This is a genomic window from Pseudomonas sp., from assembly GCF_036387035.1.
Lineage (GTDB): Bacteria > Pseudomonadota > Gammaproteobacteria > Pseudomonadales > Pseudomonadaceae > Aquipseudomonas.
Map to the genome: position 1 here is coordinate 1 of NZ_DASVUM010000138.1, position 56,730 is coordinate 56,730.

The following is a 56,730-nucleotide window of genomic DNA, read 5'->3' on the forward strand; positions in this document are numbered from 1 at the left end:
ATCAGATTGCCGCGCCCCTCGACGAGCTTGTTTCGCGCCGCGCTGTAGGCCTTGTCCAATTGTTGGAGGCGGCTGCCGACTTCGTCCAGGTCCTGAATGAACAGTACAAACTTGTCGTAGAGCCACCCTGCCCGCTCGGCGATTTCCCGGGCGTTCTGGCTCTGCCGCTCCTGCTTCCACAAGCTGTCGATGACCCGCAGCGTTGCCAGCAACGTGGTCGGACTGACGATCACGATATTGCGATCAAACGCCTCCTGAAACATGTTCGGCTCAGCCTGCAACGCTGCAGAGAACGCCGCTTCGATGGGGACGAACAGCAAAACGAAATCGAGACTGTGCAGCCCTTCAAGACGTTTGTAATCCTTGCCGGACAGGCCTTTGACGTGATTGCGCAGGGACAGCACGTGCTGCTTCAACGCCGCCTGGGAAATGACCTCATCGTCGGCCGCCACATATTGCTGATAGGCGGTCAGGCTGACCTTGGCGTCGACAACAACCTGTTTGTCGCCGGGCAGCATGATCAGAACGTCAGGCTGGAAGCGTTCGCCGTCAGGTCCTTTCAGGCTGACCTGGGTCTGATACTCGCGGCCTTTTTCAAGACCGGCGTGCTCAAGCACACGTTCCAGAATCAGTTCACCCCAGTTGCCTTGGGTCTTTTGGCCCTTCAGCGCACGGGTCAGGTTGTTTGCTTCATCGCTCAGGCGCAGGTTGAGTTGCTGCAGGCGCTCCAACTCCTTGCCCAGGGAGAAGCGCTCGCGAGCCTCGTTCTGGTAACTCTCTTCGACGCGCTTTTCGAACGACTGGATGCGTTCCTTGAGCGGGTTGAGCAATTGCCCCAACTGCTGCTGACTGGTTTCAGCGAAACGCTGCTCGCGCTCATCGAAGATCTTGCCGGCGAGTTCGGCAAACTGCGCACGCAATTCATCGCGCGAGCCCTGCAGGTCGCTGAGTCGCTGTTGATGGCTGTCCTGCTGCTCGCGCAGTTCGGCGCCAAGCGATGCACACTGGGCGTCGAGTCGGCGCAGTTCGGCCTCTCTGGCGGTCCGTTCACGGCCCCAGTCTTCCTGCGCCTCACGCGCGCCCTCGTGCTGTTGGCGAAGCAGTTCCACTTCTCTGCGCAAGGCCGCCAGGTCCGCCTGCTTGACCGCATTGGCCTGAGCGAGATCGCTGATCTCGTCGCGGCTGGCGTCCAGCTGAGCATTAAGCCCGTCCTGGGCCATTTGCGCATTGCTCAGGCGCTCGTCAAGCAACGCGGCGTCCGCCTCGCGCTGCGCCAGACGCCGTTGCAACTGCCACGCCAGTCCCAACAAAGGCACCGCCGCCACCGCCAATCCCAGCAACAGGCTGGTCCACTCGAAAACCATAAATCACAACTCCGACATTCATGCAGGCGGCATTATGCGCAGAAGCGACGTCGACGTCAGATCGAGGTTAAACAGGCGCGCCGCATGACAAAACCGATAGCGAATGCTTCAAGAGTGGCGTGGTAGAGCCAGCGCTTGGGACAATCCACAGAACCTGTGGATAACTCAGTGGACAACACCCCTTAAGCTCTCGCAAACGCACGTGGAATGGGGCCTGCGTTCAAACTGACGATTTTTTCACCAGTGCAAAAAAACGATGGTTTTCATTGACTTAATAATTCGTTGCATTAAATCAAGCGGTTAGCGGCCGACGTGACAGTGACATGACAGATACCTTTCGCAATGTGCACAAGTTGATTTGAGCGGCGCATAAGCCTGGATTGTCAGCTCTGTCACCGGCTCAAACTCTGCCGGAATAAGGCATCGAGCCAGCACTGCCCGCGAACTTCATTCGCTTGCGCGCCCTTGGTACTGGTCACTTTTTTGTAGTCGACGCTTGCACCGCGCTGGCGAATCCATTAGCATCGCCGCCGTTAGTACCAAGCTGAAAGTCAATTCTGATCGAACAAATCCCCCAATCCCGGTTCGCCAACTGAGCGAACGGATTGAAAAAAGGGATCGATCACCTCGATGGTTTCCAGACATGAACTCACACGACCTGCCGTCGATACGCTGGTGTGTGCAGAACTTTCATGGACTGCCCAACCAGCCTGCAAATTGATCAGGATCTTCACCTCGAGCATCGAACCTTAGCTCGCGTCGTGTTGCCTGCCCTCCTAAGTACCTACCAGTCAGCCCGCGCCACATTTAAATGCGCTCAACTGGCTGCTTTTGTTCCAGACAGGTTCTGCGCCCTGCCCCTGACTCGCCTTCGAGCATCGGTCCGCGTTTACTGGAACGTTTTAATTTTGCACGCCTCTTATTGCGTGTCGATTCAGGAAACACCCATAACATGACTAATCATATCCAGACTCAAAACGCTATTCGTACACTGACCAACGCTTTTGCTCCGATGAACTGCCTGATCATGGCAGCGCGCAAAGGCTGCTTCAGCTTCACCATCGTCAACGAGCACGGTATCGCCCGCCACAGCGAGCGTTTGTACCCGGATCAATACTCTAGCGATGCTCCGCTGCAGGCTGTGATCGACCGTACGCGTCAGGCCCTCGTTGCCTGATACCGTCCGTCGGCAAATCCCGCTGCATCGACAAGGCCTCACCCGATAAGGGTGGGGCTTTTTTGTGTCTGTTTTACTTACATAAAAGCGACAGATGCAGTGATGAATCCCAACCACCTTGTTTTCATGGAAACGGAAACACTCTGAAAACAGGCCTTTACGCCGTCAATATCACACTACACTTCAACTCGGCGGCTCACGTCGCTGCCGGCGGGCCCACTCCATCCGTTGCTGCCAAGCGCCAGGGCCTGCCGACTCATTGACCCTCGAGGGTGTTATGGGAATCGCCGCCAGTGAATTGTGTCGCTACGTCATCCGCCCGACGCTTATGTACCTCGGTCGAGACAACCGAGCCGCCGAATCCCTGCTGCTGTGCGTCGCCGCCAGCCAATCGGCGTTAGGGGCCGAGCTGGATAACCCGCGCGGCCACGGGCTCTACAGCATCGGCGATGCCCAGCACCGCCAGCTCTGGGACGTATACCTTGCCCGCGACCCTGACCTTGCGAGCCTTGTTCGAGGCCTTGCCAGCCAACACGCGTTCCTCACCGGGCCCGATCTTGAGCTGACAGTGAACTTGCGGTACTCGACGGCGATTGCCTGGTTGATGGTTGAAGCCAGCCAGATTTCGCTGCCTGACGCAGACGATTGGCTGGCCATGGCGCAGCTGTGGCGCGAGGTGTTTCAGCCCGAAGGTCAGCTCCAGGATTTCACCTTTGCCTGGCAAACCTGCGTCAGCCCTTTGTTCCAGCCCTCGGCGGCCATTTCATGACCGATGAGTATTAAATGAAAAACGATGCGAACTTTCAGGATTGTCCTACAAAACCGCTCTAACTCCGCGGGTGCAGGCTATGGCGTGCGGTGAGAAATATTGGTAATTTCCGCGCGGTGATCAACAAGGAGTTCTAACAATGAAAAAAACAATGATCAAATCCAGCCTCAGTCTCGCCATCACACTTGCCTCCACCCAGATTTTTGCATCCGGTTTTGCCCTGAACGAACAAAGCATCAGCGGCATGGGGACCGGTTTTGCGGGCCGCACCTCGTCCGTCGATGATGCCAGCATCGTTTACGGCAACCCGGCCGGCATGTCGCGCCTCAAGCGCGCACAAGCCACCGTGGGCGTCGCCGCGATCGATGCCTCGACCGACATCTCCGACACCAGCGGCCGCAGCACCGGTACCAACAAAGGCGACATGGTGCCTTTCATCGCGGTTCCGATGGGTTTCTACGTCAACCCGGTCGACGACCACTGGGCATTCGGCTTCGGGGTCTACGCGCCGTTTGGCCTGGTCACCGACTACGAAAACAGCTTCCAGGGCCGCAACTTCGGCAGCAAGAGCATCGTGAAGGTCGTGACCTTCCAGCCGACCGTCAGCTACGCCTTCAATGACAAGGTGTCGATCGGTTTCGGGCCGACCATCAACCGCATCTCCGGCGCGCTGGAATCGGCACTCAATGTCAGCCCGCTGCTGGGCGCCCGCACCGGTGACGGTCGCGTGCAGGTCAAGGGTGACGACGTTGGTTACGGTTTCAACGCCGGTATCCTGGTGCAGGCCACCGACACCACCAGCGTCGGTCTGACCTACCACTCCAAAGTGACCTACAAGCTGGAAGGCCACACGGAAGTCACTCCGGGCGCCGGCGTGCCTTCGGCCATTCTGCCGGGCGGTCGCTACGACGCGAAACTGAACATCGATACACCGGAAACCGTCGACTTCTCCGTTACTCAGAAAATGAACGACGCGTGGAAGCTGTACGCCGGTGCGACCTGGACACGCTGGAGCCGCCTGCAGGACATTACTGTCAACAACTCCGGTATCACGCCAGTGTCGCGCCGCGACGCGACATCAACCCTGGTCGGCACCATCAAGGAAGATCAGAACTGGCACGACACCTGGGCCTATGCCGTGGGTACGTCGTACCAGTTGAACAAGCAGTGGGTATTGCGTACCGGTCTGTCGTTCGACCAGTCGCCGACCAACAACGAAAACCGTTCGCCGCGCATCCCGACGGGTGATCGCACGATCTTCAGCCTGGGCGCCGGTTACAGCCCGACCGATGACATCACAATCGACGTGGCTTACTCCTACCTGCAGGAAGAGTCCGTCAAGGTCGCCGACGCGAATGCCTTGGGTCAGAGCTACAACGCGAAGTACGAAAACAGCGCCAACGGTTTCGGCGTGGGCATGACTTACCGCTTCTGATGCAGTTGGCGGGACAGGCACATCACCTGTTCGCCATACAGAAAACCCCGCAGCCAGCAATGGCTGCGGGGTTTTTCGTTATGCCCGGTGGTCAATGTTCAGTGGTGAGTCAGCCCGCTGCTGCGCCTGTTACGGTTTTGAGGCGATGGCCTTCTCGACGGCGGAGATGAGCGCGGGATCATCTGGCGCGGTTTCACTGGAGAAGCTGGCAACGACGCTGCCTTTGCGGTCCACGACGTACTTGTAGAAGTTCCAGCGTGGCGGGTTGCTCTGCTCGGCCAGGATTTTGAACAGGTTGATGGCATCGGCGCCACGCACCGGCTGCGGTTCGGTCATGGTGAAAGTGACACCATAGTTGACGTAGCAGACCTTGGCGGTTTCCGCAGCGTCCTTGGATTCCTGGAGAAAGTCGTCCGACGGCACGCCAAGGACTTCTAACCCCTGGCCTTTGAAGCGCTGATTGAGCGCCTCAAGCCCTTTGAACTGAGGCGCGAAGCCGCAGAAGCTGGCGGTATTGACCACGACCATGGGCTTGCCTGCGAACTGCTTGCACAAATCGATGTTCTGTTTGGCCCGCAGCTTGGGCAGTTCGCCTTGCAGCAGCGCCGGGCAATCGGCAGCCATGGCCGCACCGCTAAGGGCAAGCAAAAGCAAAGGGGCGTGAATCCAGCGAAGGGCCATGGCAACATCCATTCATGAGCGACCAGAAAGGTGGACTGTCGCCACGCTACTCCGCCGCGTGACGGATGCCTAGCGTGCCGTTGAAGCGGTGGTCTTCACCGTTAGCCGACGCTCTCGATCGCCGTGAACGCTCGCTGCATGGCCTGGGGCGGCTCACCGAAGTTGCGCAGAAACGCCTGACGCATTCTTTCCCGATCGCCGAATCCGGTTTCCCGGGCGACCACTTCGACGGGATGCCGACTGGTTTCCATCATGGCCCGCGCCACTTCCACGCGCAGGCACTCGATGGCTTTCGCCGGGGTCTGCCCGGTTTCCTCGCGAAACACCCGGCTGAACTGGCGAGGGCTCAACCGGGCAATCGCCGCCAATGCGTCGATGGAAAGGTCGCTTGTGAGGTTCTCGCGGGCATAGGCCAGCGCCAGTTGCACGCGGTCGGACTTGGGGTCCAGCTCCAGCAAGGTCGACAGCTGAGAATGCTCGCTGCCGCGACGCTGATAGATCACCAGCTTGCGTGCGACTTGCCGGGCGATGTCGGCGCCCAGATCGTTCTCGACCATCGCCAGCGCCAGATCAAGCCCCGCGCTCATGCCCGCGCCGGTCCAGATCTGACCGTCCACCGTAAACAGTTTGTCGTCTTCGACGCGAACGTTGGGGTAACGCTTGCGGAACTCGGGTGCGTGAATCCAGTGCATGGTGGCGCGCTTGCCATCGAGCAGGCCGGCTTCCGCCAGGACGAAGCCGCCTGTACACAGCGACGCCACCCGCCGCGATTGAGCAGACGCGGTGCGCACGAACTCCAGCAGGCTTGGAGTCGGCAATTGCAGGTCCATGTAGCCGCTGACGATGATCGTGTCGTAGCCCTCGGGCTCCAAGGGCGTGGTGTTGACCGAAAACCCTTCGGAGGACATGACCGCCCCGCCGCTCTCGGACACCAGGTGAAAGGAATACGCCGCTTCGCCCTGCATCAGGTTCGCACAGGTCAGCACGGACCCGACTGACAGGCTAAGGGACTGGAATTGTGGGTACACCACCAGCGCAACGCTATGCATGACACCTCTCCGGCTGTCCGGAACACGATGGATAAGTCTTCGACTGTCTAGGGGCGAAGCCTTTTGCGAAATAAGGACTCAGGCTCTTTCCGGCGCCGACTCAGGCCACAGGCCGAGCCGGCTTGCTGGCGAACGCATTGGGTCAGTGCCATCGATATCGGCTGACATTACGGGTTCGCCAGCAAGCCGGCTCCTACAGTGATGCGCTGGATAATGGTCTGGCGGCGTGTGATTTGACAGGCCCACAGACCACATCAATCGCCCATCAGCGCCAATGTCACTAGCACCAGCGTCTCCAGCAGTTCCAGCATCGCCCCGGCGGTATCGCCCATGCTCCCGCCTAGCGACTGCGTATGGGCGAAGCCATTTGCAAAATAGGGGTTCAGGCTCTTCCCGGCGCTGATTCTGGCCAAAGGCCGTAGGAGCCGGCTTGCTGGCGAACGCGTTGGGTCAGTGCCATCGATATCGGCTGACATTACGGGTTCGCCAGCAAGCCGGCTCCTACAGTGATGCGCTGGATAGTGGTCTGGCGGCGTGTCATTTGACAGGTCCATAAACCACATCAATCGCCAATCAGCGCCAATGTCACCAGCACCAGCGTCTCCAGCAGTTCCAGCATCGCCCCGGCCGTATCGCCCGTGCTGCCGCCCAGGCGCTGGATCATGACGCGGCGCAGCCAGAAGAAACCGCACGCTGCGACCACCAGCACCCACGCCGCATGACTGCCTGCGATGAGCAGGCACAGCACCGCCACCGCGACGAGCACCCGCACGCCGGTCTGGCGCGGCAGGTGGTCGGCCAGCGCCTGTCCCAGTCCGCCGGCGCGCACGTAAGGCGTGTTGAGAAACAGCGCCAGCATCGCCGCGCGGCTGATCACCGGAGCCAGTAACAGGCCGACGCTGCTGTGGGCTTCGATCAACGCCAGCACGGCGCTGAACTTCAACAGCAACACCACCACCAGTGTGACCACCGCAATGGGGCCGCTGCGTGGGTCTTTCATGATGGTCAGGGTGCGCTCGCGGTCGCCGAACCCGCCGAGCCAGGCATCCGCGCTGTCGGCCAGGCCGTCCAGGTGCAGCCCTCCGCTGAGCATCACCCAGGCGCCGATCAGCAATGCGGCGTGCAGCAGCGCAGGCGCGCCAACAAGCACCTGGTTCAGGGCCACCAACAGCACGCCAAACAGCAACCCCACCAGCGGGTAGAACAGCAACGAGCGGCCCGATTGCTGGGGCGTCGGCATGCCCGGCAGCCGAATCGGCAGGCTGCTCAGAAATTGCAGGGCGATCCAGAACGGCAGCATTTAAACCTCCGTCAACACGCCGTCGGCCTGCACATCAAGGCCAAACAGAGCGCCATGGGCCACGGTCACCTGCAGCAATTGCTCGCGGGGCAGTCCCCGCGCGCGGGCCAGCAATAAACGCATCACCCCGCCGTGACTGATCAGCAGCACGCGCTGCCCGTCATACGCCTGCTGCAACCGCTCCACGGCGCCCAGCACGCGGGTCGCAAACGCCTGCACCGGTTCGCCGTTGGGCGGGGTGAAGCCGTACGGATCCTCCCAAAAGCGCCCCAGCCCGGCAGCATCAGTCTCCATCAGCTGCGCGGGGCTCTGGCCTTCCCAGTCGCCGAAGTGCAATTCCTGAAGACCGGCGTCCCGCTCGACCGTTAACCCCAGTCGCGCGGCCAGTTCATCAGCGAAGTGCGCGCAGCGTTGCAGCGGCGAGCTGACAATCCGGTCCCAGGGCCCATGATCAGTGACCGCCGCGCGCATCTGCTGCCAGCCAGTGTCGGTCAGCGCGTCGTCGATGCTGCCGCGCAGGCCGCCGCCACATTCGGTTTCGCCATGACGCAACAGGTCCAGACGCAGCGTCATGCCGGGCGGTCTGCCACGGCGGCTTCGGCGAAGGTCGCCATGCCGTTGTGCAGCTCACAGGCCAGGCGCAACAACGGCACCGCCAGCGCCGCGCCACTGCCCTCTCCGAGACGCAGACCCAGGTCGAGCAACGGCTCGGCGTGCAAGGCTTCCAGCACCAGGCGATGGCCCGGCTCGGCGCCACGGTGGCCGAAGAACAGCCACGCCCGGCAGGACGGATTGATGCGCACGGCCACCAGCGCTGCCACGGAACAGATGAACCCGTCGACCAGCACAGCAATGCCCTCTTGCGCGCAGGCCAGGTACCCGCCGACCAGCGCCGCGACTTCAAAACCGCCGAGGTCGCGCAGACTCGCCAGCGCGTCACCGGCCGAGCCAGCGTGCAACCGCAGCGCCCGCTCGATCACTTGCGCCTTGTGGCTCACGCCCTGTGCATCCAGACCGGTGCCCGGACCGACCAGCGAACTCGCCGGGCAATCCAGCAATGCACAGGCCAGCGCACTGGCGACCGTGGTGTTGCCGATGCCCATCTCGCCGCCGATGAACAGCTCGGCACCCGCAGCCCTGGCGCGCAGCACGCTGTCGCGGCCGCCCTCCAGCGCAGCGTGCAGTTGCGCCTCGCTCATGGCCGGACCCTGGGCAAAATTCGCGGTACCGCGACCCAGATTAAGGTGACGCACGCCCGGCAGCTCCAGCGGCGAAACCGTGCCCAGATCGATCACGTCCATCTGCGCCGACAACTGCCGCGCCAGAACGCTGATCGCTGCACCGCCCATGATGAAGTTGTGCAGCATCTGACCGGTCACCGCCTGGGGGTAAGCCGATACGCCTTCGGCAACCACGCCGTGGTCGCCGGCAAAAATAGCGATCCAGACCTCATCGACCTTGGGTTTAGGCCGACCCTGCAGGCCAGCCAGTTGCACCGCGACGTCTTCCAGACGACCCAAAGAGCCGGTGGGCTTGGTCAGTTGTTGCTGCCGGGCCAACGCTTCTTCGCGGCTGGCTTGATCGACGTCTTTGGCAGGCGCGAGCCACCAGGCGTTACTCATAATGCGGGTCCTTTCAGGGTCATGGGCAGTCCGGCGACGGTAAACACCACGCGATGGCAGCATTCGGCCAGCGCCTGATGCAGCCAGCCGGCCTCATCGACATAACGACGGGTCAGCTCACCGAGGGGCACGACGCCAAGCCCGGTTTCGTTGCTGACAAAAATGATTTCGCCCGGCAGCGTGTTCAGGCTGTTGAGCAAGGCTTCTCGCTCCTGAGTCAGACGCAGCGAATCGTCCAGCATGAGCAGGTTGGTCAGCCAGAGGGTGAGGCAGTCCACCAACAGACAGCGCTCCTCTCGGGCGTTTTCGCGCAGGACGCGGGCCAGTTCGACGGGTTCTTCGACAAGGCCCCACTCTGCCGGACGACGCTGACGGTGCAGGGCGACGCGCTGGTTCATTTCGCCATCCAGCGGCTGGCTGGTGGCGATGTAGACAACGTCCAGGGCGCTGTTGCTGGCCAGCGTTTCAGCCAGCCGGCTTTTGCCGGAGCGCGCGCCGCCGAGGATCAATTGCAGCATCAGGGTTGCTCCAGGCCGCAGAGTTGTCGCAGCAGGGTGCCGTCCAGGTGGGTTTCCACCAGATCGGCCAAGCGTTCAATGTCGCGTTCGCGCAGGGCGTGGTAATCGACCGATTGCACATTTGCCAGTCCGGCCCACCGCAGCAAGGCGCTGCTCGACGCCGGGTTCTCGAACAGGCCGTGCAGGTACGTGCCGAGCACTTGACCGTCAGGACTGCGTGCGCCATCGCAGCGACCGTCGGCGAGCTGAACCAATGGATGCTCCAGCGCCGCCCCGGTGGTCACGCCCGCGTGAATCTCATAACCGCTGACCTCAGCACCCTCGAGAGTCAAACAACCTCTGACATTGCGCAGTTGCTTCTCTTGTTCAAGGACCGTGCTCAGCGCCAACAACCCGAGCCCGGGGCTTGAACCGGCGACGCCTTCAAGCCCCAAGGGGTCGTGCAACTGTTCGCCGAGCATTTGCAGCCCACCGCAAATGCCCAGCACCTTTCCGCCATAGCGCAGGTGGCGGCTGATGGCCGTGTCCCAGCCGTTGGCGCGCAGATAGGCAAGGTCGCTGCGCACGCTTTTCGACCCCGGAAGGATGATCAGGTCAGCCCCGGGAATCGCCTGTCCCGGGCCGATGAATTGCAGGTTGACCTGCGGGTGCAGGCGCAGCGGGTCGAAGTCGGTGTGATTGCTGATACGCGGCAGGACCGGCACGATCACGTTGAGCACCTGCTCGGCCTTGTCGGTCTGACGCTGATCGAGGCCGTCTTCCGCCTCAAGGTGCAGGTCCATGACGTAGGGCAACACGCCGACCACCGGTTTGCCGGTGCGCTGTTCGAGCCAGTCCAGACCCGGCTGCAGCAAGGCGATGTCACCGCGAAAGCGGTTGATGATGAAGCCTTTGACTCGCGCCTGCTCGCTGGGCGAGAGCAACTCCAGCGTGCCGACCAGATGTGCGAAAACGCCGCCGCGGTTGATGTCCGCCACCAGCAGCACCGGACAATCCACGGCTTCGGCAAACCCCATGTTGGCGATGTCGCCAGCGCGCAGGTTGATCTCTGCGGGCGACCCGGCGCCTTCGACCATCACCACCGGCCAGCCTTCGCTGAGACGACGATGGGAGGCGAGCACGGCCTGCATCGCGATGGCTTTGTAGTCGTGATAGGCGACGGCGTTCATGGTGGTGACGGCGCGCCCGTGAATGATCACTTGTGCGCCAGTGTCGCTGTTGGGTTTGAGCAGCACCGGGTTCATGTCGGTGTGCGGCTCAAGGCCACAGGCCTGGGCTTGCACGGCCTGGGCCCGACCGATCTCGCCGCCGTCGGCCGTCACGGCGCTGTTCAGGGCCATGTTCTGGGGTTTGAACGGCACGGTGCGCACGCCCTGGCGGGTCAGCCAGCGGCACAGCGCCGTCACCAGCGTACTTTTGCCCGCGTCGGACGTGGTGCCCTGCACCATCAGGGTTTTGCCGATGTTCATGCACGCTCCCGGGAAAATTCGGCGAGCGCCTGCTCCAGACGCTGCCAGTCAGCTTCCTCGCGGGGCAAGCCAAATCGCAGGCTGCTGTTAAGGGTAAAGATGCGCAGGAGGATGCCTCTTTTTGCGCAGAATTCGTAGAGCTCCTCCGCCAGCGGCGTGATCAGCCACTGGAACAGAGCGCAGCCGCCTTTGGGTGCAAAGCCATGGCGGTCAAGGACCCCGACCAGTCGCTGGCTAGCCTGCTCGTTGCGCTGGCGCTGGCGTTGATGCCCGGCCACATCGCTGAGGCAGGCCTGACCGAGGATGCGCGTCGGCCCGCTGACCGACCAGGGGCCGATCTGCCGCGCCAGGACTTTGAGAAAGCGTGCCTCCGCCAGCACGAAGCCAAGACGCACCCCGGCCAGTCCGAAAAACTTGCCAAACGAGCGCAGCACAATGAGCCCCGAACGCTGGGTGTAAGCGGCCAGGCTCAACTCCGGCGTGTTGTCCATGAACGCTTCATCGACCACCAGCCAGCCCCCGCGCTGGGCGAGACGCGCGTGCCATTCCAGCAGGCGTTCTGGCGCGAAGCTCAGCCCGGTGGGGTTGTTCGGGTTCACCACCACGAGCACATCGAGCTGGTCGAGGAAGCGTTCGACTTCGTGCTCCGACACCTCGCGCACCAGAAAGCCCGTGTTGCGCCAGGCCTCGGCGTGCTCGGCGTAACACGGCGACAGCACGCCAACCTTGCCCGCTTGACGCAGACGCGGCAGGGCTTGAATCGCGGCTTGCGAACCGGCCACCGGCAGCACGTCCGTGGCGCCATAGTAGCGGCGGGCCGAGGCTTCCAGGCCATCGTCGGTTTCCGGCAGACGCGCCCAGGCGGCTTCAGGGATGGCGGGAATCGGCCACGACCACGGCGAAATCCCGCTGGACAAGTCGAGCCAGTCCGCCTCGTCGATGCCGTATTTAAGGACCGCGCCACGCAATCGACCGCCGTGCTCAAGCATAGAATTCTGGCCCCAGACACAAGATCAGCAACCACAGCCAAACGCCGCGTTGCACCAGCTGCCAGCCGCGATCAATGGAATTCGCGTCCGCCGGTACGCCCTCGCCCAACGTGGCGCGCTCGTGCAGCTCACCGTGATAAATCGCCGGGCCACCCAGTTCGACGCCCAGGGCACCGGCACCGGCGGCCATCACCGGCCCGGCGTTCGGACTGTCCCACTTCGGTGCCTGGGTGCGCCAGCAGCGCAGGGCGAGTCGGGTTTTGCCCAGCAGCGCGTAGGTCAGCGCCACCAACCGCGCCGGAATGTAGTTGAGCAGGTCGTCGATTTTCGCCGCCGCCCAGCCGAAGCGTTCGAAGCGCTCGTTACGATAGCCCCACATGGCGTCCAGCGTGTTGCTCAAACGGTAGAGCACCACGCCCGGTGCGCCCAGCACGACGAACCAGAAGATCGCGGCGAACACGGCGTCGCTGCCGTTTTCCAGCACCGATTCGGTGGCCGCCCGGGCCACTTCGGTGCTGTCCAGCTCGGCCGTCTGCCGGCTGACCAGGTAGCTGACGCGGCGGCGCGCTTCGTCCAGATTGTCGCTGCGCAGCGCCTGAGCGACCGGCTCGACGTGCTCGCCCAGGCTGCGCAAACCCAACGCGCAGTAAAGTGCCAACACCTCAACCAACCAGCCAATCAGCGGCAGCCAGCTGAGCAGCGTCGCGATCAGGGTCAGCGGAATCACGGCGATGAACCATGCGGTCACGCCATGGCTGCGCCAGCCCCGGCCGGCGACATTCAGGCGCTGTTCGATACGCTCGGCAAAGCGCCCGAACGCCACCAACGGATGGTTTCGGTTCGGCTCCCCCAGCAGCGCATCCAGCGCGACCCCGGCGACGGTCAATAACGCCACGCTCATGGCGTCACTCCCCAGGTGTTTTCGTAAACCAGCGTTTGCAGTTCGCGCGGCTCGGCCCAGCCCTCCAGCACCAGCATCGGCGCCGGGTAAAATGCCTTGACCGGGCCCAGGCACAAAATCGCCAGGGGTTTTGAACCGATTGGCATCTTCAGCAGATCGGCCAGCGCCAGGGGATCGAACAACGACACCCAGCCCATCCCCAGCCCTTCGGCACGCGCCGCCAGCCACAAGTTTTGAATGGCGCAGGACAGCGACGCCATGTCCATCTCCGGCAGGGTCCTGCGACCAAAAATATGCTTGTCACGGTCGTCCATCAATGCCGCGACCAGCACTTCGGCACAGTCACTGATGCCTTCGACTTTGAGTTTCATAAAGTCATCGGAACGCTCGCCGAGGGCCTCAGCGGTGCGAACGCGTTCCTCCTCGACCTGCGCCTGAATCTGCGCGCGCAAGGCTGCATCGGTGATGCGGATGAAGCGCCACGGCTGCATCAAACCGACGCTCGGTGCGTGGTGCGCGGCCTCGAGCAGGCGCGCCAGCAGCTCAGGTGCGACCGTGCCGCCACAGAAGTGGCGCATGTCACGACGCTCGGCGATGGCGCGGTAGACGGCGGCGCGTTCCGGATCGGTGAAGGTGTGGTCAGTCATTGAGACACTCGGCCTTCGCGAGCACGCTCGCTCCCACCGAATGCGGCGGTTGAATAGAAGGGGATCATGGCAAAAACAGCGCCGCCACCGCCTGGGGATTCGAGGGAAAGTAAAAGTGCACGTAAGACGCGGTCATGCGCCCTTCCCGGTACACGGCTTCGGCGCCGCGGCCGCCATTGGGGCTGAGGCCTCGGGCGATGGGGGTCAGTTCGGTGCTGGTCAGCGAATGGTGATAGGTGTGACCGCGCAAGGTGCCTTCCGGCAGGTCGACCGATTGCAGCGCCAGCGCCGCGAGACGTTTTTGCATCACGGCTTCGCCCTTGAGCAACCCGACCCCTTCGGCGCGCTGCCCGTCGACATCGGTCAGGGCATCGAGTAGGTACAACATCCCGCCGCACTCGGCGAGCAGAGGTTTGCCGGCTGCGTGGTGCGCGCGGATGGCGGCAAGCATGGGGTGGTTGGCGGCGAGCGCCGTGTGGTGCAACTCCGGATAGCCGCCCGGCAAATACAGGCTGTCGGCGTCAGGCAATTGCTGGTCGCGGATGGGCGAGAAGAAGGACAGTTCGGCGCCCATCGCCCGCAACAGGTCCAGGCTGGCGCCGTAGAAGAACGCGAACGCCTCGTCATGGGCGATGGCGATGCGCACGCCGGCCAGCAGCGGCTCGGCCTTGACGAACGCCGGCGCGGTGAAGGTTACTGCGGGCGGCAACGTGGCGTCGCAGGTGCTGGCCAGCGCGGTGGCGGCGGCATCCAGGCGCATGTCCAGGTCATTAAGTTCACTGGCCTGGACCAGCCCGAGATGCCGGCTGGGCAACTCGATACCGGTCTCTCGCGACAGCGCGCCGTACCAGCGCAGGCCCTCGGTCAGGCTGCCTTCGAGCAACTGCGCATGGCGCACCGTGCCGACGCGATTGGCCAGTACGCCGGCAAATGGCAGATCCGGCTGATACCGCGCCAGCCCCAGCGCCAGTGCGCCAAAGGTCTGCGCCATGGCGGTGCCGTCGATCACACCGAGCACAGGCACGCCGAAACGACGGGCCAGGTCTGCGCTGGACGGCGTGCCGTCGAACAAGCCCATGACGCCCTCAATGAGGATCAGGTCGGCGTCGGCGGCCGCTTCCCACAACAGGCGTCGGCTTTCGTCCTCCCCCACCATCCACATGTCCAGTTGATACACCGGATGGCCGCTGGCGCGTTCAAGGATCATTGGGTCGAGAAAGTCAGGCCCGCATTTGAATACACGCACCTTGCGTCCCTGATTGCGATGCAAGCGGGCGAGTGCGGCGGTGACAGTGGTCTTGCCCTGACCGGACGCCGGGGCGGCGATCAGCACGGCCGGGCACTGCCGGGGTTGACGCTCACTCACAGTTCGATGCCTTTCTGGGCTTTGATGCCAGCCTGGAAGGCATGCTTGACCACGCCGATCTCGGACACCGTATCGGACAGGTCGATCAGCTCCTGCTTCGCCCCGCGACCGGTCACGATCACGTGCTGCATCGGCGGGCGTGCCTGCAAGTCGCTCAACACTTGCTCCAGGTCCAGATAACCGTGCTTGAGGGCGATGTTCAGCTCATCAAGGATCACCATACCGATGGACGCGTCCTTGAGCATTTCGCGGGTCACGGCCCAGGCGGCTTCGGCCGCGGCGATGTCGCGCTGGCGGTCCTGGGTTTCCCAGGTGAAGCCCTCGCCCATGACGTGGTAACGCACTTGTTCGGGGAAGCGGCGAAAGAACAGTTCTTCGCCGGTGCTGTTACGTCCCTTGATGAACTGGACGACGCCGCACTGCATGCCATGCCCCATGGCGCGGGCCAGCATGCCGAAGGCCGAGCTGCTCTTGCCTTTGCCGTTGCCGGTCAGTACCAGCAGCAACCCGCATTCATTCGGCGCGCTGGAAATGCGCTCGTCCATTACCGCCTTTTTGCGCAGCATGCGCGCCAGGTGGCGTTCGTCACGTTCGGGGGATTCGCTCATCTCAGCTCTCCGCTTGAGGGCAGGTGTGGCAAACGGAGGACGCAGGCAAAGGCTGACAGCAGGCACAGGACAAGGCCCGGCCTGCAACAGAGCATCGCCCTCCGTGATGCTGTTCGATGGATCAGGCCGGTCTCCGGACTCATGAGTTGCCACCTGCGTGGCAGACCCGGCGCCTTCCCATGTTCAACGAACACAGTGGCACGTGCCGGGCCTTGACTCATTCACCGTTGCGGAGGCAGCGCCGGAATTGATCGCAAAAGCGCTCGCACCGGCTTCCCTGTTTCACCCTGTCGGCCAACGAGGCCCCGGGCACCTGAAACATGGCGCGAAGGTTAGAGGGTTGACCCGGGAGCGTCAATCGAGGGATCGCATTGGCAGGTGCGTGCGAAAACTCAGATTGGACCTGGCCAGTGCCTGAAGCGCAAAACAGCGCGCGTGGCTTGTCCCGCGATCAGCTAGCAGTCGTGGAACCGATGCCCCGATTTGCCTGACCCACTGCATGCACCGTTCTGCTGCCGCTGCGCTCCAGATCGCGGGACAAGCCACGCCCCTACGGTTTCATCCGCATAGCGCGAAGAGTTCGCCCCAAAGCCGCGATCCGCATATCGCCATGGGCATCCGCAAACACCACGATTCATGTAGGAGCGTGGCTTGTCCCGCGATCGGCTGCGCAGCAGGCGTGAAACCGATACCCCGATTTTCCCTGACCCACTGCATGCAACGTTCTGCTGCCGCTGCGCGCCAGATCGCGGGACAAGCCACGCTCCTACGGTTTCATCCGCAGCGTCCAGAGATTCGCGGCAGGCCACGATTCCTGGAGCCGGCTCGCTGGCAAAGGCGTCGGGGGTCAGTCGGCTTCGGGGTCAGTCGCCTTCAATGGTGATGGGAAAATTGCATTCGCCAGCAAGCGGCTCCCACGGTGGGGGTGTTTGCCAGGAATGGGTTCGCGGGGCTGACCCTATGTTCACCCGCCAACAGCGCGCGGACACATTGCGTCAGCAGCAACTACTGCTTGGCGAGATTCGAAGGCTGGATAACGCGCTTGGCATTCAGCCACGCTTTTTGCCAATAGGGCTTGTCGAGGCTGTCGAGCTTGACGGTGCCGCCAGTGGCCGGTGCGTGGACGAACCGTCCTTCGCCGACGTAGATGCCGGCGTGGCTGACATGCGAACCGCCACCGGTGGCGAAGAACACCAGATCACCGGTCTGCAACTGGCTGCGGTCGATGTCGGGGCCGCGCAGAGTGATCATCTCCCGCGTGGACCGCGGCAGGGTGATACCGGCGGCGTCGTGGTAGACATAGCCGATCAAACCGCTGCAATCGAAACCCGAATCAGGCGTGTTGCCGCCCCAGCGATACGGCGTGCCGACCAGTCCGATCGCGCGCAGCAGAATATCGTCGGCAAGCGGGGAGGGAAACTGGGGAGGAGCGGAAACAACAGGCCGGTAGACGAGCTTGCGTGGAGCGGGTGGTGGTGTGCTGGAACACGCGGCCAGCAGCACAGCCAGGGAGGCAACAATCAGGCGAACCGTAAACGACATAAACACGACAACCTGTGCGGGATGCAGCTTGCTTTGCCGAGAGCCAGGGTTGCGCGCAAGACAGTCAAGCTCCTTGCGCGCCCAGGATTAACGGTGTTGGCGCTTGATTGTAGTCGAGCTCATGGCGGTGGTGGTCTCAGGTACCGTTGACGGTGCCATGGCCAGCGCGCGCTTGGCTTCGATGAAGGTGCGTGACCAGTACGCGTCGTCGAGGCTGTCGACACGGACGCCACCGCTGCGGCGGCTGCTGGAGTGGATGAACTGGTCATCGCCCAGGTAGATGCCCGCATGGCTCACACGACCGCGGCCGGCGGTACTGAAAAACAGCAGGTCGCCAGGTTTGAGGTCGTTGCGCTTGATCAGAGGGGCATCGATGTTGATCATTTCGCGGGAAGAACGCGGCAGGCTCATGCCCGCTTCTTCACGGAACAGGTACCCGATGAAGCCGCTGCAGTCGAAACCGGAGGTGGTCGACGTGCCGCCGAAGCGATAGCGAGTCCCTATCAGCGATTTGCCGCGCTCAAGGATGCTGTCGGCCAGAACCGGCAGGCGGTAAGGCTTGTTGTCGGCGAATTGCGCGAGTTCGTCTTCGGTGGCGACTTCGTCGTCCAGCACGGAGGCGGCGTAGTCTGCGCGCTTACCGGCAGATTGCGCGGTGGCGGCGTCCCGGAATTGCGGGCTTTGCGACTGCTGTTGCGACGTCGGCATCTGGGCCGCACAGCCGAACAGCAGCGTTACGAGTGCGAGAGGCACGAGGGGTGCGAAGCGGTTTAGCATGTGCACGACCGTGGCTGAAGTGTAAAGAAGCCGAGACTATGCCCTCTATCGTATCCATTTGCAAATTCAATCGAAACAAATGTGACTTACGATGTCGTCCATCACTTCTAAGGCTCTGCACCTCAGAAACGCATCCATGTGCGCAGAATGATCGGTGGGCGACGGGTTTATCTCGGCAGTAAAGCCTCCCGTCACTCGAGCACGCAGCATTGGCTCATGGATGTACGGGAAGCTGGCGGTGGTTCCGATGCTGAGCACAGCGTCAAAGCCTTTGGCCATCTCTTCCTGAAGCACGTTCAATGCCAACTCTGGCAACATCTCATCAAACAACACCACTGGCGGCCTCAAAACGCCAGCACAGCGGGCGCACAGCGGCGGCAATGGCCGACTGAGATGCTCGCTCAACTGCGGGTCCTCGGCGCCACAAGATTGACAGTACAGCGGCGCTAACTGGCCGTGGATCTCAATCAACCGTTCCGGCGGACTGCCCGCCGCCCGGTGATAGCCGTCGACATTCTGCGTCAACACCCAGCATTCAGGCTTGCGCCGCTGTAACTCAGCGATGGCGTAATGCGCCGCATTGGGACGTCCGCCGAGGCAAGCGCTGCCCAACTGTGCGATGTATTTCCAGCAAAGGGCGGGGTCACGGCGCAGCATCGGGCCGGACAAGGCCATTTCGATCGGCAGGCCGTCGTCGGTCTCGCCGTTATAAAGACCGCCAACACCACGATAGGTCGGCAAACCGGAGTCCGCCGAGAGGCCCGCGCCGGTGATGATCAGGATACGTGTGGCGTGGCGCAAGGCCGCGGCGGTTTGCAGGACCAAGGCCGGATCGACCGCGGGCACGCTTACCAACCCAGGGTTTCTTTCAAGAAGGGGATGGTCAGCTTGCGCTGGGCCTGCAGCGACGCCTGATCGAGTTGCTCAAGCAGGTCGAACAGCGCGCTCATGCTGCGCTTGCCTCGCGTCAGGATGAAATGCCCCACCTCATCGGTGAGGTGCAGACCCCGACGCGACGCGCGCAATTGCAGGGCGCGAAGTTTTTCTTCGTCGGACAACAGGCGCATCTGGAAGACCAGCGCCATGGTCAGCCGCGATTTCAGGTCCGCCAGCTTCACCGGGAGCTCACGCGGCGAGCATGAAGCGGCGATCAGCAAGCGGCGGCCACTGTCACGCAACCGGTTGAACAGATGGAACAACGCCTCTTCCCACTCAGGCTTGCCGACCACTGCTTGAAGGTCGTCAAGGCACACGAGCTCGTATTGCTCCAGGCGATCGAACAGACCGACACCTTGATCAAGAAGCTCGGCCATCGGCAGGTAAACTGCCGGCTCGCCCATTTGCTCGAAGCGCAGGCAGGCTGCCTGTAGCAGATGCGTGCGCCCTACCCCGTTCTTGCCCCACAGATAGATGAGGCTTTCGGTCCAGCCGGCCTCGGCTTCGCACAGCCGCTCGACATAGCCGAGTGCAGCGGCATTGGCGCCTGGGTAGTAATTGATGAAGGTGGCGTCATCTCGCAGACGCACACTCAGGGGCAGCTGAACTGGTTTCATGCTGGCTGAACGGTTCATGACGAACCGCCAAAGGGCCTCTGTGAAAAGTGCGCAAAGTCTATACCCGCAGGGCTGGGCGCACAATGCGGCAGACTGCCAGCAAAATCAAAGGCTTGCGTAAGTGACGGGCACGACTGGGGAATCCCGGGAAAACCCGCCCTAGAAAGCTTCGCACTTTGGACGCGGCAGGCAGGACTGTAGGAGCCGGCTTGCTGGCGAACGCAGTTGGTCAGCAACACGTGCGTTGACTGACACAACCGGTTCGCCAGCAAGCCGGCTCCCACACAGGCAGCCCCACCGATTCAGCGTGGTCCACTGCCCGCCGCAGGAACGGAATCAGAGATCAGGGTCGTCCAGACCGCCGTAGATGTCCGAATCCTTGTACAGGTCGTGTACATGGCGCACCAACACCATGATCACTGCGGCCACCGGCAGGGCCAGGAGAATGCCGGTGAAACCGAACAGTTCACCACCCGCCAGGATCGCGAAGATCACCGCGACCGGGTGCAGACCGATGCGGTCACCCACCAGCAGCGGCGTCAGGACCATGCCTTCCAGGGCCTGGCCGACCATGAAGACCGCGACGATGCCCAGCATCGGGTACAGGTCGCCGCCAAACTGGAAGAAGCCCGCCAGAATCGCCGAGCCGATGCCGATCACAAAACCCATGTACGGCACGATGGCCGCCAGACCGGCAATGACCCCGATCAACAAGCCCAGCTCCAGCCCGACCAGCATCAACCCGGCGGCGTAGATCACGCCCAGCGCGACCATCACCAGCAACTGGCCGCGAATGAACGCGCCCAGCACTTCATGACACTCGTCCGCCAGCGCAACGATTTTCTTCTCGCGGTGACGGGGCAACAGGCTGCGCACCTTGGCGGTCATCACGTCCCAATCGCGGAGCAGGTAGAAGCAGACCACCGGGATCAGCACCAGGTTTGTCAGCCAGCCAATCAGCGCAAGGGTCGAAGTGGTCGCCTGGGACAGAACGATACCGACGATGTCGCCGGTTTGCCCCATGTGCTCGGAGATCGCCGCCTTGACCTTGTCAAATTTCCAGAAGCCATCTGCCAGCCCCAGTTTGGCTTGCGTCCACGGCATCGCGGTGTGTTGCAGCCAGTCGAGAATCTGCGGCGCCAGTTCGTACAAGCGGTAGAGCTGCTTGGCCAGCATCGGCACCAGCACCAACAACAGCCCCATGAAGATCAGGGTGAACAACAGAAAGACGGTTACCACACTCATGCTGCGTGACAGCTTGAGTTTTTCCAGGCGATCGGCCAGCGGATCGCCCATGTAGGCCAGTAAGAGCGCCACGAGGAAGGGCGTCAGAATCGAATGCAACAGCCAGACGAACAGACAGACCAGGACAACCCCGCCCAACCAGAACCAACGACGCGTATCAGTCATTACTGCCTCTTTCCCCAGGATAGTGTGCTTCGTGCAACGTCGTTATGAACCTGTTCACCAGCGGAAGTGCAACGCTGTGTCAGAAACAGTTGGCGCCGGCGGCGGGGTTGGCGTGCCGTCCGCCGAAACGGGCGCAGGATTGGGCGCAGCATTGATCGGGGGGCTGGCGATTTCACTGGCCGGCACTTCCTGCAGCTTCGCCAGTGCCAGCTGCGAGCGCAGCTGGTCGGGGCTGCCGCTGACGTCGAAGGCAATGCGATCACCATCCACTGACTTGAGGCGGCCACCGAAAGGCTCGATCAGGCGCAACAGCTGCGCGTAACGCTCCAGGTTCATGCCTTGCACATCCAGCACCATGCCCGTCGAAGCGCCCGGCTTGACCACGAATCGTGGGGCCAGACGCTGACTCACCGCCAACAGCACTGCATCGGCCAGCTCTGCGGAGCTCGCACCGCTGGCACTGCCCTGCTCCATCTTGTCGCCCAGCCACAGGTGCCATTTGCCCTGCCACTGGCCGCCATTTTCCTGCGCGTGAACGGCCAGAATTGCGTCCGAGCCGTAACGCTCGGAGGCCTCTTTGAGCGGGCCGACATTGTTGCCATCCAGGGTCTTGGCGTTGCCGATGCCTTGTTCACCAAGGTCTGCCAACGGCAGGCGCAGCGGCAGACCGCGATGCTGGGCGGCGCGGCGCAAAGGTTCTGCAGAAGCCTGGCCGTCGCCAACCAGATTGGCGCCGTCAGTCGCGTCGTTCAGCCACCAGGCCATGATCACCGGACGGTTGGAGCCCCACAACGACAGCCCCGCCTGCCGCATCACACGCTCGGTGCTCGACGGATCGAAATCGACCTGCAGGGTTTCGGGAGGGCCGGCGTCGTACCCGTACTGACTGATGATTTGCTGAGGGTCCTTGCGCACCTCGGCAAGGCCGCCGTTCTGCAGTGCCTTGGGGTCGCCGGTCAGGCGGATGACCAGGGTTTCAAGCGCGGCCTGAGTGGCACGGGTTTTCTCGTCCGAAGTTTGCCCGCTGACCGGCTCGCGCACCTGATACAGGGTGTTCACCGTCTCGGCGAGCGCCGGCAGACTCATCAATGAGAGACAACCCACGAACAGGCAGTTTTTTAGGCGCATGAATGAAGGTGGACGCATGAAGTATTCCCGCTGGGTAAAAAGGCAGCGCTATAAACAGCTGCATGAACATGAGTGACCCGACTCTGACCGCAGGCGCGTGCGAATCGCTCACTCAGGCGCCAACGTTACACCGGATCCTCCCGGCGACGAACGGGTGCGTCGGGATAAACCGGGTTATTTTTTCTTCACGGTGGTCCTGCCCGTCGGCCCAAGGATGGTCGCTTGCGCCCAACCCTGATAAAATCGCGCGCCTTCGCAGACCGGCGATGACACGACCCCCGCGTCGTTACCACTCGGTCGTTACCCGAATCCCCCCTAAAGGCCTGGATCATGAGCAAGCAACCCTCCCTGAGCTACAAAGACGCCGGTGTTGACATCGACGCCGGTGAAGCGCTGGTCGAACGCATCAAGAGCGTCGCCAAGCGCACCAAGCGCCCGGAAGTGATGGGCGGCCTCGGGGGCTTCGGCGCTCTGTGTGAAATCCCGGCCGGCTACAAGCAGCCTGTTCTGGTCAGCGGCACCGACGGCGTCGGCACCAAGCTGCGTCTGGCGCTGAACCTCAACAAACACGACACCATCGGTATCGACCTGGTCGCCATGTGCGTCAACGATCTGGTGGTCTGCGGCGCTGAACCGCTGTTCTTCCTCGACTACTACGCCACCGGCAAACTGAACGTCGACACCGCAGCTCAAGTGGTCACCGGCATCGGCGCGGGCTGCGAACTGGCCGGTTGCTCGCTGGTGGGCGGTGAAACCGCTGAAATGCCAGGCATGTATGAAGGCGAAGACTACGACCTGGCCGGTTTCTGCGTCGGCGTCGTGGAGAAAGCCGACATCATTGACGGCTCCAAGGTGGCTGCAGGCGATGCACTGATCGCCCTGCCTTCTTCCGGTCCGCACTCCAACGGCTACTCGCTGATCCGCAAGATCATCGAAGTGTCGGGTGCCGACATCGAAACCATCCAGCTCGACGGCAAGCCGCTGACCGACCTGCTGATGGCCCCCACCCGCATTTACGTCAAGCAGCTGCTCAAGCTGATCAAAGACACCGGCGCGGTGAAAGCCATGGCCCACATCACCGGCGGCGGCCTGCTGGACAACATTCCGCGCGTGTTGCCTGAAGGCGCACAGGCCGTCGTCGACGTGGCCAGCTGGACCCGTCCGTCGGTCTTCGACTGGTTGCAGGAAAAAGGCAACGTTGACGAGCACGAAATGCACCGCGTGCTGAACTGCGGCGTGGGCATGGTCATCTGCGTCGCCCAGGAACACGTCGACGCCTCGCTCAATGCCCTGCGTGAAGCAGGCGAGCAACCATGGGTGATCGGCCAGATCGGCACGGCTGCCGAAGGCGCTGCACAAGTCGAGCTGAAGAACGTCAAGGCTCATTAATGCCCGACATGCCCCAACCCTGTGACGTGGTGGTGCTGCTGTCAGGCACCGGCGGTAACCTGCAGGCAATGATCGACAGCTTTCAGGACAGCGCGAGCCCTGCGCGCATTCGTGCGGTGATATCCAACCGCGCCGATGCGTTCGGCCTTGAGCGTGCCGCCCGTGCAGGGATCGACACCTGCGTGCTCGATCACACCGGCTACGAAGGTCGCGAGGCCTTCGATGCGGCGCTGATCGAGGCCATCGATTCGTTTCAGCCGTCGCTGGTCGTCCTTGCCGGCTTCATGCGCATCCTCACGCCCGGGTTCGTCCGCCACTACCATGGCCGTCTGCTGAACATTCACCCGTCCCTGCTTCCGCTGTATAAAGGGCTGCACACTCATCAGCGCGTGCTGGACGCCGGTGACGCCGAACATGGCTGCAGCGTGCACTTTGTCACCGAGGAACTCGATGGGGGGCCTCTGGTCGTACAGGCAGTTGTTTCTGTAGAGTTGCACGACACACCCGCCACGCTGGCCCAGAGGGTTCACGCTCAGGAACACCTGATCTATCCACTGGCCATTCGCTGGTTCGCCGAAGGCCGCTTGACCCTCGACGAACATCGCGCCTCACTGGACGCTCAGCCCTTAGGGCCCAGCGGCCACTTGATCCGACATTAGGAGATATTATGCGTCGCGCTTTGCTCTTCGCTTTCGCTCTGTTCGCACTTCCCGCAGTCAACGCGGCAGACCTTCAACCTTTCTCCGCCAGCTACACCGCTGACTGGAAACAACTGCCCATGAGCGGTGGCAGCGCCAGCCGCAGCCTCGAGAAGAACGCCAACGGCAACTGGACCCTCAGCTTCAAGGCCTCGATGATGATCGCCAGCCTGACCGAGGTCAGCACGATCAAAGTCGACAAGGACCAGCTCCTGCCGCAGACCTATCACTTCGAACGTGGCGGCCTGGGCAAGAGCAAGACAGTGGATCTGGTGTTCGACTGGCCGACCAAGTTCATCACCGGTTCGGACCGTGGCAATGCGGTGAAAATCCCGCTGAATGCCGGCGTCCTGGACAAGTCCACCTACCAGCTTGCGCTGCAGCATGATGTGGCTGCCGGCAAGAAGAGCATGTCGTATCAGGTGGTCGACGGTGACGAAATCGACACCTATGACTTCCGCGTGCTGGGCACCGAGAAGGTCGACACCAAGGTGGGTTCTGTCGATTCCATCAAGGTAGAACGCGTGCGTGATCCGACGCAGAACAAGCGCATCACCGTGATGTGGTTCGCCAAGGACTACGACTTCCTGCTGGTTCGCCTGCAACAGGTTGAAACCGACGGCAAGGAATACAACATCATGCTGCAGGACGGCACGGTGAACGGTAAGTCGGTCAAAGGCAGCTGATCCAGCCCCTGAAGCTGAACGCAACATCCGACCCCGCCTCCATGGCGGGGTTTTTATTGGGGTCTGGGATACATCATACCAACATGAAACATTCTTCATGGCCTCCGAACGAGTGCGACAAAACGCCGCACACCCTTCAATTACAAGCATTTAGGGCACTGTTACGGATCCGGTAAATAACTGTTGCCGGATGTGCGCGTTTACTAAGCCGGCTACCAAAACCTATAAAGAAGGCCTGCGACGTCCTGCCGCAGATATCCAAGAGTCAGGAGTTTGCACTATGACCGTAACTGTTACTGAACGCGACGACGCCCATATCTCCCACGAAGCTATTGCCGATGGCATCCAGATCTGGGATGTCCGCCAACAAGACCAGCTGGTAGGGATGTTTCATCACGAATCGGACGCACAGCGTTACGCAGCAGAGCTTGCCGCGCTAGAAGCAAAGCAGCAGGCCAGTCATTCGTAATTTTGGAATCGCAGCAAAACAAAACCCGCCTCTTGGCGGGTTTTGTTGTTTCCGGACACTGCGCTGAGGCCAATGGCCAGATGTGCATGCGGTCAAACGTATCTGTAGGAGCCGGCTTGCTGGCGAATGCAATATGTCACTCACCACCGTGGCAACTGGCACCAAGGGTTCGCCAGCAAGCCGGCTCCTACAGAAGCGGCGTCGTATCAGTTACATCAAGACGCCGAGCAGCGCCTTTCGCTGACAGGCGACCACGAGCACAGCCGCAGACGGCCATCACCACATCAGATCATCCGGGATCTTGTACGCGGCGTACGGATCGTCGCCGTCCGGCTCGTCGGTCGGGGCGCTGAGCATGACGATGCGGCGCGGGTCGCGCTCTTGCACCTTGAGGGCTGCCTCGCGGGGGATCACCTCGTAGGTGCCGCCGTGGTGGACGATGGCCAGCGAACCGTTGCTCAGCTTGCTGCGCATCAAGGCGTTGACCGAGAGGCGCTTGACTTTCTTGTCGTCAACGAAGTTGTAGTAGTCCTCGGTGGTCAGCTTCGGCAAACGCGTGGCTTCGATCAACTGCTTGACCTGGGCGGCGCGGGCTTTCTGCTCGATTTTTTCCTGCTGCTGACGGTTCAGCTCCTGGTCGCGCCGGGCTTTCTCGGCCATTGCTTCCTGAGCCGCACGCTGATCGGTGTCGTCCGCCACTGCCTGGCCCTTGTGCACCAGACGCTGTACCTTCTGTTTGCTCTTGGTCGCCTGCTTGGCCTGCTTTTCATTGACCAGGCCAGCTTTCAGCAATTGGTCACGAAGGGAAATACCCGCCATCTGTCTTCTCTCTCTAAATAGTCAACTCAACCGCAGTTGGGCGTGATCTTTTCCTGACGCTTGGCTTCGCCCCAGAGCGCATCCATCTCTTCGAGGCTGCAATCTTCAATGGGGCGCCGGGTGTCGCGCAAGGCCTGTTCGATAAATCTGAAGCGCCGCTCGAACTTAGCGTTGGCGGCGCGCAGGGCATTTTCCGGATCGACCTTGAGGTGCCGGGCCAGATTGACGGCGGCGAACAGCAAGTCGCCGACTTCTTCGGTGATGGCCGCGCTGTCGTTGTCAGCCATGGCTTCAAGGACTTCGTCGAGCTCCTCGCGCACGTTGTCGACCACGGGCAGCGCATCCGGCCAGTCGAACCCGACCTGCGCGGCGCGTTTCTGCAGCTTCGCCGCCCGAGACAACGCAGGCAGTACGCCCGGGACGTCATCGAGCAGGGAAAGCTGCTCCGGGACGTCGGCCTTTTCGGCACGCTCCTCGGCCTTGATTTGCTCCCAGCGATGCTTGACCTGCTCTTCGCTGAGGCGCGGCGTCTCCAGCGGCGCGTACAGATCGCCCGTCGGGAACACGTGGGGATGGCGGCGAATCAGTTTGCGGGTGATGCCGTCGACCACGCCGTCGAACTCGAACCGCCCTTCTTCCCGCGCCAGCTGGCAGTAATACACCACCTGAAACAGCAGATCGCCGAGCTCACCGCGCAAGTCGTCGAAGTCGCCGCGCTCAATGGCATCGGCGACTTCGTAGGCCTCTTCGAGGGTGTGCGGCACGATGCTCGCGTAGGTTTGCTTCACGTCCCACGGACAGCCGAATTGCGGATCACGCAAGCGAGCCATGAGGGTGAGCAGGTCTTGGAGGCTATACATGGGGTCTCTCTTCGTTCGCAGCTGTAAGCGACAAGCCACAAGCTTCACGTTATCCGCGTACGGCTTGAAGCTGATCGTTCCCACGCTCTGCGTGGGAATGCCCGCCTGGACGCTCTGCGTTCCACGAGTGACGCGGAGCGTCACGGACTGCGTTCCCACGCAGAGCGCGGGAACGATCAGCGCAGACAACACAGCACCTTCACGGCGTCCTGTTGCGCCGCGTTTCGATGATGTTCGGCAGTTGCGAGATGCGCCCCAGCAGTCGGCCCAGCGCGTCCAGGCCGGGGATCTCGATGGTCAGGGACATGAGCGCGGTGTTGTCTTCCTTGTTCGAGCGGGTGTTGACCGCCAGCACGTTGATGCGCTCGTTGAGCAGTATCTGCGAGACGTCGCGCAACAGGCCCGACCGGTCGTAGGCGCGGATGATGATGTCCACCGGGTAGGTGAGCACCGGCACCGGGCCCCAGCTGACCTGAATGATCCGCTCAGGCTCGCGCCCGCCCAGTTGCAGCACCGAGGCGCAGTCCTGACGGTGAATGCTTACGCCGCGGCCCTGGGTGATGTAACCGACGATCGCATCGCCGGGCAATGGCTGGCAGCAGCCGGCCATTTGCGTCATCAGGTTGCCGACGCCCTGAATCTGGATGTCGCCGCGCTTGCCCGGCTTGTAACCGGTGGCCTTGCGCGGGATCAGCTCCAGTTGCTCGTTGCCGCGTTCCGGCTCGACCAGTTGCTGGGCCAGGTTGACCAGTTGGGCAATGCGCAGGTCGCCGGCACCGAGGGCCGCGAACATGTCTTCGGCGATCTTCATGTTGGCCTTCTCGGCCAACTTGTCGAAGTCCACCTGCGGCAATGCCAGACGTGCGAGCTCGCGTTCCAGCAGCACCTTGCCGGCGGCGACGTTCTGGTCGCGCGCCTGCAGCTTGAACCAGTGGACGATCTTCGCCCGCGCCCGGGACGTTGTGATGTAACCCAGGTTGGAGTTCAACCAGTCGCGGCTCGGCGTGCCGTGCTTGCTGGTGATGATCTCAACCTGCTCGCCGGTCTGCAGGCTGTAGTTGAGCGGCACGATGCGCCCGTTGATCTTGGCGCCACGGCAGTTATGACCGATCTCGGTGTGCACGCGATAGGCGAAGTCCAGCGGCGTCGCGCCTTTGGGCAAGTCGATTGCGTGGCCGTCCGGGGTGAACACGTAAACCCGGTCAGGCTCGATGTCGACCCGCAGCTGTTCGGCCAGCCCGCCGATGTCGCCCAGCTCTTCGTGCCACTCAAGCACCTGACGCAGCCAGGAGATTTTCTCTTCGTAGTGATTGGAGCCGGATTTGACGTCAGTGCCCTTGTACTTCCAGTGCGCACAGACGCCCAGCTCGGCCTCTTCGTGCATGGCGTGGGTGCGGATCTGCACTTCCAGCACCTTGCCTTCCGGGCCGATCACCGCGGTGTGCAGCGAGCGATAGCCGTTTTCCTTGGGATTGGCGATGTAGTCGTCGAATTCTTTCGGGATATGCCGCCACAATGTGTGGACGATGCCGAGCGCGGTGTAGCAATCGCGCATCTCGGGCACCAGCACGCGAACGGCGCGAACGTCGTAGATCTGGCTGAATTCCAGGCCTTTGCGCTGCATCTTTCGCCAGATCGAGTAAATGTGCTTGGCCCGACCACTGATGTCCGCCGTGACGCCGGTGGCCAGCAGTTCGTTCTCAAGCTGCGACATCACGTCGGTGATGAAGCGCTCGCGATCAAGGCGGCGCTCGTGCAGCAGCTTGGCGATCTGCTTGTACTGCTCCGGCTCCAGGTAGCGGAAGGACAGGTCCTCCAGCTCCCATTTGATGTGGCCGATGCCCAGGCGGTGGGCCAGCGGCGCGTAGATGTCGAAGACTTCACGGGCGACGCGGTTGCGCTTTTCATCGTCGGTGTTTTTCACCGCACGGATGGCGCAGGTGCGTTCGGCCAGTTTAATCAGCGCCACGCGCACGTCATCGACCATGGCCACCAGCATCTTGCGCAGGTTTTCGACCTGGGCCTGCGTGCCGAGCACCAGCGACTGCCGCGGGCTGAGACTGGCGCTGATCGCTGCCATGCGCAGCACGCCGTCGATAAGCTTGGCGACGGTGGGGCCAAAGCGCTGGTTGACGTCGGGCAGCGAGATCTTGCCTTCGCGCACGCCGCGATAAATCACGGCGGCCACGAGGGAATCCTGGTCCAGCTTGAGGTCGGCCAGGATTTCGGCGATTTCCAGGCCCGTCTGAAAACTCGACGTGCCCTCCGCCCAGAGGTTCTTGGCGGCGTTGTCCTGCTGCTCGGCAACCCGGGCAAATTCACAGGCCTCTTTCAAGGCCTGTCGGTCCACTGCCAGGTCGACGCTGACCACGTGATCCAGCCACGCGTCGAGGTTGATACTGCCGTCTGTGTTTATCGGCTGGTGGGGTCTCACCTGTACCATGTTGCTTACCTTCCCTACGGCGCGATGAAATGCGCCATCAGTCGCCAGCCTTCTTGAGCGCGTGCGCCTTGCGGGCCATGCAAGGTCGTGGACGCGCGGGCCAGTCGGATTAAACGAGACTCCATGTAAGGCGACGTCAGGTCCTGAGCCGTCGCCTTACTTGCTCGCTTCAAATAACGCCATTGCCTCGACATGCGCTGTCTGCGGGAACATATCGAGGATTCCGGCACGTTTTAAACGGTAGCCCTGCTTGATCAATTCAACCGTGTCGCGCGCCAGCGTTGCCGGGTTGCAGGACACGTAAAGGACGCGCTGTGCGCCCAGAGCATTCAGTTTGCCGACTGCCTCGAACGCTCCGTCACGCGGCGGATCGAGCAGCACTGCGGCGAAACCTTCCGCCACCCAGGCCGCCTTGTCCAGTGGCTGCGACAGATCGGCCTGATAAAACTTCACATTGCTTAAACCGTTGCTCGCCGCGTTGGCCGTCGCCCGCTCAACCATGGCGTCGACGCCCTCCACTGCCACCACCTGGCGCGTCATTTGCGCCAGCGGTAGCGCGAAGTTACCAAGCCCGCAGAACAAGTCCAGCACTCGTTCGTCCGCATGCGGCGCGAGCCAGGCCAGGGCCTGTTCGATCATCGCGGTGTTGACCTGGGCGTTGACTTGCACAAAGTCGCCGGGGCGATAGGCCAGTGACAGGTTCCACGGTTCCAGGCGGTAGCCCAGTTCTGCGCAAGGGTCGACCGGCTGTGGCTCGCCCTCGCCGTGCAACCACAGTTGCGCGGCATGGGTTTCGCAAAAGCTTTTGAGGACCGCCAGATCATTCTCGGGCAGCGGCGCGATGTGCCGCAGCAGCACGGCCGTGGCCGATCCGCTGAACAGCTCGACATGGCCCAGCGCTTGAGGTTTGCTCAGACGCCGAAGCATGGGCGCCAGCGCCATCATGATCGGTTGCAAGGCCTGTACCAGCACCGGGCATTGCTCGATGGCAATGATGTCCTGGCTCGCCGCCGCGCGGAACCCGACGTCCAGCCGCTTGGTCCGAACGTCCCAGCGCACCGCGACCCGGGCGCGACGGCGGTAGGCGAATTCTTCGCCGGTCAGCGGCGCCGCCCATTCCTCCGGCTGGACCCCGGCGATGCGGCTCAATTGCTCGGCGAGCATGCTCTGTTTCAGGGCGAGCTGTTCGGCGTGGGGCATGTGCTGAGTGCTGCAGCCACCGCAACGGCCGAAATGCGGGCACGGCGCCGGGCGGCGCAAGGGGCTGGCCTGGAACACGCGCTCAGTGCGGGCTTCGACGACTTTGCCGTGGGCATTGAGTACACGGGCCTCGACTTCCTCGCCGGCCAGACTGCCCATCACAAACCAGGTGCGGCCTTCAACGAAACCGATGCCGCGGCCGTCGTTGGCCAGCCGCTCGATGCTCAGGCGTTGTTTTTTTCCGGTGGGGACCTGCGTGGTCCGGGTGCCGCCGCTGGGCTGGAAACGCAGGCTTGCATCACGCTTGGCCATCAGTTGGGCGCATCGTAGACGCCGGTCGACAGATAACGGTCGCCACGGTCACAAATGATCGCGACCATCACCGCGTTCTCGACTTCCCGGGACAGCCGCAGCATGCCGGCAACCGACCCACCCGACGACACGCCACAGAAAATGCCTTCTTCGCGCGCCAGACGGCGCATGACGTCTTCGGCTTCGGCCTGCCCCATGTCCATGATCCGGTCGACACGGTCGGCCTGATAGATGCTCGGCAGGTATTCGGCTGGCCAGCGACGGATGCCCGGGATCGACGCGCCGTCCATGGGCTGGAGGCCAACGATCTGGATGTTCTGGTTCTGTTCCTTGAGGAAACGCGAGGTGCCCATGATGGTGCCGGTGGTGCCCATGGAGCTGACGAAATGGGTGATCGTGCCGCCCGTTTGCTGCCAGATTTCCGGGCCGGTGCCGACGTAGTGGGCCTGCGGGTTGTCGCCGTTGGCGAACTGGTCGAGTACCTTGCCGTGGCCTTCAGCCTGCATGCGCTCAGCCAGATCACGGGCGCCTTCCATGCCCTCTTCCTTGCTGACCAGGATGAGCTCGGCGCCATAGGCGGTCATCGCCGCCTTGCGTTCGGCACTGGAGTTGTCCGGCATGATCAGGATCATGCGATAACCTTTGATCGCTGCGGCCATGGCCAGGGCGATGCCGGTGTTGCCGGAGGTGGCTTCGATGAGGGTGTCGCCGGGCTGGATCTGCCCGCGCTGTTCGGCACGGGTAATCATCGACAGCGCCGGACGGTCCTTCACGGAACCGGCAGGGTTATTGCCTTCGAGCTTGAGCAGCAACGTGTTGCTGGTGTTCCCGGCCATGCGTTGCAGACGCACCAGCGGGGTGTTGCCGACGCAATCGGCGATGGTTTGATACTGCAGGGTCATGGCGTGTTCGCGATCCAGACGTGCGGGGGTCGCCTATCATACCGGCAATCGTTGCCAGCCCATATCACGCAAAGTGAGGTGGTTATCGCTGAAAGGAATAAGGCGTATCCGGATCGGCAACGCAGAAAGGCAAGAGCAACCGGGGTGGCGCCCCACCTTGCCCGCCAAGGCGGCGTGTCAGGCAATCGCAAGTATCTGTAGGAGCGTGGCTTGTCCCGCGATCTGGCGCGCAGCGGCAGCAGGTCTGCCACCCATGTTTTCCCTGATCCACCGCGCGAACCGATCCCACGACCGGTTCCCGGCCGATCGCGGGACAAGCCACGCTCCTACAAGGGGATTTGCGTCCTGCCCAGATGCCGGGCTGGCAGACGCATGATCATGCGCAGTCCCTGTCCGGTATTCTCCGCCCACAAGTCCCCGCCCTGCAGACGCAACGAGTTGCGGGCGATGCTCAGACCCAGGCCGAAACCGCCGTCACCGGGGCGTGCGCCGTCCAGACGGATGAATGGCGCGAAAATCCGTTCCAGATCACCCTCGTCAATGCCGCCGCCCTGATCTTCCAGCCACAACAGCCAGTCATCGCCGTCGCGACGCCCGTCCAGCCGCACAATGCCGCCTGGCGGTGAATGGCGAATGGCGTTGCGCAGCATGTTTTCCAGCGCTTGCGCCAAGGTGTTGAGGTGGCCACTGACCCAACAGGCGCTGTCCAGATCACAGCGCAACTGACGGGACGGCCAGCAGGTTTCGAAGCAGGCGTCATCCACCAGCATCTCCCACAGCGCCACTACCTGAATGTCCTCGCCGGGCAACTTCTCGCGCTCGGTATCAAGCCAGGCCAATTGCAACGTGTCGTCCACCAGCCGGCGCATGCCGTCCACCTCCCGACTCAGTCGCTCGCGCAGCTCGGGCAGGGTTTGCTCGCTGTCGCACGCCACTCGCAGGCGGCTCAACGGGGTGCGCAGCTCGTGGGACAGATCACGCAATAATTGCTGCTGAACCTGCACCGTCGAATGCAGGCGCGCGGCCATGTGATCGAACGCACGGTTCAGCTCGCCCAGCTCATCGCGGCGCTCGGTCATCTGCGGCGACAGGCGGCTCGACAAACGATCGGCGCGCCAGGCATTGGCCTGTTCCCGCAGTTGGTTGAGCGGCCGAACCAGCAGGCGGTACAGCCCGACGCACAGCAGCAAGGTGAACAGCGCCGGGATCAGCACATTGGTCAGGATTTGCCCGACGAATGCGTAACGACCCGGCTTGAAGCGCTCGGGCAATTCGATCACCAGACTGCCCGCATCCGGGTTAACGGGAAAGGCGATCTTCAACCACGGCAGGGTCTTCTGCCGCGTGCTCATGGGCCAGTCGACGCCGCGCATGAAGGTCAGCCGCTGCGACTCGCTGCGGGTCAGCGGCGTGCTGCCGAGTGACTGCAAATCGCTGCCGATCGCCCCGACCCAGCCGCTTTCCTGCTGACGGATTTGCTTGAGCCATTCGTCGATGCCGCGCTGGCCGCCGGTGTTCCACGATCGTTCGGCCTGCGCCGCGTAACCGCTGAGCACCTGATGGGCCTCGGCATTCAGGTAGGCGTTGCGGGTCTCGATGTAGCGGCCCCAGTACCAACTCAGCCAGATCATCAACAGGCAGAAGCCGACCAGCAGCACGGCCAGTTTCCAGAACAGCGAATGCCGGCCGGGGAGCCGCTTGTGCGAATCAACCATCCAGCACCGCCGCCGTCAGCACGTAGCCTTTGCCCCAGACCGTGCGCAGCTGCCGCGCCTGGTAGCCGACCGCCTTGAGCTTGCGGCGAATCTGGCTGATGTGCATGTCCAGGCTGCGGTCGTGCTGGGAATAGCCGCGCTGCAAGACGTGCTGATAAAGGAAGGCTTTGCTCAGCACGTCTTCGGGGTTGCGCCACAAGGTTTCCAGCAGGCGGTATTCGCTGCCGGTCAGCTGCGCGGGCGCACCTGCAAAAAAGACGTCGCAGCGCCCGTCGTCGAAGGTCAAACCGCCTTCCTCGGGTTTTTCGCTGCCAGCCCCGGGCTCGTTCGCCGTCAGGGCGTGGAAACGTCGTTCAAGGTCGACCCTGCGCAGGATCGCTTCGATGCGCACGCGAAGTTCATCCACGCTAAAGGGCTTGGGCAGGTAATCGTCGGCACCGTTCTGAAAGCCCGTGATGCGGTCGGCCTCGGCGCCCAGGGCGGACATGAGGATGATCGGCATTGTGTGGCGACGGCGCAGATGGGTGAGGATATCGAGGCCGTTCATGCCCGGCAGCAGGATGTCCATCAGCACCACATCGAACGGCTCGCGTTGCGCGCAGGCCAGTCCTTCGGCGCCGTTCTGGCACCAGGTCACCTGAAAACCACAGCGATCGAGCTGATCGTGAACGAAAGCGCCGAGCACGAGATCGTCCTCGATGGCAAGTATGTGGGGGCGGTGAATGCTGGCGGGAGTCATTGGCGTCTGCGATTGATTCTCAAGCCGGCGATTATTCAAGATTGCGCGCGGCGGGGCAATGCTGGCCTGCCGGTGCGTTATGCATCTTCAAGGCTCCCCGCACTGGGTCTCGGCAACGCACGCAATCTTGGCAGTACACAAAATCCGTAGGAGCCGGCTTGCTGGCGAACGCGGTGGATCTGAGAGCAAGATGTCGACTAACCCAATGGGTTCGCCAGCAAGCCGGCTCCTACGAGTCCTGGCCAGCCATAACATCCAGACTGGACTGCGGATCAGCGGCCGACCGTCACCCGTGCGCAGACACCCTACCCACCCGACCGACGCGCAAAATGACTACACTGCGCACTGATTGCGCGCCGCAGGCTGCCTTGGCGCAGTATCGGCGTGAATGCGTGCCGGGTTGATGGAGAACAAGTGTGCTGAAGAAAGTGGGCATCAAAGGCCGCGTCATGCTGCTGACCCTGCTGCCGGCCTGCCTGATGGCGGCCTTGCTGGGAGGGTATTTCACCTGGATGCAGCTAACGGAGTTGCAGACCCAGTTGCTCAAACGGGGCGAGATGATCGCCAACGAGCTGGCGCCGCTGTCGGCCTCGGCATTGGCCACGGGTGACCAGCCGATGCTTGAACGCATCGCCGGGCAAGTGCTGGAGCAGGCTGACGTGCGTGCCGTGTCGTTCCTCGATGCCAACCGGGCGATGTTGGCCCACGCCGGCCCGAGCATGATTAACCAGGCGCCCATCGGCAACAGCTCGCACATGCTGCAGCGCTCTGAAAACGACGCCACGCGTTACCTCATGCCGGTGTTCGGGCGCAGCCGTCACCTGACCGGCGACGTCGTGCCGGCCGAGGCCGACCGGTTGCTGGGTTGGGTCGAACTGGAGCTGTCGCACAATGGCACCCTCCTGCGCGGTTATCGCAGCCTGTTCCTCAGTTTGATCCTGATCGTCATCGGCCTCGGCCTGACCGCCATGCTGGCGCTGCGCATGAGCCGCACCATCAACGGCCCGATCACCCAGATCAAGCACGTCGTCGCCCAGCTCAAGGACGGCAATCTCGAAGCGCGGCTGCCGCCCATGGGCAGTTACGAACTGGACGAACTGGGTTCGGGCATCAACCGCATGGCGGCCACGTTGCAGAACGCCCAGGAAGAATTGCAGCACAGCATCGAGCAGGCCACCGAAGACGTGCGCCAGAACCTTGAAACCATCGAAATCCAGAACATCGAGCTTGACCTGGCGCGCAAGGAAGCCCTGGAAGCCAGCCGGATCAAGTCCGAGTTTCTGGCGAACATGAGCCATGAGATTCGCACGCCGCTCAATGGCATCCTCGGTTTCACCCACTTGCTGCAGAAAAGCGAGCTGACGCCGCGTCAGTACGACTACTTGGGCACCATCGAGAAATCCGCCGACAACCTGCTCAGCATCATCAACGAGATTCTGGATTTCTCCAAAATCGAGGCCGGCAAACTGGTCCTCGATGCGATCCCGTTCAACCTGCGCGATTTGTTGCAGGACACTTTGACCATCCTTGCCCCCGCCGCTCACGCCAAACAGTTGGAGCTGGTGAGCCTGGTGTATCGCGACACGCCGTTGTCGCTGGTGGGCGATCCGCTGCGCCTGCGGCAGATTCTGACCAACCTCGTCAGCAACGCCATCAAGTTCACCCGCGAGGGCACCATCGTGGCGCGGGCGATGCTGGAGGAAGAACAGGACACCACCGTGCAGTTGCGCATCAGCGTGCAGGACACCGGCATCGGCTTGTCCAACCAGGACGTGCGCGCGCTGTTTCAGGCCTTCAGCCAGGCGGACAATTCCCTGTCGCGGCACTCCGGCGGCACCGGGCTGGGGCTGGTGATTTCGAAACGACTGGTCGAGCAGATGGGCGGCGAAATCGGTGTCGAGAGCACGCCCGGCGAAGGTTCTGAGTTCTGGATCAGCCTGACGCTGCCAAAAACCCGAGACGACCTCGAAGACCTGCCCGCCCCGCCGCTGCTGGGCCGTCGCGTGGCCGTGCTGGAGCATCACGACCTGTCGCGGCAGGCGCTTGAGCATCAACTGGAAGACTGCGGCTTGCAGCCCATGGTCTTCAACAATCTGGAAAACCTCATCAATGGCGTGACGGTGGTGCATCAGACGCCCCACGCCATCGACATGGCCGTGCTCGGCGTCACCGCCCACGAGCTGCCGCCCGAGCGTCTGCGCCAGCAGATCTGGGACCTGGAAAACCTCAACTGCAAAGTGCTGGTGCTGTGCCCGACCACCGAACAGGCGCTTTATCAATTTTCCGTGCCGGACGCGTACAACCAGCTACAGGCCAAGCCGGCGTGTACGCGCAAATTGCGTCGCGCGCTGTCGGAATTGATCCAGCCCAAGCAGTTGCGCAACGAGGTGCCGGAGCCGCTGTCGAGCCGGCCGCCGCGCATTCTCTGCGTGGACGACAATCCGGCCAACCTGTTGCTGGTGCAGACCTTGCTCGAAGACATGGGCGCCAAGGTCATGGCCGTGGACAGTGGCTATGCCGCGGTGCAGGCGGTGCAGGACGAACCCTTCGATCTGGTGCTGATGGACGTGCAAATGCCCGGCATGGACGGACGTCAGGCCACCGAGGAAATACGCAGCTGGGAGAGCGACCGCCAGGCCTCTTCGCTGCCGATCGTCGCCCTCACCGCCCACGCCATGGCCAACGAAAAGCGCGCGCTGTTGCAGAGCGGGATGGACGATTATCTGACCAAGCCGATCAGCGAACGCCAACTGGCTCAAGTGGTGTTGAAGTGGACCGGGCTGGCGCTGCGCAATCAGGCGCCGGAGCGGCACGTCGAAATTGCCCAGGGCGCCATCAATCTGCAGGTACTCGATCACGAGGAAGGGCTGCGGCTGGCGGCTGGCAAAGCCGATCTGGCGGCGGACATGCTGGCGATGCTGCTGGCCTCACTTGCCACCGACTGCCAAGCGATACGCAACGCCCGCGAGGCCAAGGATAACGTCGCGTTGATCGAACGCGTCCACCGCCTGCACGGCGCCACCCGTTACTGTGGCGTGCCGCAACTGCGCGCAGCCTGCCAGCGCAGTGAAACGTTGCTGAAGCAGGAATCGGCTGACAGCGACAAGGCACTGGATGAATTGGAGAAGGCCATCGACCGCCTGGAAACCGAGGCCCGCGTGAGCGCTTGATCTGGGTCATCAGGTTGTTGTGCGGTGATCTGTAGGCTGCGATGTTTCGCGAGCAAGCTCACGCCTATCGCGGTTGGAGCCCCTGAGCCACGTTCGACGGAAAACTGCAGGCCCATCTAACAAGGAGCAGCCATGCGCACGCTTATCTACAGCAGCCAGACCTACGACCGCGAAAGCTTCCTTGGCGCGCAGGTGCCGCCCGGCATCGAACTGCATTTCCAGCCCGCGCGGTTGACGCTGGACACGGTGGCGCTCGCCGATCAGTACGAGGTGGTGTGTCCGTTCATCAATGATGACCTGAGCGCGCCGATACTGGAGCAACTGGCGGCGGGCGGCACCCGGCTCATCGCCCTGCGATCGGCGGGTTTCAACCACGTTGATCTGGCCGCCGCTCAGCGCCTTGGCATGGGCGTGGTTCGGGTCCCGGCCTATTCGCCCCATGCCGTGGCCGAACACGCGGTGGCGCTGATCCTCTCGCTCAACCGCCATCTGCACCGTGCCTATAACCGCACCCGCGACGGTGATTTCAGCCTGCACGGGCTGACCGGTTTCGATCTGGTGGGCAAGACCGTCGGCGTGGTCGGCACCGGGCAGATTGGCGCGACATTCGCGCGGATCATGGCAGGCTTCGGCTGCCAATTGCTGGCCTACGATCCGTACCCTAACCCGGAGGTCCAAGCACTGGGCGCCCGCTATCTGCCCCTCGACGAACTGCTCGCCGAAGCACACATCATCAGCCTGCACTGCCCGCTCAACGAGCACACCCGGCATCTGATCAACCCGGACTCGTTATCGCGCATGCAGCGCGGGGCGATGCTGATCAATACCGGTCGCGGGGCGCTGGTCAACACGCCTGCGCTGATTGACGCACTCAAAAGCGGCCAGTTGGGCTACCTCGGGCTGGACGTTTATGAAGAAGAAGCGCAGCTGTTCTTCGAAGACCGTTCGGACCTGCCGCTGCAGGACGATGTGCTGGCCCGCCTGCTGACGTTCCCCAACGTGGTAATCACCGCCCATCAGGCGTTCCTGACCAAAGAAGCCCTCGGCGCCATCGCCCAGACGACGCTGGATAACATCAGCGCCTGGGCCGCAGGCAGCCCGCAGAATGAAGTGCAGTGATGGCCCGTGCTCGCGGCCGCGAACCCGGCGGCAGCGGGCATTCCTCCTCTAAAGTGTTAGCATGCGCGCCTATTTGGAGACCCCCATGGCCGAACACGATTTCCGTTACAGCATGCTCACCCCGCAACACACCCTGATCGAATGCCGAAGCCTGGCGGTTGGTCGCTACCAAGTGACCGGCAACGGCGGCTCGATCAAGCCCGAGGATGTGCTGCTGGTCACGGTCAAGGGCAGCAAAGAGCTGTACATGCGCCTGAACGTTGAAAAAGTCCGCCACCTGATCAACCCGACGGGCCAGTGGGTGGCCGTGGCCAACGGCCCGGCGTTCACCGAGCTGGCGATTCACCAGTGGAAAGTGAACTGCAACGACTGTGGAAAAGAGCGCGACATCGAATTCATGGTCGATGGCAAAGACGGCAAGAAAGCCCTCAAACCCGCCGCCACCGCGCGCATTCAGGAACTGGGCTGGAAGGTCGTCGGCGAAAACCACCTGTGCCCGGCCTGCGCCAAGAAAGCCGCATGAAACCGCTGTTGCTGACGCTGTTGGCAGCCACGCTGCTGGCGGGCTGTGCCAACAACACCGAGGCACTCAAGCAGGACCACGGCTACGTGCTGGAATGGATCGGTGAACGGCCGTTGATCGACAATAGCCACCTGACCATGACCCTGGGTAACGATGGCCGCGCCTACGGCAACGCCGGCTGCAACCACTGGTTCGCGTCGTACCGGCTGGAGGGCGATGCGATCAGCTTCGGCCCGGTCGGCAGCACCCGCAAACTGTGCGCCCCGGCGCTGATGGAACAGGAACGCCGGTTCCTTGAAGCCGTGGGCAAGGTCCAGCGGTGGGACATGTCCCAGACCGCGCAGTTGCGGTTGTGGCCTGCACAGGGCAAACCGTTGCGGTTTTGGCTGGAAGAGAACTAACAAAACTGGCGCAGTCAGCCAGGCGTCGGTGACGAAGACCTCAACTCCGTGGTTTGCGCGCCGGAGTTGGCAGGTGGGGACTCAGCAAGCGGCACCTTGCCGAAACATCCCTTGAGCGTGGTCAGTCCATCGCTCAAGGAAGGTTTGGGAGTGCCGTTGAGAGCAGGCGCGAAACTACAGGGAACTCACCTCCGGATTCAAGCGTTCCAGCACCCGCCTGCCATTGCCGCCGCCGAACACACTCATCAGGTCCATGACCCGCACCGGGTCTTTGGGATCGATGGTCAGTTCGATGCCGTCGTTTTTGCCCTTGAACAGTTTGACCATCAGCTCGCAGCCATCACTGAGCATCGGGGCGTTTTCGCGCATTCCGCTTTCACAGCTTTTCTGCCAGTTATCCAGGCTTTTCTCGAACCAGGCCTGGCGCTGTTTGTCGGCGCTGCCCGCGGTGGGGTCCAAGGGCGTGGCGTAGCGTTGCTGAAGCAATGCACTCCGTTTGACCATGCCCTTGTCCTTGAAGCTGACTTTCAAGTCGCTCAACTCCGCTCGGGCGAATGCGCCTTGCACGCCTTGCACAGCCAGCCCGAGCACCTCATAGCCAGACGATTTATCGCCGTGCTGCAGATCATTGACCGCGCGGTGAAGGCCTTTGACGTTATCCATGCGGTAGCTGGCGCTGAAAGTGAACAGGTCTGGCATGTCCACGAAGGTTTCACCCGTCGCACGAGTGGCGTCGTCGTCCAGGTCCACGGACAGCATGAGGTCGAACGGTTTGAGTTCGTTGCGGCCGCTGCTTAACAACGGGCCGAAACTATTCACGCCTCTCAAACCGCCGCCCATGCCCATCATGCTGGCCATGGCGCCCAGTTCCTGCAGCCCCTGCAGCGAGCCATTGGACGCCTGTACGCCGGTGGCTTCGATGCGCACGCGGGAGCGGCTGTCATTGTTGATCAAGTCGGTGAGAGTGACTTTGTCGGCACGCAAACCGCCTGCCTTGCCCTCACCAAACTCGACGCCCTTTAGCACGACCTTGCCACCCAATGGCGAAGAGCTGACGGAGTCCCAACTGATGGCGCCGCTGAGATGATTGTCATAGACGAAGTCATCGAGGCGCTTCTGGGCCTGCTTGCTGGCGTAGGCACACAAGCCGAAATAGCCCGCAGCGACTATCGCCACAGCGGCAGCAGGGACGAGCAGTCTTTTCTGGATCATTGCGCATCCCCCTCTATATTGCGGTCAGGCCAGGCCTGTTTGATTACCTGGCGCGCCGCGTCGGGTGTCCAGCTGTCGTCGCCCAGTTGCATGCGCATGATTCTGAGTGGATCACGCAAGTCTGTGCAGCCGTCTTCGGTGCAGGCTTGCAGGTAGTTGACCGCCACCAGGGTCAGCGGCAGGTCTTCGCCGTCTCGCTTGACCGGGTCCAGCGTGACCTCGCCTTTGGCCAGGAACCAGCCCTTCTCGGGCTTCAGGTTGGCGCCCACCATGTCCAGCTGCGACTCATAGGGGTAATCGGTTTCCCAACGGCCATCGGTCTTGCCGACTATATGGACGATCTGGCTGTACGCCGCTTTGCCGCCGGCGACCAGACGCGCATACCCTCCTCCGGAAGTGGGTGCATAGCTGACGTCAGTCAGCAGTCGAGACTGGATGTATTTCGAGTCGGTGCTTTCGGTCTTCAGCTGAGCGAATTGCTGAAGTTGGGTCTGGGCCTGATAGCCTGCCTGTTCCTGTTTGCGCTGCTCTTCGTACTGGCGCTGACGGTCGGCCGCCCGTTTTTGCTCGGCCACCTGCGCTTCATGCCTGAACAGATAGTTGTTGGCGTTTTGCGGGTTGAACTGCCAGGTTTTGCTGCTCCAGTTGCGGCTTATGTTTGTTTCATAAAGCCAGCTGTCGCGATCATTCTTGACCACGCCCTGCGCCACATCCCGGACAGCGATGAAGTTAACGTTCGGGGTTTTAGGCTGGACCTGGTCAAGGGCGCCGAGGGCGCTGAATACCGTGGTTTTGATGGTTTCAAGCTGGCGAAAAAGCTCTTGGTTCTCGGTCACGGCCACCAGCGTCGGGCTGCGCGTGTCCCAATAGCCACTCCAGCTGTGAGACGCTTGCAACAGGTAATGCACGCGGCTGGCTGGGTCACTGGCAAGGAGCATCAGGGCGTTTTTCTGATTGTCGAAGCCCACGACAGGTAACTGTGGCGCCTGACTGTTGAACGGCATGCCGTGATGAAAACTGCCTTGATATTCCTTCAGCTTCACCCCGTCCGCCCGCAACAGCACCACGCCTCCCTCGCCGGCCGCGTAGCCATCGGAACCACAGGTCACACCGGTGGATTTGGCACTCACGTACTGAGCGTCACCCTCCGGTTTGTACGTCGTACGAAACAGGCAACCGTTCTGGTCTTTGAGTTCGAAGAAAAAGGTAGCGGCCTTGATCGCGTCGCTCTCAGCCGGCGGCGTCCAGCCGGATACGGCAAACGCCGGCGTCACAGGGGTGGTCGCGGCGGGTGCAGGCGACGCGGGCACCGGCACCGACTCCGACGGTTGTGGCGCCGCAGCAGCAGGCGCAGCGGTGGGCGACGGGACTGGCGCTGCAGCAACAGCCGGGGCAGGCGCAGGCGCAGGAGCAGGAGCAGGAGCAGGAGCAGGCGCAGGCGCAGGCGGTGGGACCGGATTCGCAGCCACGGCCTGGGAAGGCGCGGACGCGGGCGGAGGAACCGGATCAGCAGCCACAGCGGGTGCAGGCGCAACCGGCGCGGGAACCGGGGTTGGCTCGGGGACAGGCGCAGCGGCCACTTCGGCAGGCGATGCGGCCGGCGCGATGGCGCCGGCCACATGGCTGGACCATTCCTCAGCCTTGGCAGCCGAGCCATTGGCAACGAGCTGGCCCTGGGCGTTGTAGCTTTTCCACGTCACGGTGGCAGCACTCGGGCACTGGCTGGCCAGCGGGCCTCCGAGTTTGGGCAGCAGACGCGCCACCGCGTCGTTGTCCGGCTTGCCTGCAAAGGCAAAACGCAGCGCCAGCGGATTCGCGCACCACGGCTGATTGCCGGCGTGATCAATGAATACTTCGACGTTCTCGCCCTTGGAAAACGCCAACCGGTAGGCCGCCGCGTCGGCGCCCGCGCACACGGCGAGCCCCAACAGGGCCAGGGGCAGTTGTTTGCTCACGTTTCTCATCAGATCAGTTCCCAGGCGCCGTCACCCGCCTGACAGGCCTTCACGGTCTGCTTCTCGGCCTGACTGTCCTTGGCTTTCACGTCGTAGGTAATGGTGCGGCAGGTGGTTTGTGCGGTCAGCTTGTCTTCCACCGGTTTGGCATCGATGGCGTCAAGGTCCACGCCTTGCCTGGCGGCGCTGGCAGCGTCGAGGTTGTCCAGGTCAGTGGCGCTGTCGGCGGCGGCTTTCGTAGTCGCACTGCTGGCAACCGCTACGGCTTTGGGCGCGACGGCTTCCACCAGCGGGGCATACACGTAGCCGACGGTGACGCCGCGGCGGCCGACCATGATCCAGTCATTGTGGGTGCGGCCCAGGGCGGTGAATGTCGAGCTCGGGGGCAATCCGCCCACTTTCTCGGCATTGCTGTCCGGGGCGCTGCGCAGGTTGGCGGACTTGATGGCGCGGTAGGGTTTGTTGAGCACGGTCATGTCAGTGACCGGCTGGATCTTCGGGAGGCGTTTGACGGCGACTTGGCGAGATTCGGTTGCGGTACTCACCGGGGTGATTTGCGCGCTGCTACCGCTGTGGTCGGACTGCCATTGGGTGGCCTGGCCGTCTTGATTTCTATTGAGCACTTGCTGGGTTTGCGCAGCGAGGGCCAGTCGGTCTGTTTCATCCATTTTCGCGCCGATGGTTTTACCCAACAATGCGCCGGCCAGGCCGCCGATCAACATCGCTGCGGTTCGCCCGCCGCCCCCGCCAATGCGGCTGCCGATCAGTACGCCCGCGGCACCGCCGATGACCGTGCCAATGTTTTCCTTGTTGGCCCAGTCGCTACCCGACGTGGCGCAACCGGATGAAAAACCGATGCTTAATACGAGCAATACGGCCGTGGCTTTTTTTGCAAAACCCATCGCACAGTCCTCTGGCGTAAAAAGGGATCTGCAGGGATGAGTCAGCTCATTGCACACATAGACCGGTCTTCATCCCTGAAGAAGTGCGCGGATTACACACAAATTCGAAAAGAGTCACAACCGTTTTATGGCCGACAGGCGGTTGTGAGAGAAGGACCGTGAGCTGCGACTGGAGCAAAAGGCCTCAAGGCAAGACTTGGCATTCGGGTCGGCGGGTGGCTTTGGGTCGTTTATGCCGTTCGCGACAGGTAGCAATAGGCCAAGGTACGTGTATCAGAGACTTTTCTGGCCGATTTCTGACGAATCTGGCTAGCCGCTTTGGGTTGGCTTTATTGAAAAACGCTGCTGTCGTTTCGTACACGCGCAGGATCGCGAGGAGCCTTAAGCCAATAGTCGTAAGCTATGAAAGGCGGCCATGCGCCTTCCGCGGACCCAGATCTGCGGTTGCTCCATATGCTTAACAACGACGACTTACGTATAGCAAGTCCTCGGTCAGGTGGGACGGTTTGGCATGAAATGTCGGTTTTTCGGCTTATACGGTTAAATCTCCAAGGCTAGGATGTGCTGCCTACAGCATGTAGAACTCTGAGGCATTGTCCTTTGCTTGCCCTCTCACAACCGGAAATGACGGAATCTGAAGTGCGCTAGAGGCCAACCCTATCGTTGTAAATGTCCGTTAGGACTCGAATGGTCTTTGTTCTGTTTCCTCAAGGCTCAATTTACAATCAGGAATCACTATGAATATTGAAGTAAAAAATAAATCTATCGTACTTAAAGCTTTCGATGCTTTATTCAATCAACGTGACTACGATGCGGCCGAGGCGTATTGGTCTGCGGACTATGTTCAGCACAGCGCGCTTATCCCTCCAGGACGGCAGGGGTTATTTGACTTGATCAAAAGTTTGCCTAATACACTGACGTATGAACCCAGCGTAATAATGGCCGAGGATGACAAAGTGATGGTTCATGGCCGTTTCTCTGGAAACGGTAGTCCGACTGCGCTCATCGCAGTAGACATCGTGCGTCTCGAAAATGGCATCCTGGTCGAACACTGGGACGTGCTTCAGGAGGAGGCCACGACAGTCAGTTCTGCCAGCGGCCTACCGATGTTCGGCGCACGTTTCCCGGAGTCAATTGAGTAAAAGGGCGAGCTGCGACGATCCAATAATGGCCTCTGAGCTTAAATGGCGCTTCGGGGCGGGCACGTGTCCGCCCCGGCTGCGCCAACGGGGTTTCATACTCGTTAGTTCAATAGCGAGGGATTTAACAAGCATGAGTCGTCACACGATCAGTTTCAGGGGAGTTTGAGTCCCGCTCTTTGCTGCATCCAGCAACTGATGCAGGCGCAATGCATCGTTGAACGTTGCCGCCGCATGGGTGCCTTCGGCAACATCCTGCGCATACACGTGATAGAGCTCTGCCAGTTCAAGCACGGCTGACGGCAATGAGGAGGTCGGCAGGCGCTGATAATTCTCAGGAACGGGCAACACTTCCAGCGTCAGGTTATCGCCATGCGCGCCCTCGACCACATAGTCATCACCGACATCGCCAAACGCCGAACGGTTGGTGATTTTCAGATCCCCCTGGTCGCCGGTGATGTCGATCTGCACACCCGAGCCGTTGCGTTTGCCGCCTTCGATGTGGATCGAAATGACGCCACCGTCTTCGAGCATGCCGCTGAGTACGAACTGGTCGGGGGCGGTACTGTCGAGCACTTCACCGGTTTCCTTGATCGTCACTTTCGCGAACTGGTTGACCATCAACCCCGAGACACTTACTGGCCAGCCGGTTGCGGTGAAGAGCATGTCGAGGAAGTGTCCGGCGTAGATGGCAATGACGCTGGAGAAGTTTTCCTCGGGGGCGGTCCAGCGCAGGGCGTTGGGGCGCAGGGCCTGGAAGTAATTCATGCTGACGTGCATCCGCACGGAGCGCACCTTGCCGACGTAGCCTTGTTGCAGCAGGTCTTGCAGGTAGCGGTTGTGCGGCGCGTGGCGGCGTTGCAGGCCGACGATGTGACGCACGCCGGCATCTTTGGCCAGGTGCACCAATTGTTCGGACTCTGCGGTGGTGGTGGTCAACGGCCATTCGCAGTAGACGTCTTTGCCGGCAGCGATGGCGGCGCGCACGGTTTTTTCGTGCTGCGGGGCGGTATTGAGCACCACGACCAGATCGACTTCAGGGTTGTTGACCAACGCGTCGACCGTGTCAGCGATCTGGCTGATGGCGTACTCGCTAGCCACGACTTCGGCGCGTTCACGGCGTTCGCTGTACACCGCTTGCAGGTGATATTGCGGCAACAGGTTCAGCACGCGCAGATGGCCGTGGCGAGCCCAGTTGCCAACGCCAATGATGCCGACGCGAATAGGGGAATGTGCAATTGTCATGGGAATGTTCTCGTAGGGTTTGGCTGACGAGGTGAAGTCTAGGGAGCGCAGCCCCGCTGAAAAACCGGCTAAAGGGCCGAACACTGCGGACAGGAAAGGCGCTAATGGCGGTACGCCTGTTCGATTGCGGAACGATTGATCCGCAGTGATCGGAGCTGCGCACTGTTTTTCTGCAGTGATCAGATACCTAGCATGGCGCCACTCATTACTTGGAGCTTTGCCATGAACGATCTATCTGCATCACCGGCCACCGCTGCGCTCGCGCCAGCGGAGCCGTCCTCCTGGCGCGACTGGCTGTCGGTGTACGCGGTTGCCTTGGGCGCTTTTGCCTTTGTCACCACCGAATATCTGCCGGTCGGCGTCCTGCCGCAAATTGCCAATAGCCTGGGCATCACCGATGGTATGGCCGGGTTGATGGTAACCGTGCCCGGCATGGTAGCGGCAGTGTCGGCGCCGGCAATAATGCTGGGCGCGGGACGCATGAACCGGCGACACCTGTTGCTGCTGTTGACCCTGGTGCTGGTGGCGTCCAACGTGGTTTCGGCGGTGGCATCGTCATTACCGATCATGTTGTTGGGGCGCGGCTTGTTGGGGGTGGCGCTGGGTGGATTCTGGGCGGTGGCGATTGCAGCTGCCGGGCGGTTGGTCAGCGAGTCAAAAGCGGCGAAAGCGACGGCACTGATCTTTGCCGGGATTACCTTGGCGACGGTGTTCGGTGTGCCGTTTGGTACGTTTGTCAGCACGCTGTTTTCATGGCGGATGTCGTTTGCAATGACCGCAGGATTAGCGTTGCTGGCGCTGGCTGCTCAGTGGCTGACGCTACCCTCGCTGCCTTCCCGCGAGGGTTTGAAGGTGCGCGCGCTGTTGGCGTTTTTGTCACGCAGCAATGCCCGCCGCAGCATGCTTTTGCTCGGTACGGTGGTGGCGGCGCATTTCACGGCGTACACCTACATTGCGCCGTTCCTTGGACATGACGCGGGTTTCTCGCCGAGTGCAATCACTGCGATTCTGTTGGGCTTTGGCCTGGTCGGCATGTTGGCGAACTTCGCCATGGCCGGGAGCATCACCACGCACTTGCGAGCGTCGCTGGGCGCCGTGGTGTTGCTGATGGTGATCGCGCAATTGGCCTTGCCCGGGTTGCAGGGTTGGGGCGTGACGTTGGCGGTGCTGGTGTGGGGTGTTGCCTACGGTGCAATTCCGCTGGGCGTGAGCAGCTGGATGCAACTGACGTCGCCGCAACTGCCGGAAGCCAGTTCCGCCATGTTGGTGACCACGTTTCAGGTGGCGATTGCTTCGGGTTCGCTGTTTGGCGGCTTGATGGTTGATCACGCCGGCGTGTCTTCAGCGTTGTGGCTAGGCGCCGCCATCGGTGTGCTTGGTTTGGCGGTGATGCTCAGCTTCGGTCTCGGCAAAGCGCCGATTGCCGAGGCACTGCAACGCTGATTCAAACCTTCAAGATGTTGTCTTTGAAAAAATCGATCAACACTCGCAACCTTGGTGCGGTCTGCTTCGACGCAGGCCAGAGCATCCACAGGTTGCCGGTGTGGTCGGTGTAGTCCGCCAACACCACTTTCAGCCTTCCATCGGCCAACGGCTGACGGATTGAAAAATCCGGCAGGCAGGCAATCCCCACCCCATCCAGCGCCAGATACGTCAGTGGATCCATCGTGGTGCAGGTCATGGCCTTCGATAGATTCGGCTCGATGTGTGTCTCGCCGATGCGCAGCGGCCAACGCTCGATCATCCCGGTGGCCGGAAACTTGTGCAGCAGGCACACGTGGCGTGTCAAATCGTCCGGGTGTGTCGGATCGCCATGGCGTTCCAGATACGCTGGCGATGCCACCAACTGCAATTGATACCCCCCCAGCTTGCGCGCCATCAGCCGCGAATCCTGCGGTGCGCCCGTGCGGATCACCGCGTCGAACCCTTCCTCGATCACGTCCACCATGCGGTCGGACATGTCTACGTCCAGCTCGATGTCCGGGTAGGCACGTATGAACCCGGCCAGTACCGGCATGATCAACACGTTCTGGATCGGCACGCTAACGCGCACCTTGCCGCGCGGGGTAGCGGACAGTTCCAGCAATTCCATTTCTGCCGCTTCCACTTCGCTGAGAATGCGCTTGCAGCGGTCAAGGAACAGCTCGCCTTCGGTGGTCAGGGTGACACTGCGGGTGCTGCGATGGAACAGCCGCACCCCCAGGCGTTCTTCCATGCGCGCCACGCTCTTGCCTACGGCGGAGGATGAGATCTCCAGTAAGCGACTGGCTTCGGTAAAGCTGCGGGTTTCGGCCACATGAATGAAGGCCGTGATGCCGCTGAGGCTGTCCATCATTTGAGATGTACTCGGAGCTGGGAAGGGTCAAGGCATAGTAGAGGCGGGCGGGGAGATTAAAAAGGGAAGTAATAGGGAGCGAGGCGCATTGATTCATCGCTACTCAGCGGCGACGCGGCCCTCATCCAGTCGCTGCTGCTGCGATCGATTGTCGATGATCCGCAAAAGGTGTCGGGTTCGGTAGCGGGCTATCTCATCAATACAGGTTCAAAACTTATCCTTATCGACACGGACACCGGAGGCCGTTGGAGACGGGGCAAGGAAGACACCGGCTATTCATGGGTGAGTCTGCCAATCCTGCAGCCAGTGAGATGTCCCGAAACGTCGGTATTTCGACCCATCTGCTTCTTAGCTCGCGCCTAGCATAGACCTTGAATTCACAGCACGGGCAACCCGCCCGTCTACCCGAAATCAGGAGAAGGCATGAGCACTATCGAACACGTCATTCTTGTACACGGTGCTTGGGCCGACAGCACCAGCTGGAACAAATCGCGCGCCTTGATGGAAGCCGCTGGCCTGAGTACGACCACGGTCAACCTGCCGCTGACATCGCTGGCAGCAGATGCCGATGTCGTGTCCCAGGCCATCGCCGCCGCTCCAGGACCGGTGTTGCTGGTGGGCCATTCCTATGGCGGTGCGGTCATCAGCGAGGCAGGTGTTCACGTCAAGGTGGCGGGCCTCGTCTATATCAACGCCTTTACCCCTGACATTGGCGAATCAGCTTTGGGGCTGACCGCGTTGGCCGGGCCGTCGCTGATGAGTACCGAGATCCGCATAGATCAGGCGGGCTCGTCGAGCCTCACTTACGAGGGTGTCCATGATGGCTTTGCTCAGGATGTGAGTGCGCAGGAGAAGCGTCAGCTGTTTGAAAACCAGCGTCCGACTGCTATAGCCGCACTCACCGCACCACTCAGTCAAGCCGCCTGGCAGGACAAGCCCAGCTGGTATCTGGTGGCGACCCTTGATAACGCCATAGCACCGGCACTTCAAGAGCTGATGGTGAAGAAGATTGGCGCCGTCAGCGACCATGTGGATGCGGGCCATTGCTCAATGGTTTCTAAACCTGCGGCTGTCGCCGATCTGGTCATCCGCGCTGCCAAGTAACCGATATTTCCACTCCATTGTTCAGGCTTTGCATTTTTGTAATCTCAGAGGACTCACCCATGAAACTCACTCAAAACACCATCTTCATTACCGGCGGCGGCTCTGGCATCGGCCGTGGGCTGGCCGAAGCACTGCACAAACTGGGAAACCAGGTAATTATCTCAGGTCGGCGCAAGAGCCATCTGGAAGCTGTCGTTGCAGCCAACCCGGGCATGCACGCTGTCGAACTGGATATCACCGATCCAGCCAGTATTACCGCCGTCGCGAAACAGTTGATCAACGAATTCCCGCAGCTCAATGTGCTGATCAATAACGCCGGGATCATGTTGCCGGACACTGCGGCCGGCCAAGTGGATGACGAATTGCTGGCGTCGACCGTTACCACCAATCTGATGGGCCCCATCCGCATGACTTCGGCGCTGATCGAGCACCTCAAGAAGGCCGATGACGCCTATGTGGCGTACACCTCTTCAGTACTCGGTTTCGTACCCATGGCGCTGACGGCGGTGTACAGCGCCACCAAGGCCGCGCTGCATTCTTATGCACTGTCTCAGCGCTTCATGCTGCGCGATACCTCGGTCAAAGTGCTGGAAATCGCGCCGCCATGGGTACGTACTGAGCTGATGGATAGCTCCGAAGCGGAACTGGCGATGCCATTGGATGAGTTTATTGCCGAAACGATAGCGGTGCTGGGCACGGACGCGGTGGAAATTCTTGTCGAGCGGGCCAAGCCAATGCGCGCTAATGCCGGGGCGGATGAACACGCCTTTGTCACTGAGTTCAACACACAGATATTGGAACTCTACGCCCAGTGAGCATCCTGCGGCGCTTGCATGAGTGCGGGCGGCGTTATCCGGACATCGACAGCTCGATCTCCATGATCGCCAGCATTACAGCGAAAAAGTCCGAAGTGTTGGGAGACACGGCCCATTTATTCACTTCGGAAAATCACCTTTACTGATGGCAAGCGCCCCAACCCCGAAAGCCCCCATGGCTATCGACCCGGGCAAATATCCAATGGCCTTACACATACACTACAACCGAGGCAACCATGTCCAAACTTCATTCCCCAGTTAAAGTCGGGCGGTTCACCTTCGCCCACCGCATTGTATTGGCACCGCTGACCCGCATGCGTGCCGAAGATGGTGCTCGTCCTGGCGCTCTGATGGCCGAGTACTACGCCCAGCGCACTTCCGAAGGCGGTTTCCTGATCGGTGAAGCCACCATCGCCGCGCCAAATGGCAACGGCTATCTCGGCGCACCAGGCCTGTTCGACGACAGCCAGATCGTGGGCTGGAAACACGTCACTGACGCAGTGCACGCTAAAGGCGGAAAGATCTTTCTGCAGCTTTATCATGCGGGTCGCCAATCCAATGTCGACGTGCAGCCTGCAAACAGCATCCCAGTCGGCCCATCGGAAGTCCTGCACGGCGGCGTGGCTTACACTACCGAAGGTTGGGTATCCAATACCCCGAACCGCGCCCTGACCATCGAAGAAATCGCAGACCTGGTAGAAAATTTCCGCACCGCTGCCGAACGCGGCGTGAAAGCCGGTTTTGACGGCGTCGAACTGCATGGCGCCAACGGTTATCTGGTTGATCAGTTCCTGCAGGACAACAGCAACAAGCGCACTGACATTTACGGAGGCTCGTTCGAAAACCGCGCTCGTTTCCTGTTGGAAGTGACCAACGCGCTGATTTCCGTGTGGGGCAGCGACCGTGTGGCCGTACGTGTTGGCCCGAGCGGCAGCTGGGGTGACATGGGCGACAGTGATCCAGAAGGCCTGTTTACCTACGTCGCACAACAGCTGGCGCCGCTGAACCTGGCTTACCTGCACCTGATCGAGCCGCGCATCCTGGGCAACATCGAGGACGAGAATGCTGACCCGGCGCCGGTCGCAGCCCAACTGATGCGCAAACACTACAAAGGCGTGATCATTGCTGCCGGTGGCTTCAACGGCGAATCCGCCGAGGCCATCATTCAGGCTGGCGACGCCGACCTTGTGGCCTTCGGTCGCCACTTCATCGCCAACCCGGATTTGCCGGAGCGTCTGCGTCGAAATCTGCCCCTGAACGCTTATGACCGTCCGACCTTTTTTGGCGGTACCGAGGTGGGTTACACCGACTACGAGTTCTATAAAGAACAAGCGATTGCGTAACGTCTTTCGCCAAGCTCGAGTTGCTTTAGCACAGAGACCAAACGAAGCCCCCTCGCAGGGGCTTTTTTATGTGTACCCGCGATCTACAGGGCGCCATCACTTTTTCACAGCTGGAATACCATGAACTCAACCCACTTCATTAAAAGCAACCGCCCGCTGTATTGGCTGGCCTTAGGCACGTTTGCCGTGGGTACCGAAAGCTTCATGATCGCGGGCTTGCTTCCCGGAATGGCGAAGGATCTTGGCGTTAGCGTTGCCACTGCTGGCCAGTTGGTCACGGTATTTGCTCTGGCCTATGCACTGAGCTCTCCAGTGCTGGCTGCGCTGACCGGGAACCTGAACCGGCGCAGGCTGATGATCGGTGCCATGTCGATATTTGCGCTGGCCAATCTGCTGGCCTTCACGGCCAGTGGCTATTGGTCGTTGATGGCCGCGAGAGTGGTGCTGGCACTCGCGGCGGCAGTGTATGTACCCGGTGCGAACGCACTGGCCAGCGTGGTCGTGCCGCCCGAACAGCGGGGCCGCGCCATCGCTATCGTCAACGGTGGTCTGTCGCTTGCCATTGCCCTGGGTGTTCCGGCGGGCACTGTACTGGGGGCGGCAATGGGTTGGCGCGCCACGTTCGGCAGCGTCGCGATCATTACCTCGTTGGCCGTTGCCGGTTTGCTGATAGGCCTTCCACGCGAGATAGGAACCGGACTCGCTACTGCCAGCCTGCGCCAGCGAATTTCAACTGCGGCTCAGCCTGCAATTATGCATACGCTGCTGATCACTACCTTGTGGGCGATGGCGAGCTACACCACTTACACCTATCTCGCTCCGCTTTTGGAAGCCACCACCCTTATAAATGGCTCGGCAATAGGTATCGTGCTATTTGGCTGGGGTGTTTCGGCCGCAATCGGCCTGGCCATCAGCGGCCGGGCGGTTGACCGCAAAGGGCCACGCGCAGTGATCCTTCCAGCGTTGGCGACATCCACTACAGCGTTCATCGTCCTGTCGCTGGCGCCGCACTTTATCGACAAACAGTTCGCAGTTGTGCCGATAGTCCTCGCCATCGCTGCATGGGGCGTGGCGCACTGGGCTTTTTATCCTGCCCAGCAAACCACGCTGGTCGGTGTGGCTGGCGTTGCGAGCGCGCCAGTGGTGTTGTCGCTCAACGCGTCCTTCATGTACCTCGGTTTTTCACTAGGTGCGGGTCTCGGCTCTCTGACATTGCATTACAGCTCATTGCCCAACCTTGGTTTTGTCAGTGCCTTCTGCGCAGCAACGGCCTTGGTCTTGGTCTATACATCCGGCCGCCGACCTGCACCGCAACTTCAACCTTCAACTTAAATAACCTACACGCTCAAAAAGTGGCGTTCCAAGAATGGATAACGGCGGCCCATAGCCGCCGTTATTCTGCTGCGAAAAAAATACAAGCTTATACCTCAGCGTTGGAACCGAAGGTCCGGCGCAACGATTGCGGGGATTGACCATATACGCGCAGGAAGGCCCGGCGCATACGCTCACGGTCGCCAAAGCCGGTCTCCGAGGCCACCGCTTCAAGCGTTAGTCGCCCCTGTTCGATCATCAATCGGGCGGCCTCCAGACGTAGATTCTCAATGGCCTTGGCGGGGGAGCTTCCGGTCTGCTCGCGAAAGCTTCGACTGAATTGCCGAGGACTCAGGCACGCCGCATCCGCCAGGTCTTCTACGGAAAGGTCGCGACGAAGGTTTTTTCGAGCAAAGTCCAGCGATTGCTGAATGCGGTCGGAGCTCGGACTCAGTTCAAGCATCGCCGAATGCTGGGACTGCCCACCCGCGCGGCGATGGTATAACACCAGCCGCTGCGACACGGTTCGGGCCAGAGCGGCACCGTAATCTTTCTCGACCATACCGATGGTTAAATCGAGCGCAGCGGTCATGCCTGCCGAGGTCCAGATCTTTCCATCGATGATGAAGATGCGATCTTCTTCTACTTTTATTGCGGGATATCTATCGCGCATTTCCTTGGCACGAGCCCAGTGCACTGTGGCTCGGCGCCCATCGAGCAATCCGGACTCGGCAAGTGCGAACGCACCGACGCACAAAGCGCCCACCCGCCGTGAATCTGCATTGGCTTCAACCAGAAAGGAGTGAATGCCGTCCGACGCCGAACTGCGATCCATTGCACCGCTGATCAAGACGGTATCGAAATCAGTATTGTTGAACTGCTGAGTATCAACCGAGGTGAACAGGGAGCTGGCGACCAAGCCGCCATGCTCGGATAGCACACTGATGTCGTAGAGTTTTTCGCCCGCGGCCAGGTTGGCAAACTCGAAAGCTGAAAGCGCAGCAAGGCTCATCACCTGAAAATCGGGCCGTACGACTAACGCCACACTTTGCATAAAAGCTCCCGTTAGCCCAGTTGAACACTGGCTTGACGCATGGATTCTGGTGACATGCGAAGCGTAAGCATGCGCGAAAATCGCGGGACTGCAAGCAGAACCGCGATTTGGAGTATTGCTGGTCAGAACTTCCGTTGTTTTTTCATTTAAATCCTTCAAAGGCATGCCCGTTGTGAAGTGAAACTTCGCCTGATGTCAGTGCCTCGGGCACTTGGCAGTTGAACATCACCCGGTAGACGTTCATCGAGCTTAGATAGCCGATCAATACCTGCATGGGCTGAGAGCTGAAATGCTCGTTCATTGCAACGGGACAGTGCCAATCACCCTGAATAAGCCAAGTTCGAGCGGCATTTGGATGTGGCGCGAGGGTATAGCGATCACATCCCGGTGTTAGCGCAAGGCGACCGATGATCGCGTTAATCGGTTCGAAGAAAAACGTGTCACGGCCAGGTCGCAACCGGATGACCATTTGGTGACTGGCTGCAGATTCCAGTGCGCTGGAGTGGTCACTGTACTGATCATCATCGGAAGTGGTCATCAAGGTTCTCCTGCGGCTGTCGGTGGTGTCGGGAGAGGCGTCTTACGGTTCGGGGCAGTGAACACAGAGTAAGCAGCTTTAACTCCGTCAATAGGTCGGAATACCAACATTTCCGGACATAAAAATGACCAACCAGAGGCCGAAAAGGATGGTTTTACGGCCTTTACCTACATATGAGCTTTCACTACGCTGGCCCTATTTCATGCACCCGCCTTTGGAGCAAACCGCATGACTCATAAAGGCACAGCCGTTATAACCGGCGCTGTGAGCGCAATAGGCACAGCGTTCGCCCACCGTCTGACTCAGCGGGGCTACGACCTGATTTTAATTGCGGTGGATCGGCCGCAATTAATGACGCTCGCTGCGGCGCTCACTGACTCCAGCGGCCGATCGGTTGAAGTGCTGAATGCCAATTTGGCGGTATCCGCCGAAGTAGCCCGCGTCGAGGGCTTGTTAAGCCAGGACGCCAGTATCACATTGCTCATCAACCATCACGACATCACTCAGGAGAATGAGATAGGGGCCACAATCGCCTTGGGGATCACTGCGCCCGTGCGCTTGTCTTATGCATTGGCAAATGGGTTCGTAAAGAGAGGCGCCGGAACGGTTATCAACCTGGTGCCTGTGTTTGAGGCGAGTTCCAGTGCTGCCATTGAGTCGGCGAATAGCGTTTTCTTGCTCTCGCTATCCCACGCGCTGCGTGAGCATTTCAATAAAGTCGCAGTACGTGTTCAAGCAATTTTGTATGCAGGTTCACAGCAGACCCAATATCAAAGCGCAGTGGCTCTTGTGGATGCCGCGCTAGAGGATTTTGATTCTGGAGAAGCCATCTCGCTACCCAAGTTTGCCGATCGGGTGGTATGGAATAACTTCGAGGTTGCCCGGCTGGAATTGTTCAGCCGGGTAGCAAGGGGCCCCAATGTCGTCTCACCTGCACGTCTGCTCCATTGACCTTCGGTGGGTAGCGAATGCGTGACTCCCCGCTAAGTGATCGCAGGCACTTTCGTCCAAGTAAAGCGGATATCCCGCCCATTTTGGTTCAGCAGTCGACAAGAACGGCTACGCCGGTCTTCAGTCGGCTGGCCCAGCGAATGCATGGCGTCCTGTTCATCCTGTCCGCGTGGTATTGCTCCTGCGGCATAGGGTGACGTCACCTAGTCGATAATACCCGCAAGGGTCTTCCCTACGTGTGAAACCCCAACCTGGGAGTTTATGTGTTGGGTTTCCTTTTGATCGTTTGCTTCGACCGTTAGTTAACGTCCACAGCCACACTATGCGTTAGCGGAAAATTGCGACCTTGACTTCGGCAGGACGGGTAGCGTGATCGCCTCGTTCAACACCAGGTCGCAACCTCTTGCGAGCCTGCTGGCGGCACTGCTGACGGGACCGTTGGGCGCGAAATAGGTCATCCTATTAACCACGCTATACCGGCGCCATACCCGCTCCTTAACGCTCCAGCTGTTTGAAGTCCCAGGCTTGAGGGCTTTCAAAGAACGCTTGCGCATTGCTTTCCAGGGTTTCGAGGTGGTAGCCGCCTTCTTGCACGATTACCGTTGGAAGTTTCAGGCTACGGATGCGCTCGCCCAACCGGGCAAAGCCTTCCCGGGTGACGGCAACCTTGGTCTGCGGGTCCAACTCGTAGATATCAAAACCCAGTGACAACACCAGCACCTCGGCGCCGAACGCCTTGACCGCCGCGAGCGATTGTTCGAGTTTCTCCATGAATACCGCCTCGCTGGAGCCGTGGGGCATCGGCAAATTGAGGTTGTAGCCTTCGCCCGCGCCTGCGCCCCGCTCGTCCTCGAAACCGGCTACACCGGGGTAAAAGTTGGTTGGGTCGCCATGAATCGACACGTAGAGCACGTCGTCTCGGTCGTAGAAGATTTCCTGGATGCCTTGGCCGTGGTGCATGTCGCTGTCCAGCACCGCAACGCGCTGGAACCCGCCGCGTAGCACCTGGGCGGCGACGGCGGCACTGTTGATGTAGCAAAAGCCGCCAGCCGCTTCGCGCCGCGCATGGTGGCCGG

At 61.3% G+C, this 56,730-nt stretch carries 54 protein-coding genes and 1 riboswitch (1 of these 55 only partly in view); of the genes, 18 read left to right on the top strand and 36 right to left on the bottom strand.

The annotated features are described in order from the left end of the window. Together rmuC and VF672_RS13220 are read right to left on the bottom strand one after the other, a co-directional pair. The coding region (gene rmuC, locus VF672_RS13215) for a DNA recombination protein RmuC (RefSeq protein WP_331105087.1) at positions 1 to 1,250 on the bottom strand (1,250 nt) is incomplete at its 3' end. Between the two features lie 665 nt (positions 1,251 to 1,915). Continuing rightward, positions 1,916 to 2,098 carry a hypothetical protein gene (locus VF672_RS13220; RefSeq protein ID WP_331105034.1) on the bottom strand — a complete coding sequence of 61 codons (183 nt, stop codon included), beginning with the start codon at positions 2,096 to 2,098 and terminating at the stop codon, positions 1,916 to 1,918. Between the two features lie 218 nt (positions 2,099 to 2,316). On the opposite strand from VF672_RS13220, the gene VF672_RS13225 reads away from it, so the two are divergent. The 3 genes from VF672_RS13225 to VF672_RS13235 all read left to right on the top strand — a co-directional run bounded on the left by VF672_RS13225 (position 2,317) and on the right by VF672_RS13235 (position 4,745). Next, positions 2,317 to 2,541, top strand: a complete 225-nt coding sequence (locus VF672_RS13225) for a hypothetical protein (protein ID WP_331105035.1) — start codon at positions 2,317 to 2,319, stop codon at positions 2,539 to 2,541. Between the two features lie 277 nt (positions 2,542 to 2,818). Continuing rightward, a complete protein-coding gene (locus VF672_RS13230) occupies positions 2,819 to 3,310 on the top strand; it encodes a hypothetical protein (protein WP_331105036.1) in 492 nt (163 codons plus the stop codon). Positions 3,311 to 3,449: 139 nt separating this feature from the next. Then, on the top strand, positions 3,450 to 4,745 hold the full coding sequence (locus VF672_RS13235; RefSeq protein WP_331105037.1) for an OmpP1/FadL family transporter: 1,296 nt from the start codon (positions 3,450 to 3,452) through the stop codon (positions 4,743 to 4,745). Between the two features lie 129 nt (positions 4,746 to 4,874). Here VF672_RS13235 and VF672_RS13240 read toward each other — a convergent pair whose 3' ends face one another. The 19 genes from VF672_RS13240 to VF672_RS13330 form a co-directional block, all read right to left on the bottom strand. Then, positions 4,875 to 5,426, bottom strand: a complete 552-nt coding sequence (locus VF672_RS13240) for a glutathione peroxidase (RefSeq protein WP_331105038.1) — start codon at positions 5,424 to 5,426, stop codon at positions 4,875 to 4,877. A gap of 101 nt (positions 5,427 to 5,527) precedes the next feature. Next, a complete protein-coding gene (locus VF672_RS13245; RefSeq protein WP_331105039.1) occupies positions 5,528 to 6,475 on the bottom strand; it encodes a GlxA family transcriptional regulator in 948 nt (315 codons plus the stop codon). A gap of 254 nt (positions 6,476 to 6,729) precedes the next feature. Continuing rightward, on the bottom strand, positions 6,730 to 6,888 hold the full coding sequence (locus tag VF672_RS13250; protein WP_331105040.1) for a hypothetical protein: 159 nt from the start codon (positions 6,886 to 6,888) through the stop codon (positions 6,730 to 6,732). A 149-nt stretch (positions 6,889 to 7,037) separates the two neighbouring features. Continuing rightward, the gene (locus tag VF672_RS13255) at positions 7,038 to 7,775 is read right to left on the bottom strand and encodes an adenosylcobinamide-GDP ribazoletransferase (RefSeq protein ID WP_331105041.1); all 738 of its coding nucleotides are present in this window, start codon (positions 7,773 to 7,775) and stop codon (positions 7,038 to 7,040) included. After that, entirely contained in the window at positions 7,776 to 8,348 is a 573-nt protein-coding gene (cobC, locus tag VF672_RS13260) for an alpha-ribazole phosphatase family protein (RefSeq protein ID WP_331105042.1), read from the bottom strand. Continuing rightward, a complete protein-coding gene (gene cobT, locus VF672_RS13265; RefSeq protein WP_331105043.1) occupies positions 8,345 to 9,397 on the bottom strand; it encodes a nicotinate-nucleotide--dimethylbenzimidazole phosphoribosyltransferase in 1,053 nt (350 codons plus the stop codon). Before cobT ends, cobC begins: the two co-directional genes overlap by 4 nt. Next, a complete protein-coding gene (gene cobU, locus VF672_RS13270; protein ID WP_331105044.1) occupies positions 9,394 to 9,915 on the bottom strand; it encodes a bifunctional adenosylcobinamide kinase/adenosylcobinamide-phosphate guanylyltransferase in 522 nt (173 codons plus the stop codon). Before cobU ends, cobT begins: the two co-directional genes overlap by 4 nt. Next, positions 9,915 to 11,384, bottom strand: a complete 1,470-nt coding sequence (locus VF672_RS13275; RefSeq protein WP_331105045.1) for a cobyric acid synthase — start codon at positions 11,382 to 11,384, stop codon at positions 9,915 to 9,917. The genes cobU and VF672_RS13275 overlap by 1 nt, the downstream gene beginning before the upstream one ends. Next, the gene (gene cobD / locus VF672_RS13280; protein ID WP_331105046.1) at positions 11,381 to 12,373 is read right to left on the bottom strand and encodes a threonine-phosphate decarboxylase CobD; all 993 of its coding nucleotides are present in this window, start codon (positions 12,371 to 12,373) and stop codon (positions 11,381 to 11,383) included. The genes VF672_RS13275 and cobD overlap by 4 nt, the downstream gene beginning before the upstream one ends. Further along, positions 12,366 to 13,274 (bottom strand): adenosylcobinamide-phosphate synthase CbiB, encoded by a 909-nt coding sequence (gene cbiB / locus VF672_RS13285; protein WP_331105047.1) that lies wholly within the window; start codon positions 13,272 to 13,274, stop codon positions 12,366 to 12,368. Before cbiB ends, cobD begins: the two co-directional genes overlap by 8 nt. Then, on the bottom strand, positions 13,271 to 13,921 hold the full coding sequence (gene bluB, locus VF672_RS13290) for a 5,6-dimethylbenzimidazole synthase (RefSeq protein WP_331105048.1): 651 nt from the start codon (positions 13,919 to 13,921) through the stop codon (positions 13,271 to 13,273). The genes cbiB and bluB overlap by 4 nt, the downstream gene beginning before the upstream one ends. A 64-nt stretch (positions 13,922 to 13,985) precedes the next feature. After that, positions 13,986 to 15,287 (bottom strand): cobyrinate a,c-diamide synthase, encoded by a 1,302-nt coding sequence (locus VF672_RS13295; protein ID WP_331105049.1) that lies wholly within the window; start codon positions 15,285 to 15,287, stop codon positions 13,986 to 13,988. Beyond that, positions 15,284 to 15,895, bottom strand: a complete 612-nt coding sequence (cobO, locus tag VF672_RS13300; RefSeq protein WP_331105050.1) for a cob(I)yrinic acid a,c-diamide adenosyltransferase — start codon at positions 15,893 to 15,895, stop codon at positions 15,284 to 15,286. The genes VF672_RS13295 and cobO overlap by 4 nt, the downstream gene beginning before the upstream one ends. A gap of 107 nt (positions 15,896 to 16,002) precedes the next feature. Continuing rightward, a riboswitch (cobalamin riboswitch) is annotated at positions 16,003 to 16,227 on the bottom strand. A 673-nt stretch (positions 16,228 to 16,900) separates the two neighbouring features. Then, the gene (locus VF672_RS13305) at positions 16,901 to 17,437 is read right to left on the bottom strand and encodes a C40 family peptidase (protein ID WP_331105051.1); all 537 of its coding nucleotides are present in this window, start codon (positions 17,435 to 17,437) and stop codon (positions 16,901 to 16,903) included. A gap of 87 nt (positions 17,438 to 17,524) precedes the next feature. After that, entirely contained in the window at positions 17,525 to 18,214 is a 690-nt protein-coding gene (locus tag VF672_RS13310; RefSeq protein ID WP_331105052.1) for a C40 family peptidase, read from the bottom strand. A 66-nt stretch (positions 18,215 to 18,280) separates the two neighbouring features. Continuing rightward, entirely contained in the window at positions 18,281 to 19,060 is a 780-nt protein-coding gene (locus VF672_RS13315; RefSeq protein WP_331105053.1) for an NAD-dependent deacylase, read from the bottom strand. A gap of 2 nt (positions 19,061 to 19,062) precedes the next feature. After that, positions 19,063 to 19,767, bottom strand: coding sequence for a DnaA regulatory inactivator Hda (gene hda, locus VF672_RS13320; protein ID WP_331105054.1), 705 nt, complete (start codon positions 19,765 to 19,767; stop codon positions 19,063 to 19,065). A 336-nt stretch (positions 19,768 to 20,103) separates the two neighbouring features. Then, positions 20,104 to 21,177, bottom strand: coding sequence for an AI-2E family transporter (locus VF672_RS13325; RefSeq protein WP_331105055.1), 1,074 nt, complete (start codon positions 21,175 to 21,177; stop codon positions 20,104 to 20,106). 54 nt (positions 21,178 to 21,231) lie between these two features. Next, the gene (locus VF672_RS13330) at positions 21,232 to 22,305 is read right to left on the bottom strand and encodes a DUF2066 domain-containing protein (protein ID WP_331105088.1); all 1,074 of its coding nucleotides are present in this window, start codon (positions 22,303 to 22,305) and stop codon (positions 21,232 to 21,234) included. 330 nt (positions 22,306 to 22,635) lie between these two features. Between VF672_RS13330 and purM the strand changes: the two genes are divergently transcribed. The 4 genes from purM (at position 22,636) to VF672_RS13350 (ending at position 25,547) form a co-directional block, all read left to right on the top strand. Then, a complete protein-coding gene (gene purM, locus VF672_RS13335; protein ID WP_331105056.1) occupies positions 22,636 to 23,694 on the top strand; it encodes a phosphoribosylformylglycinamidine cyclo-ligase in 1,059 nt (352 codons plus the stop codon). A gap of 8 nt (positions 23,695 to 23,702) precedes the next feature. Further along, positions 23,703 to 24,353, top strand: coding sequence for a phosphoribosylglycinamide formyltransferase (gene purN / locus VF672_RS13340; protein ID WP_331105089.1), 651 nt, complete (start codon positions 23,703 to 23,705; stop codon positions 24,351 to 24,353). An 8-nt stretch (positions 24,354 to 24,361) separates the two neighbouring features. Further along, positions 24,362 to 25,078: a DUF3108 domain-containing protein gene (locus VF672_RS13345; protein ID WP_331105057.1), complete on the top strand. Its 717-nt coding sequence runs from the start codon at positions 24,362 to 24,364 to the stop codon at positions 25,076 to 25,078. A gap of 280 nt (positions 25,079 to 25,358) precedes the next feature. Beyond that, a complete protein-coding gene (locus tag VF672_RS13350; RefSeq protein ID WP_331105058.1) occupies positions 25,359 to 25,547 on the top strand; it encodes a hypothetical protein in 189 nt (62 codons plus the stop codon). A 276-nt stretch (positions 25,548 to 25,823) separates the two neighbouring features. Here VF672_RS13350 and VF672_RS13355 read toward each other — a convergent pair whose 3' ends face one another. The 7 genes from VF672_RS13355 to VF672_RS13385 form a co-directional block, all read right to left on the bottom strand. Beyond that, positions 25,824 to 26,366 (bottom strand): DUF2058 domain-containing protein, encoded by a 543-nt coding sequence (locus VF672_RS13355; RefSeq protein ID WP_331105059.1) that lies wholly within the window; start codon positions 26,364 to 26,366, stop codon positions 25,824 to 25,826. A 26-nt stretch (positions 26,367 to 26,392) separates the two neighbouring features. After that, on the bottom strand, positions 26,393 to 27,226 hold the full coding sequence (mazG, locus tag VF672_RS13360; protein WP_331105060.1) for a nucleoside triphosphate pyrophosphohydrolase: 834 nt from the start codon (positions 27,224 to 27,226) through the stop codon (positions 26,393 to 26,395). A 199-nt stretch (positions 27,227 to 27,425) separates the two neighbouring features. Further along, positions 27,426 to 29,669: a GTP diphosphokinase gene (gene relA / locus VF672_RS13365; RefSeq protein ID WP_331105061.1), complete on the bottom strand. Its 2,244-nt coding sequence runs from the start codon at positions 29,667 to 29,669 to the stop codon at positions 27,426 to 27,428. Between the two features lie 156 nt (positions 29,670 to 29,825). Then, positions 29,826 to 31,181, bottom strand: coding sequence for a 23S rRNA (uracil(1939)-C(5))-methyltransferase RlmD (gene rlmD, locus VF672_RS13370; RefSeq protein WP_331105062.1), 1,356 nt, complete (start codon positions 31,179 to 31,181; stop codon positions 29,826 to 29,828). Beyond that, positions 31,181 to 32,083 carry a cysteine synthase CysM gene (cysM, locus tag VF672_RS13375; RefSeq protein WP_331105063.1) on the bottom strand — a complete coding sequence of 301 codons (903 nt, stop codon included), beginning with the start codon at positions 32,081 to 32,083 and terminating at the stop codon, positions 31,181 to 31,183. Before cysM ends, rlmD begins: the two co-directional genes overlap by 1 nt. Positions 32,084 to 32,409: 326 nt before the next feature. Continuing rightward, positions 32,410 to 33,798, bottom strand: coding sequence for a sensor histidine kinase (locus VF672_RS13380; RefSeq protein WP_331105064.1), 1,389 nt, complete (start codon positions 33,796 to 33,798; stop codon positions 32,410 to 32,412). After that, positions 33,791 to 34,537: a response regulator transcription factor gene (locus VF672_RS13385; protein WP_331105065.1), complete on the bottom strand. Its 747-nt coding sequence runs from the start codon at positions 34,535 to 34,537 to the stop codon at positions 33,791 to 33,793. Before VF672_RS13385 ends, VF672_RS13380 begins: the two co-directional genes overlap by 8 nt. Positions 34,538 to 34,953: 416 nt before the next feature. Between VF672_RS13385 and VF672_RS13390 the strand changes: the two genes are divergently transcribed. From VF672_RS13390 to VF672_RS13405, 4 genes are all read left to right on the top strand, one after another. Continuing rightward, positions 34,954 to 37,707 carry a response regulator gene (locus tag VF672_RS13390; protein ID WP_331105066.1) on the top strand — a complete coding sequence of 918 codons (2,754 nt, stop codon included), beginning with the start codon at positions 34,954 to 34,956 and terminating at the stop codon, positions 37,705 to 37,707. A gap of 132 nt (positions 37,708 to 37,839) precedes the next feature. Continuing rightward, positions 37,840 to 38,826, top strand: coding sequence for a 2-hydroxyacid dehydrogenase (locus tag VF672_RS13395; protein ID WP_331105067.1), 987 nt, complete (start codon positions 37,840 to 37,842; stop codon positions 38,824 to 38,826). Positions 38,827 to 38,911: 85 nt separating this feature from the next. Next, the gene (locus VF672_RS13400; RefSeq protein WP_331105068.1) at positions 38,912 to 39,349 is read left to right on the top strand and encodes a hypothetical protein; all 438 of its coding nucleotides are present in this window, start codon (positions 38,912 to 38,914) and stop codon (positions 39,347 to 39,349) included. After that, positions 39,346 to 39,750 carry an META domain-containing protein gene (locus VF672_RS13405; protein ID WP_331105069.1) on the top strand — a complete coding sequence of 135 codons (405 nt, stop codon included), beginning with the start codon at positions 39,346 to 39,348 and terminating at the stop codon, positions 39,748 to 39,750. Before VF672_RS13400 ends, VF672_RS13405 begins: the two co-directional genes overlap by 4 nt. Positions 39,751 to 39,924: 174 nt before the next feature. Here the strand turns inward: VF672_RS13405 and VF672_RS13410 are convergent, their stop codons facing one another. The 3 genes from VF672_RS13410 to VF672_RS13420 are packed head-to-tail and all read right to left on the bottom strand — an operon-like array spanning position 39,925 to position 43,819. Continuing rightward, positions 39,925 to 40,962: a hypothetical protein gene (locus tag VF672_RS13410; protein WP_331105070.1), complete on the bottom strand. Its 1,038-nt coding sequence runs from the start codon at positions 40,960 to 40,962 to the stop codon at positions 39,925 to 39,927. After that, a complete protein-coding gene (locus VF672_RS13415; protein ID WP_331105071.1) occupies positions 40,959 to 42,926 on the bottom strand; it encodes a hypothetical protein in 1,968 nt (655 codons plus the stop codon). Before VF672_RS13415 ends, VF672_RS13410 begins: the two co-directional genes overlap by 4 nt. Continuing rightward, on the bottom strand, positions 42,926 to 43,819 hold the full coding sequence (locus VF672_RS13420) for an SH3 domain-containing protein (protein ID WP_331105072.1): 894 nt from the start codon (positions 43,817 to 43,819) through the stop codon (positions 42,926 to 42,928). The genes VF672_RS13415 and VF672_RS13420 overlap by 1 nt, the downstream gene beginning before the upstream one ends. Before the next feature lie 737 nt (positions 43,820 to 44,556). On the opposite strand from VF672_RS13420, the gene VF672_RS13425 reads away from it, so the two are divergent. Then, positions 44,557 to 44,961 carry a nuclear transport factor 2 family protein gene (locus VF672_RS13425; protein WP_331105073.1) on the top strand — a complete coding sequence of 135 codons (405 nt, stop codon included), beginning with the start codon at positions 44,557 to 44,559 and terminating at the stop codon, positions 44,959 to 44,961. 138 nt (positions 44,962 to 45,099) lie between these two features. Here VF672_RS13425 and VF672_RS13430 read toward each other — a convergent pair whose 3' ends face one another. Beyond that, positions 45,100 to 46,203: a Gfo/Idh/MocA family oxidoreductase gene (locus VF672_RS13430; protein ID WP_331105074.1), complete on the bottom strand. Its 1,104-nt coding sequence runs from the start codon at positions 46,201 to 46,203 to the stop codon at positions 45,100 to 45,102. 222 nt (positions 46,204 to 46,425) lie between these two features. On the opposite strand from VF672_RS13430, the gene VF672_RS13435 reads away from it, so the two are divergent. After that, positions 46,426 to 47,646, top strand: a complete 1,221-nt coding sequence (locus VF672_RS13435) for an MFS transporter (protein ID WP_331105075.1) — start codon at positions 46,426 to 46,428, stop codon at positions 47,644 to 47,646. 1 nt (position 47,647) lies between these two features. On the opposite strand, the gene VF672_RS13440 is transcribed toward VF672_RS13435, so the two are convergent. After that, positions 47,648 to 48,535 carry a LysR family transcriptional regulator gene (locus VF672_RS13440; protein WP_331105090.1) on the bottom strand — a complete coding sequence of 296 codons (888 nt, stop codon included), beginning with the start codon at positions 48,533 to 48,535 and terminating at the stop codon, positions 47,648 to 47,650. A 426-nt stretch (positions 48,536 to 48,961) separates the two neighbouring features. Here VF672_RS13440 and VF672_RS13445 point away from each other — a divergent pair, with 426 nt between their 5' ends. The 4 genes from VF672_RS13445 (at position 48,962) to VF672_RS13460 (ending at position 53,132) form a co-directional block, all read left to right on the top strand. Then, positions 48,962 to 49,642, top strand: coding sequence for an alpha/beta hydrolase (locus VF672_RS13445; protein WP_331105076.1), 681 nt, complete (start codon positions 48,962 to 48,964; stop codon positions 49,640 to 49,642). 59 nt (positions 49,643 to 49,701) lie between these two features. Further along, entirely contained in the window at positions 49,702 to 50,457 is a 756-nt protein-coding gene (locus VF672_RS13450) for an SDR family oxidoreductase (protein WP_331105077.1), read from the top strand. 236 nt (positions 50,458 to 50,693) lie between these two features. After that, entirely contained in the window at positions 50,694 to 51,800 is a 1,107-nt protein-coding gene (locus VF672_RS13455) for an alkene reductase (RefSeq protein WP_331105078.1), read from the top strand. 120 nt (positions 51,801 to 51,920) lie between these two features. Then, complete coding sequence (locus VF672_RS13460; protein WP_331105079.1) at positions 51,921 to 53,132, top strand: MFS transporter; 1,212 nt, start codon at positions 51,921 to 51,923, stop codon at positions 53,130 to 53,132. An 88-nt stretch (positions 53,133 to 53,220) separates the two neighbouring features. On the opposite strand, the gene VF672_RS13465 is transcribed toward VF672_RS13460, so the two are convergent. Together VF672_RS13465 and VF672_RS13470 are read right to left on the bottom strand one after the other, a co-directional pair. Beyond that, positions 53,221 to 54,165, bottom strand: coding sequence for a GlxA family transcriptional regulator (locus VF672_RS13465; RefSeq protein WP_331105080.1), 945 nt, complete (start codon positions 54,163 to 54,165; stop codon positions 53,221 to 53,223). Positions 54,166 to 54,307: 142 nt separating this feature from the next. Beyond that, positions 54,308 to 54,703: a hypothetical protein gene (locus tag VF672_RS13470; RefSeq protein ID WP_331105081.1), complete on the bottom strand. Its 396-nt coding sequence runs from the start codon at positions 54,701 to 54,703 to the stop codon at positions 54,308 to 54,310. Positions 54,704 to 54,931: 228 nt separating this feature from the next. Between VF672_RS13470 and VF672_RS13475 the strand changes: the two genes are divergently transcribed. Next, positions 54,932 to 55,654, top strand: a complete 723-nt coding sequence (locus VF672_RS13475) for an SDR family NAD(P)-dependent oxidoreductase (protein ID WP_331105082.1) — start codon at positions 54,932 to 54,934, stop codon at positions 55,652 to 55,654. 495 nt (positions 55,655 to 56,149) lie between these two features. Here VF672_RS13475 and VF672_RS13480 read toward each other — a convergent pair whose 3' ends face one another. Next, positions 56,150 to 56,730, bottom strand: partial view of a histone deacetylase family protein gene (locus VF672_RS13480; RefSeq protein WP_331105083.1) — the 3' portion only. 460 nt of this gene lie beyond the right edge of the window; 581 of the gene's 1,041 nt are visible here — the last part of the coding sequence; the start codon falls outside the window, past its right edge; the stop codon is at positions 56,150 to 56,152.

Coding starts and splice junctions, on each gene's coding strand:
- VF672_RS13225 (WP_331105035.1), top strand. CDS start 2,317: ATGACTAATCATATCCAGACTCAAAACGCTATTCGTACACTGACCAAC.
- VF672_RS13230 (WP_331105036.1), top strand. CDS start 2,819: ATGGGAATCGCCGCCAGTGAATTGTGTCGCTACGTCATCCGCCCGACG.
- VF672_RS13235 (WP_331105037.1), top strand. CDS start 3,450: ATGAAAAAAACAATGATCAAATCCAGCCTCAGTCTCGCCATCACACTT.
- VF672_RS13240 (WP_331105038.1), bottom strand. CDS start 5,426: ATGGCCCTTCGCTGGATTCACGCCCCTTTGCTTTTGCTTGCCCTTAGC.
- VF672_RS13245 (WP_331105039.1), bottom strand. CDS start 6,475: ATGCATAGCGTTGCGCTGGTGGTGTACCCACAATTCCAGTCCCTTAGC.
- VF672_RS13255 (WP_331105041.1), bottom strand. CDS start 7,775: ATGCTGCCGTTCTGGATCGCCCTGCAATTTCTGAGCAGCCTGCCGATT.
- cobC (WP_331105042.1), bottom strand. CDS start 8,348: ATGACGCTGCGTCTGGACCTGTTGCGTCATGGCGAAACCGAATGTGGC.
- cobT (WP_331105043.1), bottom strand. CDS start 9,397: ATGAGTAACGCCTGGTGGCTCGCGCCTGCCAAAGACGTCGATCAAGCC.
- cobU (WP_331105044.1), bottom strand. CDS start 9,915: ATGCTGCAATTGATCCTCGGCGGCGCGCGCTCCGGCAAAAGCCGGCTG.
- VF672_RS13275 (WP_331105045.1), bottom strand. CDS start 11,384: ATGAACATCGGCAAAACCCTGATGGTGCAGGGCACCACGTCCGACGCG.
- cobD (WP_331105046.1), bottom strand. CDS start 12,373: ATGCTTGAGCACGGCGGTCGATTGCGTGGCGCGGTCCTTAAATACGGC.
- cbiB (WP_331105047.1), bottom strand. CDS start 13,274: ATGAGCGTGGCGTTATTGACCGTCGCCGGGGTCGCGCTGGATGCGCTG.
- bluB (WP_331105048.1), bottom strand. CDS start 13,921: ATGACTGACCACACCTTCACCGATCCGGAACGCGCCGCCGTCTACCGC.
- cobO (WP_331105050.1), bottom strand. CDS start 15,895: ATGAGCGAATCCCCCGAACGTGACGAACGCCACCTGGCGCGCATGCTG.
- VF672_RS13305 (WP_331105051.1), bottom strand. CDS start 17,437: ATGTCGTTTACGGTTCGCCTGATTGTTGCCTCCCTGGCTGTGCTGCTG.
- VF672_RS13310 (WP_331105052.1), bottom strand. CDS start 18,214: ATGCTAAACCGCTTCGCACCCCTCGTGCCTCTCGCACTCGTAACGCTG.
- hda (WP_331105054.1), bottom strand. CDS start 19,767: ATGAAACCAGTTCAGCTGCCCCTGAGTGTGCGTCTGCGAGATGACGCC.
- VF672_RS13325 (WP_331105055.1), bottom strand. CDS start 21,177: ATGACTGATACGCGTCGTTGGTTCTGGTTGGGCGGGGTTGTCCTGGTC.
- VF672_RS13330 (WP_331105088.1), bottom strand. CDS start 22,305: ATGCGCCTAAAAAACTGCCTGTTCGTGGGTTGTCTCTCATTGATGAGT.
- purM (WP_331105056.1), top strand. CDS start 22,636: ATGAGCAAGCAACCCTCCCTGAGCTACAAAGACGCCGGTGTTGACATC.
- purN (WP_331105089.1), top strand. CDS start 23,703: ATGCCCCAACCCTGTGACGTGGTGGTGCTGCTGTCAGGCACCGGCGGT.
- VF672_RS13345 (WP_331105057.1), top strand. CDS start 24,362: ATGCGTCGCGCTTTGCTCTTCGCTTTCGCTCTGTTCGCACTTCCCGCA.
- VF672_RS13350 (WP_331105058.1), top strand. CDS start 25,359: ATGACCGTAACTGTTACTGAACGCGACGACGCCCATATCTCCCACGAA.
- VF672_RS13355 (WP_331105059.1), bottom strand. CDS start 26,366: ATGGCGGGTATTTCCCTTCGTGACCAATTGCTGAAAGCTGGCCTGGTC.
- mazG (WP_331105060.1), bottom strand. CDS start 27,226: ATGTATAGCCTCCAAGACCTGCTCACCCTCATGGCTCGCTTGCGTGAT.
- relA (WP_331105061.1), bottom strand. CDS start 29,669: ATGGTACAGGTGAGACCCCACCAGCCGATAAACACAGACGGCAGTATC.
- rlmD (WP_331105062.1), bottom strand. CDS start 31,181: ATGGCCAAGCGTGATGCAAGCCTGCGTTTCCAGCCCAGCGGCGGCACC.
- cysM (WP_331105063.1), bottom strand. CDS start 32,083: ATGACCCTGCAGTATCAAACCATCGCCGATTGCGTCGGCAACACCCCG.
- VF672_RS13380 (WP_331105064.1), bottom strand. CDS start 33,798: ATGGTTGATTCGCACAAGCGGCTCCCCGGCCGGCATTCGCTGTTCTGG.
- VF672_RS13385 (WP_331105065.1), bottom strand. CDS start 34,537: ATGACTCCCGCCAGCATTCACCGCCCCCACATACTTGCCATCGAGGAC.
- VF672_RS13395 (WP_331105067.1), top strand. CDS start 37,840: ATGCGCACGCTTATCTACAGCAGCCAGACCTACGACCGCGAAAGCTTC.
- VF672_RS13400 (WP_331105068.1), top strand. CDS start 38,912: ATGGCCGAACACGATTTCCGTTACAGCATGCTCACCCCGCAACACACC.
- VF672_RS13405 (WP_331105069.1), top strand. CDS start 39,346: ATGAAACCGCTGTTGCTGACGCTGTTGGCAGCCACGCTGCTGGCGGGC.
- VF672_RS13410 (WP_331105070.1), bottom strand. CDS start 40,962: ATGATCCAGAAAAGACTGCTCGTCCCTGCTGCCGCTGTGGCGATAGTC.
- VF672_RS13415 (WP_331105071.1), bottom strand. CDS start 42,926: ATGAGAAACGTGAGCAAACAACTGCCCCTGGCCCTGTTGGGGCTCGCC.
- VF672_RS13420 (WP_331105072.1), bottom strand. CDS start 43,819: ATGGGTTTTGCAAAAAAAGCCACGGCCGTATTGCTCGTATTAAGCATC.
- VF672_RS13425 (WP_331105073.1), top strand. CDS start 44,557: ATGAATATTGAAGTAAAAAATAAATCTATCGTACTTAAAGCTTTCGAT.
- VF672_RS13430 (WP_331105074.1), bottom strand. CDS start 46,203: ATGACAATTGCACATTCCCCTATTCGCGTCGGCATCATTGGCGTTGGC.
- VF672_RS13435 (WP_331105075.1), top strand. CDS start 46,426: ATGAACGATCTATCTGCATCACCGGCCACCGCTGCGCTCGCGCCAGCG.
- VF672_RS13440 (WP_331105090.1), bottom strand. CDS start 48,535: ATGGACAGCCTCAGCGGCATCACGGCCTTCATTCATGTGGCCGAAACC.
- VF672_RS13445 (WP_331105076.1), top strand. CDS start 48,962: ATGAGCACTATCGAACACGTCATTCTTGTACACGGTGCTTGGGCCGAC.
- VF672_RS13450 (WP_331105077.1), top strand. CDS start 49,702: ATGAAACTCACTCAAAACACCATCTTCATTACCGGCGGCGGCTCTGGC.
- VF672_RS13455 (WP_331105078.1), top strand. CDS start 50,694: ATGTCCAAACTTCATTCCCCAGTTAAAGTCGGGCGGTTCACCTTCGCC.
- VF672_RS13460 (WP_331105079.1), top strand. CDS start 51,921: ATGAACTCAACCCACTTCATTAAAAGCAACCGCCCGCTGTATTGGCTG.
- VF672_RS13465 (WP_331105080.1), bottom strand. CDS start 54,165: ATGCAAAGTGTGGCGTTAGTCGTACGGCCCGATTTTCAGGTGATGAGC.
- VF672_RS13470 (WP_331105081.1), bottom strand. CDS start 54,703: ATGACCACTTCCGATGATGATCAGTACAGTGACCACTCCAGCGCACTG.
- VF672_RS13475 (WP_331105082.1), top strand. CDS start 54,932: ATGACTCATAAAGGCACAGCCGTTATAACCGGCGCTGTGAGCGCAATA.